Origin of the sequence: Enterobacter cloacae complex sp. P1B (assembly GCF_014982345.1) — a bacterium.
Classification (GTDB): Bacteria; Pseudomonadota; Gammaproteobacteria; order Enterobacterales; family Enterobacteriaceae; genus Enterobacter; species Enterobacter bugandensis.
Genome location: NZ_JADCLF010000003.1, coordinates 276,426 through 331,885, shown reverse-complemented (window position 1 = coordinate 331,885; position 55,460 = coordinate 276,426). Strand labels below are relative to the sequence as shown.

The window sequence follows — 55,460 nt, the reverse complement described above, 5'->3', positions numbered from 1 at the left end:
TCTGGCACGAGCTGCTGGGACTGACGCTGCACGCCCGCTGGAATACCGGGGCCTATCTCACCTGCGGCGAACTGTGGGTCTGCCTGTCGTACGACGAGGCGCGCCAGTACGTGCCGCCGCAGGAGAGCGACTATACCCACTACGCGTTTACCGTGGCGGAAGCGGATTTTGAACCGTTCTCGCAAAGGCTTGAGCAGGCGGGCGTCACCGTCTGGAAGCAGAACAAAAGCGAGGGGGCGTCGTTCTACTTTCTCGACCCGGACGGGCACAAGCTGGAGCTGCACGTGGGCAGCCTCGCCGCGCGGCTGGCGGCGTGTCGCGAGAAGCCCTACGCGGGCATGGTGTTTACCTCAGACGAGGCTTGAGGCGCGCACCTTAAGCCTGCCCGCCAGCGTCACGTGCGTGGCGGCATCTTCCTGATTGCACAGGTACTCCACCGCCAGCCGTCCCAGCTCGCTGTAGGGCAGCTGGATACTGGTCAGCGGCGGGGTGAGCTGCTCGGAAATCTTCTGGTCGTCGTAGCCCGCCAGCAGCATATCCTGCGGAATGCGCACGCCGTTCACCGCCAGCGCCTGATAGCAGCCAATCGCCAGCCAGTCGCTGGCGCAGAAGATGGCGTCCGGGCGTTCGGTCAGTTCCAGCAAAGACGTGGTGGCGGTAAAGGACTCGCTGAACTGCCAGTTGGTCTGACGCACCAGGCCGTCGTCGCACGCTAATCCGGCCTGCTGTAGCGCCGCCCGGTAGCCCGCCAGACGCTGGCGGGAGGCCTCCATCCAGCTCTCGCCGGTGATGTGGGCGATGCGCGTGGCCCCGCAGGCGATGAGGTGTTTAGTCACCTGGAAAGCGTTGGCGTAGTCGTCCGGGATAAACGACGGCAGCAGCGGCGAGCCGGGGTCTCGCTGGTTGAGTAGCACCAGCGGGATGCGGGTGCAGTCGTGAAACGCCGTCATGTCCACCAGCGTGGTGACCGGAGAGGCGAGAATAATCCCGATGCAGTTGCGCTTCTCCAGCTGGCGGATAATGTTCAGCGCCAGCTCCACGTCGTCGCCGTAGTCGTAGACGGTGAGCAGGGTCTCGTTGCGCCACGCCGCTTCCCGCGCCTGGCTGATGGCGTCGATAAACGGGTCGAAGCTCTGCATGGAGCTGACCAGCAGGGCGATCTCTTCCTGGTTGCGCGGGGCGTGAACGGCGGGGAGGCGGTCGTAGCCGAGCTCGGTGGCGACGCTAATCACCCGATGGCGGGTCTCGTCGCTGAGCTTGATGTTGCGGGACTGGTTAAGCACCAGTGATACCGTCGCCTGCGATACCCCTGCCGCCCGCGCAATATCGTTCATCGTCACTTTTGTTTTTCGCTTCATCCGTCCTCTCCCTTTCGCGACTTCGCATCATACCCTAACCGCACGCTTTAGCGCCGTCGATCACGTTTCTCATTCATCGAAGCGTGAACTTTGTGAGGGGCATCGCTTTTCTAAACGCCGTGATTTGCGCATTTATCCCGCAGCTAATATTTATTAGCTAAACATTATCAGTAAGAGGATGCGTAATGAAAGAGCAGTGGAGCAGGGAGCAGGCACAGGCGTGGTATGAGCAAAAAGGCTGGCTGTGCGGGTTTAACTATTTGCCGTCGACGGCGGTGAACTGGACTGATATCTGGCAGGCAGAGACCTTCGATGCCGCAACCATTGAGCGCGAGCTGGGCTGGGCGGCGGACGCGGGCTATAACACCCTGCGCATCAACCTGCCGTTTATCGTCTGGGAGCACGACCGCGACGGGCTGATCGCGCGTATCGACCACTTTTTGACGATTGCCGACGGTCACGGGTTCAGCACCATGCTGACCCTGATGGACGACTGCGGCTTCTCCGGCGACGAGCCGTACCTTGGCCCGCAAAAGCCGCCCGTGCCGGGCAAGCACAACAGCCAGGCGGCGGCGAGCCCCGGTCGCGATAAGGTGTGCGATCCCGACTGCTGGGCAGACATTGAACGCTATATCCGCGACGTTGTCCGCCAGTTCCGCGACGATAAGCGCGTGCTGCTGTGGGATCTCTATAACGAGCCGGGCAACCGCGGCATTTTCGCGACGGGCACGCAGGAGGTGCAGTACGACGCGAAGCTGGAGACCTGCGCGCACGAGTTGATGAAGCTCGCATTCCAGTGGGTGCGCGAAGAAGACCCAACCCAGCCGCTCACCGTCTGCGCGTGGCGCGTCCCGCCGGAAGAGGAGGGCGAGACGTTCTTCCAGCACCCGCTGGACCAGACTGCGCTGGCGCTCTCGGACGTGGTGAGCTTCCACGCCTACACCCACACGGGGCGCATGACGGCGATGATTCAGCAGCTGCAAGCGCTCGGTCGCCCGCTGTTCTGCACCGAATGGCTGGCGCGCCACGTGGGCAGCACCATCGAAGAGCAGCTTCCGCTGATGTACATGGCGAAAGTTGCGCCGTATCAGTGGGGGCTGGTGCGCGGCAAAACCCAGACGTGGCTGCCGTGGCCGGTGGTGATGAAGGAGTCCACGGACTATTGCCGCCTCTGGTTCCACGACGTGTTTGAGGAGAACGGCATTCCGTTCTCGCGCCGTGAAATCGCCCTGATGCAGCAACTGCGCAAAATCGCCCCGAATCCGCAGGGCTAATAATAACGACCCGGCGCGCTGTCGCCGGGCAACCAGGTACGCACTATGGCAACGACAATGAAAATACCGTCTCGCGAGTTGTGGTCTTATTTTGGCTATGGTTTAGGTCAGTGTTTTAGCTTTGGTTTAGTGGGTTCGTTTATTAACTATTTTTACACCGACGTGCTGGGGATCTCGGCGCTGGCGGCGAGCACCATCTTCCTGATTGCCCGCGCGTGGGACGCGGTTCACGATCCGCTGTTTGCCAGCATAATGGACACCATTAACAGCCGGTTCGGCAAGTTTCGCCACTTTTTGCTGATCGCGCCGCTGCTGATTACCGGCGTCACGCTGCTGTCGTTCTATAAAATCGAAGCGGACATGACCACCAAAATCCTCTACGCCGGGGTGACGTATATCCTGTGGGGGACGCTGTACGCCATCTCCGATATCCCGTTCTGGTCGATGTCGTCGGTGATGACCAACGACTCCGGTCAGCGCACCCGCGCGGTGACGGCGGCGATGCTCGGGGTGAACGCCGGGATTGCCTGCGCCAACATCTTCTTCCCGAAGCTGGCGGCGTTCTTCGCCCAGTACAGCAACGATAAAGGCTACTTTATGGCGGCGCTGGTGATGATGCTGGTGGGCCTGCCGCTGATGCTCAACGGCTTTATGCAGATCAAAGAGCGCGTGCCGCCGAGCCCGGAAAAGGTGACCATCCGCGACACCTTCCACAACCTGCGTCAGAACAAGCCGCTGTTTATCGTCCTGCTGTCGTTCTTTTTTTGCGTGTTCCACAACGTGGCGGGCGGGCTGTATATCTACTTCTTTATCAACAACCTGGGCGACGGCAGCCTGCAGATGGCGATTGGCGTGATGGGCATTGTGGCGGCGGTGCTGTGTCTGGTCGCCCCGATGCTGACGCGCCGGATGCAGAAGCGGAAGCTGTTTATGATCCTCTGCGGGCTGGACGTGGCGGTGCGCGTGGTGATGTGGTTTGTCGGATATCAGCAGGTGACGATGCTGTTTATTCTGCTCGGCCTGAGCACGCTGTTCGTGATGATGACCAACATCCTCACCTCGTCGATGATTGCCGACACCATCGAGTACGCGGAGTACCACACTAACAAGCGCTGCGCGGCGATCACCTTCTCCGGGCAGACCTTTACCGGCAAGATGTCGGTGGCGGTGGGCGGCGGGCTCATCGGCGTGTTTCTGACGATGATCGGCTACGTGCCGCAGGCGCAAATCCAGAGCGAAGGCGTGCTGTCGGGGCTGTTCTTCGGGATTTGCCTGCTGCCGGCGATTGGGTCGCTGATCCGCATGGGCTTTATGTCGCGCTTTACCTTTACCGAGGAGAAGCATGCGGAGGTTTGTCGGTTGCTGGCGGAGCGGAACGCGTCTGCGAAAGCGCCGGGCGGCGGCTGCGCCTTACCACCCGGCCTGGAAAAAGTTACAGCGACTTCACAAACGCCAGCAGATCTTCGTTGAGCTGATCCTGGTGGGTCAGCGCGAAGCCGTGCGGCGCGTTGTCGTACACCTTCAGCGTGGCGTTTTTGAGCATCTCCGCCGCCAGCTTGCCGGTGCTTTCAAACGGCACGATCTGGTCGTTGCTGCCGTGGATCACCAGCGTCGGCACGTCGATTTTCGCCATATCCGGGCGGAAGTCGGTTTCGCCAAACGCGGTCACGCAGTCGATGGTGCCCTTCAGGGATGCCAGCAGGGCGATGTTCAGCGTCTGGGTCAGGGCACCGGCAGAGACGGTCTGCCCGGCGTTGGTGCCGTAGAACGGCGTCGCGAAGTCGCTGATGAACTGGGCGCGATCTTTACGCAGTCCGTCGCGAATGCCGTCGAACACGCTCTGATCCACACCCTGCGGGAAGGAGTCGGATTTACCGAAGATCGGCGTGACCGCGCCCAGCAGCGCCAGACCGGCCACGCGCGCGCTGCCGTAGTTGTTGATGTAGCGGGTCACGTCGCCGCCCCCCATGGAGAAGCCCACCAGCGTCACGTCCTGGAGGTCCAGGGTGGTGATCAGGTCGTTAATGTCGGACGCAAAGGTGTCGTAGTCGTAGCCGTTCCACGGCTGATCCGAGCGGCCAAAGCCGCGACGGTCAAAGGCGATGGCGCGAAAGCCGCGCTCGGCCAGGTAGTTCAGCTGGCTGTCCCACATGTCGCCGTCCAGCGGCCAGCCGTGGCTGAAGAGAACCGGTTTGCCCGCGCCGCAATCTTTGTAGTAAATCTGCGTGCCGTCTTGTGCCTTAAACGTTGCCATAGTGTGTTCCTGTACAGGTGATGGTTATGGTTATACCGGCGCGACCAGATAGCGAATTGCCGGTGATGTTGTGCCCTGATGAAAAGCCAGAACGCGGCTCTGCAGCAGGAGGTCATTCATGGTGTGGCGCTCCTGCTGGCGCAGATGCTCAATCCAGGAGCCCATCAGGAAGGTCTCGATAAACAGCCCCGGACGTTCGATATCCTCGTACACCGCCCAACTCATCGCCCCGGCGCGGCGGCGCACCCGGCGCAGCTCGTGTACCGCCTCCAGGAAGGCTTTCGCGTTCTGCGGGTCGATGATGTACTCGTGCGACACCAGCACCGGGCCGCGCTCGTTCGGCAGCTCAATCTCCACGCCGTCCAGCGGCTGGCCGCTCAGGTCGAGGTTTAAATCAGGATCTTTCTCCAGCTTCCAGCGGAACACCGTTGCGCTTGCCAGCACCATCCCCAGCGTGGCGATCACCAGCGAGGTTGGGGTGCCAAACTGCGAGGCGATCTGCCCCCAGATGGCGCTGCCCGTGGTCATCGAGCCGAAGAACACCGTCAGGTAGACCGCCAGCGCCCGGGCCTTCACCCAGCGGGCGGCGCTGCGCTGTGCGCCGAGATTGAGGGTGGAGAGCACCGCAATCCACGCGAAGCCGGTGAAGAACTCAAACAGGTTGAGCAGCCAGACGTGGCGCACGAACGCCAGCGCCAGCATGGTGAGGGCAAAAACCAGGCTCGCGGCCACCATCAGCCGATCGGCGTTCAGCCGCTGGCGCAGGCGCGGCAGCAGGATCGCCCCGGCAATGGCGCCCAGGCCGATGCACGCCAGCATCACGCCGTAGCCCGCCGGGCCTAAGCCCAGCTCGCGGCGCGCCACCAGCGGCAGCAGCGCCCAGCCCGCGCTGCCGAAAACGAAGAAGGCCACGGTGCGCACCAGCACGTTGCGCAGCACCGGCGCGGCGTGCACGTAGCGAATGCCGGAGCGCACCGCGGAGAAGAAGTGCTCCGGCGGCAGGCGCTGCACGGATGGCGCCGGACGCCAGCGCCACAGCACCCACGCTACGCCCACCACGGACAGCGCGTTCAGGGCAAACACCATCCACGGCCCGGCGAGCGAAAGCAGAAAACCGCCCAGCGCGGGGCCAATCGCCCGGCTGATGTTCACCCCGAGCGAGTTCAGCGCCACGGCGGCACCCAGCTCCGGCTTGCTCACCAGATCGGGCACCACGGCCTGGAACGGCGGCGAGCTCATCGCCGCGCCCACGCTCAGCAGGAACGTCGCCACCAGCAGAACGGTAGGGGTGACGTGTTCGGTGAAGGAGAGCACCGTCAGCCCGGCGGCGGCGATGAACACCCACAGTTGTGAGAAGAGCAGGTATTTACGCCGGTCAACGATGTCCGCCATCACCCCGGACGGCAGGGCGAAGAGGAACATCGGCAGGCTGCTCGCCGCCTGCACCAGCGCGATATCCAGCGGGTCGGCGCTGAGCGTCAGCATGCTCCAGTTGATGCCGACGTCGCTCATCCATGAGCCGACGTTAGAGACCACCGTGGCGATCCACAGCATGCGGAACACCGGCTGGCTCAGCGGCTGCCAGGGCGAAACCGCCCGCGCGGGCGTCGTCTCAACGTGTGCGTCGCGAACGTCGTTAACCTGGGTCATGCGAACCTCTCCGTCGCCTTACGCTGCAGCCGCCACTGGCCCGGCCCGGTGAGGGCGAGAGTGGTGAAGATAATCAGCAGCAGCCAGCCAAACTGCCCTTCGGCAATCGACCAGTCCGGGTGTACCGCCAGCATCGCCACCAGCAGCACGGCGATAATCGGCAGACACGCCAGGCGGGTGTAGACACCCGCAATGATCAACAGCGGGCAGATGACCTCGGCGACGATCGCCGGGATCAGGCTCGCGTAAGGCCCGAAGCCGAACGGATCTTCAATGCGCGTCAGCTCTTCGCTGAAGTGCAGCACCTTCGGCAGGCCGTGCACGTAGAGCAGCAGCAGGCTGCCGGTCAGGCGCAGGAAGAACAGCCCCAGGTCGACCCGGGGCGGCATAGTAGTGTTTTTCATCAGAATGCAAAGCAGCTGCAGCCCAGCGCCCCCCAGAAAGCGTTATCGTCGGACACCGGCATCTCTGACGTGCGGGCGAAATCATGCTGGTGGCTGTGAACCCCGCACGGGCCGCTGCAGTGGTGAGCCACACTCAAGCCGACGCGCGTAGCCTGCGGCGGCGCGCTGCGGTAGTGGCCCGGCACCTTCACGACCGGGGACCACTCGGGCAGAACCGGAATGGCGGGCGGCGCGAGCGGGCCAAAGCTGCCTGCGGCGTAAACGATGTCGCCATTCACCACCGTCAGGACGGACTCGATGCCCTTGATCTCCTCTTCCGGCACGCGGAAGTAGTCTTTGCTGAGCACCGCCAGGTCGGCGAGCTGGCCAACTTTAATCTGACCCTTCTGGTTCTGCTCGCTGGAGAACCACGCGCTGCCCTGGGTCCAGAGCATCAGGGCGGTATCGCGATCCAGACGGGCGCTATGATCGTACATCTGCATCCCGCCGACGGTGCGGCCGGAGACCAGCCAGTAGAGCGCGGTCCACGGGTTGTAGCTCGCCACGCGGGTGGCGTCCGTCCCTAAGCCCACCGGCACGCCGGTCTCGAGCATTTTTGCCACCGGCGGCGTGTGGCGGGTAGCTTCGATGCCATAGCGCTCGGCAAAGTACTCCCCCTGGAAGGCCATGCGGTGCTGAACGGCAATGCCGCCGCCGAGCGCTTTGATGCGGTCGATGTTGGCCTGGGTAACGGTTTCCGCATGGTCGAAGAACCAGTGCAGGCCGTTGAACGGAATGTCGCGGTTCACCTTCTCGAACACGTCCAGCATGCGGCTGATGGATTCGTTATAGGTGGCGTGCAGGCGGAACGGCCAGCGGTGCTCCACCAGATGGCGCACCACGCGCTCCAGCTCGTCCTCCATGCCCGGCGCGAGGTCCGGGCGCGGCTCGAGGAAGTCTTCAAAATCGGCGGCGGAGAAGACCAGCATCTCGCCCGCGCCGTTGTGGCGGAAGAAGTCGCTGCCCTGGCCCGGCGTGAGCATGTCGGTCCATTTTTCAAAGTCTTCCAGCTCGTGGCCCGGACGCTGGGTAAACAGGTTATAGGCGATGCGGATGGTCATCTGCTTTTTCTCGTGCAGCTCGGCAATCACCTCGTAATCTTCCGGGTAGTTCTGGAAGCCGCCGCCCGCGTCGATGGCGCTGGTCAGCCCCAGGCGGTTCAGCTCGCGCATAAACTGGCGCGTGGAGTTGACCTGCTGCTCCAGCGGCAGCTTCGGCCCTTTGGCGAGGGTTGAGTACAGGATCATGGCGTTCGGGCGGGCGATCAGCATCCCGGTCGGGTTGCCGTTGGCGTCGCGCTGGATCTCGCCGCCCGGCGGGTTCGGCGTATCCTTGGTATAGCCAACCACCTTCAGCGCGGCGCGGTTGAGCAGAGCGCGGTCGTACAGGTGCAGAATGAAGACCGGGGTGTCCGGCGCGGCGTCGTTAATCTCATCCAGCGTCGGCATGCGGCGCTCGGCAAACTGGAACTCGCTCCAGCCGCCCACCACGCGCACCCACTGGGGCGACGGCGTGCGCAGGGCCTGCTCTTTCAGCATCCGCAGGGCGTCGGCCAGGGACGGCACGCCTTCCCAGCGCAGCTCGAGGTTGTAGTTCAGCCCGCCGCGGATCAGGTGCAGGTGCGAGTCGTTCAGGCCGGGGATCGCGGTGTGGCCTTTCAAATCCACCACCTTAGTGCCGTCGCAGTGGTGCTGCATCACCTCGGCGACGGTACCCACTTCCAGAAATTTTCCATCGCGCACGGCAACGGCTTCCGCGACAGGGTTCTCGCGATCGACGGTGTGAAACTGGCCGTTAACCAGAATAAGATCGGCTTTACCGAGGGTAACCATAACTGCTCCTGACTGAGAGGGGGAATGGTCAGGATTATGGGAACCGGTTTCGGCAAAGATCCAGTTATACAATAGGATAGGTATACCAAAGTATAACTATACCTAAGGTTAACTATACGAAGAGATAATTACGCGCGGCGACGGAAAATCGCAGGATGAGGGTGACTTTATCGTCGCGGCGCTCGCGGCGATTTCTACCCTTAACCACTGGAAAATGCTATGACCTCTTCAAAGCTCGAAGTGTTAACCCCTGCGAACTGTCAGATCATCTTTATCGATCACCAGCCACAGATGGCGTTTGGCGTGCAGTCTATTGACCGCCAGGTGCTGAAAAACAACACCGTGGCGCTGGCGAAAGCGGCCAAAGTGTTCAACATCCCGACCATCATCACCACCGTTGAGACAGAAAGCTTCTCCGGTAACACCTATCCGGAGCTGCTGGACGTGTTCCCGGGCCAGGACATTCTGGAGCGTACCTCCATGAACTCCTGGGACGACCAGAAGGTGCGCGACGCGCTGAAGGCCAACGGCAAGAAGAAGGTGGTGGTTGCCGGCCTGTGGACCGAAGTGTGCAACAACAGCTTTGCCCTGTGCGCGATGCTGGAAGGCGACTACGAAATTTATATGGTGGCGGACGCGTCCGGCGGCACCTCCAAAGAAGCCCACGACTTCGCGATGCAGCGCATGATCCAGGCAGGCGTGATCCCGGTGACCTGGCAGCAGGTGATGCTGGAGTGGCAGCGCGACTGGGCGCGTAAAGAGACCTACACCGCGGTGATGGATATCGTGCGCGAACACTCCGGCGCGTACGGCATGGGCGTGGATTACGCCTACACCATGGTGCACAAAGCACCGTCTCGCCAGAAGAGCGAGCACCGCACCTTAGCGCCGGTCCCGGCTCGCTAAGTTCCGCTGGCGGGCTGGTCCCTCATCCGGCTCGCCGCTGCCTCTTTCTCTGGAGTTCACAATGAGTACTGGGCTGATATCTCTTGCCGCAGGCGTGTTGATTGGCCTGATGTATGCCGTGCTGAAGGTGCGCTCCCCCGCGCCGCCCGCGCTGGCGCTGATTGGCCTGCTGGGGATGCTGGCGGGTGAACAGGCGACGCGCCATCTGTTATCCCGCGACGGCGCGCCGCCTCCTCAGGTAACGGTTCCGCAGGTGAAATTGCAGACGGGAGCGACGTCATGAGAGCATGGATAATTTCGCTGGTGTGCGGCGTGGTTGCTGGGGTAATTTACGCCCTGCTCGACGTTCATTCCCCGGCACCGCCGGTTGTCGCCCTGCTTGGCCTGTTTGGCATGCTGGTGGGTGAACAGCTCATCCCGGTGGGACGGCGTTTACTGAGTCGCGAACCGTTTACCCTCGCCTGGTTTCGTCACGAATGCGTGCCGAAAATCAGCGGCACGGCGCCCCCCGCGCCCGCGAAGGACGATCGCGACGTTTAATGATTTTTTTGAGGAAAGACAGCATGACGCTGCCGTGGCGCATTGCCATCATTGATGACGAACGTTCCGTCCGCAGCGGGCTGAGTAATCTCCTGGAGTCGGAAGGGTATGCCGCCGATACGTTTGATTCGGCAGAGGTGTTTCTGAGCCATCCGCTCGCCCTGTCCGGCGCGGCGCTGGTGATCGCCGATATCAAGCTGCGGGGCATGAGCGGCCTGGAGCTGTTTGACAAGCTGCGGCTGCTGGCCGTCCCCCCACCGCCCGTGATCTTTATCTCCGGTCATGCTGATGAAAATATGCAGCGGTACGCTCTTAGCCTGGGCGCCGCTGCATTTTTGCGTAAACCCATTAACATCGATATTCTGCTGGATCATATACAGCGGGAGCTGGCCCGCCGACGATAAGGATCGCGGATGAACGAACACGAGCAGCCTGCATTCTGGCCCGCCCAGGGGAATCTTCACCAGGGGCGGGTTTTTGTCCTTAAAGAGGATGTGATTTTTACCGTGCTGGCGCAGGAGGGCGGTATCGCCTGGATGCACGCGCGCCATCCCCATTCAGGCGGCTCGTTCATCATTGCCACAGCGGTGAGCGACGAAGAGGAAGAACGGGCCACGCGGCTGCTGAAAAACGAATTTGCGCTGCGTGACGTGCTGCAGGACAGCTGGGCCATCCGCGCCGTTGCCTCCACCCAGTACCGGGGACGATTCGCGCTGGTGTATGCGCCGTTTGCGTTTGAGCTGCTGGCGCGGCGCGCGGGCAGGGCGATCTCGGGGATCTCGCGCTTTATTGAGATGGCGATCCAGATCTGCGTTCCCCTGCGCCAGATGCACCTGCAAAACCTGATCCACGGCGATATCAAGCCCGGCGCGATTTTTGTTCATCACGATGCCACCTGCCGTCTGGGCAGCTTTGGCCTCTCCTGTAGCCTCTCCGGTGCCTTCTCCCAGACCCGGCTTGCCGTTTCAGGCGGTACGCCCGCGTATATGTCTCCGGAGCACACCACCCGCACCCGGCGTCCCGTTGACGGCCGCAGCGATCTCTACAGCCTCGGCATGGTGCTGTATGAACTCCTGACCGGACGCCTGCCGTTTGAGTTGGGGGAGGACGATCAGACCAACTGGGCGCACTACCATATTGCCTCGGAGCCGCTGGCCCCGGACGAGATTCGCCCGGACGTGCCGGGGATGCTGTCGACCATCATCCTCAAGCTGCTGGAAAAGCACCCCGATAACCGCTACCAGACGGTCGACGGGCTGATTGCCGACCTCCGCCGCTGCCAGGCGACGCTGACCTGCGAGGGTGAGATCGTCGCCTTTACGCCCGGCCAGCAGGACCGCACTCCCGCGATCCATCTGGCGGACTCCCTGTTCGCGACGCATCCGCAGGCGAATGACGTCATTGCCGCGTTTGAGCGGGTGGGGCAGAACCTGGCGCCGGAGCTGGTGACAATCGGCGGGCCGTCGGGGATTGGCAAATCGTCCATCATCGCGACGGCGCTCAAAACGCTGCAGCAGCGTCAGGTATTGCTGGCGGTGGGGAAAGTCGATCAGTTCTCGCCGTCTTTACCCTACGGCGTATTAAGCTCCGCGTTCCGCACCCTGACGCTGCACCTGCTGGGGCTGCCCGCGGAAGAGGTAGCGAAGTGGAAAATCCGCCTGTCGCGCGCCCTGGAGGGATACGAAGCGCTGGCCGTCAGCCTGGTGCCCGAGCTGGGGCTGCTCCTTGAGAGCAAGCCGCGCTACTCGGCGGATACGTTTTCCATTGATGCCCGGGCGCGCTTCAGCCATATGGTGCTGGCGCTGGTAAAAACCTTTGCTTCTCAGGGCTGCCCGCTGGTGCTGGTGCTCGACGATCTCCAGTGGAGCGACGCGGCCAGCCTGCATACGCTGAAACATCTGCTGGTGACCTGCGGCGCTATCCCGCTGCTGCTGGTGGTCGCCCACCGCGATATCGGTTCGTTGTCTGAACCAACGCTGCAACAGCAGCTGGCGAGCCTGCCGGAGGCGGCGCAAAACGCGACTGAAATTGTCCCGCAGGCGCTGTCCGTGAAGGCGGTGGCGCGCTGGCTGGCGACGATATTTCGTGCCCGCAGCGCGGCGACGACCGACCTCGCCACGCTGATCCACGAGAAAACCGGGGGCAACCCGCTCTTTGTGCACGAATTTTTCCGCCGCATCGTGGATGACGGGCTGGTGGTGCACAACAAATATCAGGATAAGTGGCACTACGATCTGCAGGCGATCCGCGCCCGGCACTACACCGAAAACGTCGTTACCCTGGTGCTTGAGCAGCTCGAAGAGCTGCCCGACGAGACGCGCCGCCTGCTGGGCAGCCTCGCCTGCCTTGGCGGCACGGGCGAGATGGAGATGATCTGCCGGGTGGTCAGCATGTCGATGGCGGAAATGCGCTATGCGCTGCATCCGGCGGTGATGGCCCAGCTCATTGTGCTGACGGAAAAAGAGTACGCCTTCACCCACGACCGGGTGCAGGAGGCGGCCTTTGCGATGCTGGATCAGCATGAGAAAAGCCATCTTCACCTGACCACCGCCAGCCTGCTGGCCGACGCCGCGCGTCAGGCCGCGGGGAACGAATTGCTGTTCCGCGCCGTTCATCACGTCACGGCCGCGCTGGACTGCATCCAGCCCGCGCCGCAGCGCCAGATGTTCCGCGAGCTGAGCCTGCTGGCCGCACGACGGGCAAAGCGTTCGGGGGATTATCCATCGGCGCTCAGCTATATCCAGACCGCCAGAGCGCTGGGCAACGCCGGGACGGTGTCAGACTTTATGCTTGATATCGAAGAGGCGGGCTGCGAGTTTGCTCTGGGGCACCTGGAGCGCACCCGCGAGCTGTGTGACGCCATCCTCGGCTGCCCCGGCGGGCTGACCGAAAAGGCGCTGGCGGCCAACCTGCTGGTGGAAGTGTACATTCGCCAGTCGGACAGCCGTCTGGCGCTGGAGGCGGCGCTCTGCTGGCTGGGGATTTTTGGTATTCAGATTGGCCGCCACCCGGAAGATGCCGACTGCGACGAGGCCTGGGAACACTTCTGCAACCGCACGGCCGACGCGCCGCAAAGCCTTTTTGCCCAGCTGTCGCGGATGGATAACCCGGAAACCGAAGCGGTGATGAACCTGCTCTACAGCGCCAGCATTTGCGCCAGCTTCATCTGCCCGCGCCTGCATTTTTTGCTGCTCTGCCGCATGATGCACCTCACCCTCGACCACGGCATCACTGGCGCCTCCACCACGGCGATGGCCTGGTTTGGCGTGCTGATTGGCCAGCGCTACGCCGAGTACCGCCTCGGGTTCCAGTACGGCACCCTGGCCCGCGAGCTGGTGAACCGCCACGGCTACGACGCGTTCGAAGCCAAAACCCTCCTGCCCCTCGACCAGCTCAGCGTCTGGACCCAGCCGCTGTCATTCACCATCGAGTGCGCAAAAGCCTGCTTCACCGCCGCCGTTACCCACGGCGATATGACGGTGGCCTGCTTTGCGGCCTGCCATCAGGTCATTAACTTCCTCTCACGGGGCGATCACCTGGACGGGGTATTGACCAGCATCGATCGCGGCCTGGCGTTTGTACGTAAAACCCACTTCCAGGACGTGGAGACCATATTGATGCTCCAGCGCACCTTCGTGGAGTTTTTGCGCACGCCGACGATCGGCACCTGGACCGCGTCGCAGGCGCTGCCCGAGGCGCTGCTTCCCGCGTCGCCGGAGCAGGCCCCGGAGCAGACCTCCACCATGCTGTTCTGGTACTGGCTCTACCGCGGCATGGCGCACTTTACCTGCGGCGAGTATACCGACGCGCAGGCGGATCTTGAGATGGCGGGCTGGTACGCGTGGTCTGCGCCGGGCCATATCCATCTGCTGGATTACCATCTCTACAGCGCGCTGGCGCTCTCACGTCAGCTGACGCCGGAGACGTTTTCGGCAAATCACCGCCGCAGCATTCACGCTCACTACGACAAAATCGCCCTCTGGGCGCGCATTAATCCCGGCACGTTCGCGGATAAAGAGGCGCTGATCTACGCCGAAATTGTCCGTCTGGACGGGATGAACAGCATTGCGCTTGAGCAGTATGAGAAGGCGGTTCGGCTCTCCCGCGAGGGTGGCTTTAACCCGATTAACGCCCTGGCCCACGAGCTGGCGGGCCGCTTTGCGCTGGCCTGCGGCTACCCGACCGCATCAGACGCGCACTTCCGCGGCTCGATTGCCGCCTGGGGCCGCGCGGGCGCGCAGGCCAAGGTGCGCCAGCTGGAGCAGGATTTCCCGCACCTGCTGGCCTCCGGGCAGGCCAGCGCCTACGACACGGTGGCGTTTGCCCAGAACGAGACGATCCGCGATCTGCAGAGCGTGATCAAGGCTTCCCGCGCGCTGTCGGAAGAGATCAATCTTGAGCGCCTGATTGAAAACCTGATGACCATCCTGCTCGAACGCGCCGGGGCGCAGCGCGGCCTGCTGCTTCGCGTGAGCGATAACCTGATCCCGGAGATCGAGGCCAGCGCCTGGACCAGCACCGACGGCGTGCGGGTGCGGATCCTGAAAGACGTGCCGATGGCGACCGACATGCCGCTGTCGGTGCTGGCTGCGGTGATCCGCACCGGGCAGGAGATCCGCACCGGCAAGCCGGAGGAGTTTCATCCCTTCAGCCAGGACCCTTATCTGGTGACCTCGGGGGCGGCGGTGATGTGCGTCCCGATGTTCAAACAGGCGCGGCTGGTGGGCGTGCTCTACCTGGAAAACCGCCTGATGCCGGAGGTCTTCACCGCCGAGCACTCGCGCGTGGTCAGCCTGCTGGGCGCGCAGGCAGCGGTATCCCTGGAGACGGCGCGGCTCTACGCCGAGCTGCTGGCGGAGAACATTCAGCGCCGCCGGGTGGAAAAAGAGCTGCGCGCCAGCCAGACCTCGCTGATGCTGGGCGAGCAGATCAGCCACACCGGCAGCTGGCGCTGGGAGCTGGAGCAGGATCTGATGTTTGTCTCGGAAGAGTACGCCCGCATTCTCGGCCTGCCCGACCAGCAAAAGATGATCTCCATGGCGGAATTTTTAACCTTCGTCCACGAGGACGATTACGCCCGCATCAGCGCCATCGTCACCCAGAGCGTGCGCGACGGGCTCTCCATGCGCGCGGAGTTTCGTATTAAGCGCACCGACGGCTCAACGCGCTACATCCTCGGAATTGGCGATCCGGTGGGGGTGGGCAGCGAGGTGAACGAGTACTACGGCATCATTACCGATATCACCAGCCAGCGCGCCGCGGAAGATGCCATGCGGGTGGCGCAGGCGGATCTGGCGAGGGTGTCCCGCGCCACCACCGTCGGGCAGCTTACCTCCTCCATCGCCCACGAGATCAACCAGCCGCTGATGTCCATCGTCTCGAATGCCGGGGCGAGCCTGCGCTGGCTCAGCCGCGAGCCCGCCCGCCTGGATAAAGTGCGCGAAGGGCTGGAGGAGATCGCCGCGGAAGGCGCGCGTGCGGGGGAGATCATTCGCAGCATCCAGTCCCTGACGCGCAAGCAGGATCCCACCTTCTCGCGCATTGATATGCACTACCTGATCCACCATATCATCACGCTTTCGCGCAGCGAGCTGGAGCAGAGACACATTAGCGTTGATTATCTGTTGAACGCCAGCGACAGCTTTATCACCGGGGACAGCGTGCAGATCCAGCAGGTGCTGCTGAATCTGGTGATGAATGCGGTAGAAGCGATGGCCGAGGTGAGGGATCGCGCCAGCACCATCATCCTCAGCACCGCCAACGCGGACGGGAAAGTGATCGTTGAGATCGCCGATACCGGGAGCGGCATTGAGCCCGAACGGCTGGAGCAGATTTTTGACTCGTTCTACTCCACCAAGCCGCAGGGGATGGGGATGGGGCTGACCATCAGCGCCAGCATCATCGAGCGCCACTGCGGAAAGCTGAGCGCGCGCCGCCGGGAGCCGCACGGCACGGTGTTTACCTTCGCGCTGCCGCTGGCCGCGCAGGAAGGGTAAACGTTACTCAGCGGGCTGGCTTTTGGTCAGGCGCTCAACGGCCCTGACCAGCTCGGCCACGGAGCGCACCTGCATTTTCTCCATCACGCGGCGGCGGTGCACCTTCACCGTGATCTCGCTGACGCCCAGCTCGGCGGCAATCTGCTTGTTGAGCTTGCCGGTGATGGCAAGCTCAAGCACCTCGTGCTCGCGCGGCGTGAGGGACAAATGGCGCTGCTTCAGGGCGTAGTGCTCTTTATTGCGCACGGCGTTGTTTTCCGCCAGCTGCAGCGCGGACTCAATGGCGTCGATCAGCGCGGCGGATTCAACGGGCTTGGTGAGAAATTCGTACGCGCCGCCTTTGATGGCGCGCACCGACATCGGGATAGTGCCGTGGCCGGTGAGAAAAATAATCGGGATCTCGCGCCCGCTGTCTTTGAGCGCGTCCGCCACCTCGAAGCCAGAGATGGCGGGCATCTGCATGTCGAGGATCACGCACGACGGCAGATCCTCAAACCGGTGTTGAAGAAACGTTTCTGCTGATGAAAAGCCGATGGCGTTTAAGTCTGCCGATTCCAGCAGCCCGATTACGGACTGCCTGACCGCGTCATCGTCATCAACCACATACACAATGTGTTCCATTCACCGCCCCGGTGCTGATTTAAATGTCGAGGATGCAAACAGTCTCAACGGTGGCGTAAGAGACTGTTTATGCTGACTTTCATCTTAACACATTAAATATCATTATCATTTAACAATATGATAACCATATGAAGTATAGCGAGCCGGGGCGGGGGCGGTGAAGGAATGAAACGCTGTTTTTATGCACCGACAAGCTCAATGCGGTTGCCGTCCGGGTCCGCGATTACCGCTTCATAAAAGCCGTCCCCGGTCATGCGCGGGGCGCTGAGCAGCGTGCCGTTTGCCTGCGCCCGCTCGGCCATGCTGTCCACTTTTGCCTTGCTGCCGACGTTAATGGCGATATGCGCCCAGCCGATAAACTCCGGGTGCGACGGGGCATCGGGCAGGTCCGGCAGCGTCATCAGCTCGAGGGTCGGCCCGTCATCCAGGGTAATAAAATGGGATTCAAACCCCGGACGGTTTTTGCTGACGTAGCGTTCGTTACTGCGGCCATTAAACACCGTTTCCCAGAACTGAACCTGGGCCTCAAGACTGCGGGTCCAGAGTGCGACATGTGCAATATTCATAAGATCCCTCGTTATTTGTCTGTGAGGACTTTCACTGATAAAACAGGCTACACTCTGGTTTTGAGCGCGACAAGCTGAGGAAACAACAATGCACTACACACTGAAAGAAAGCGACAAGGACAAAGCGGAAGGGTCAAGCGGCGCGGGCGCTCTGCAGCAAAAACTGCTGGAGTCTCGTTCGATTGTCATCTCCGGCGAGATCAACCAGGAGCTGGCGCAGAAGGTCATTACCCAGATGATCCTGCTGCAAAGCGTCAGCAACGATCCGATCAAGCTGTACATCAACAGCCAGGGCGGCCACGTGGAAGCGGGTGACACCATTCACGACTTCATCAAGTTCATCCGCCCGGAAGTGCACGTCATCGGCACCGGCTGGGTGGCGAGCGCCGGGATCACCATCTTCCTGGCAGCGAAAAAAGAGCACCGCTACTCGCTGCCGAATACCCGCTTTATGATCCACCAGCCGCTGGGCGGCGTGCGCGGTCAGGCGACGGATATTGAGATCGAAGCGCGCGAGATCATCCGCATGCTGGATCGCGTCAACAAGCTGATCGCTGACGCCACCGGCCAGCCGCTGGAAAAAGTGAAAAAAGACACCGACCGCAACTACTGGATGTCTCCGGCAGAAGCGCTGGACTACGGCATCGTGGGCAAACTGATTACCCATTACGACGAGCTGAACCTGGATTAAGTTTTACTGCCGTGTACGTGTCGGGTAGCGGCTTCGCCTTACCCGACCTACGCGCGCTCGTTTGACCCATGACAAGTTCCCCCTCTGCCTTCTTGCCTATAATCGCGCCTGTTTCCCCTCTCACTGGTGCTACCCATGGCGTATCAATTGAACCTGAACTGGCCGGAATTTCTTGAGAAATACTGGCAAAAACAACCCGTAGTGCTGAAAAATGCCTTCCCGAATTTTATCGACCCGATTACCCCGGACGAGCTGGCTGGCCTGGCGATGGAGCCGGAAGTCGATAGTCGTCTGGTGAGCCACGCTAACGGCAAGTGGCAGGCCAGCAATGGTCCGTTTGAGCACTTTGACGGTCTGGGCGAAACCGGCTGGTCGCTGCTGGCGCAGGCGGTGAACCACTGGCATATGCCCGCCGCGGAGCTGGTGCGTCCGTTCCGCGTTCTGCCGGACTGGCGTCTGGACGACCTGATGATCTCCTTCTCCGTGCCGGGCGGCGGCGTGGGTCCGCATATCGATCAGTACGACGTGTTTATCATTCAGGGGATGGGCAGCCGCCGCTGGCGCGTGGGTGACAAGCTGCCGATGCGTCAGTTCTGCCCGCATCCGGCGCTGCTGCACGTGGATCCGTTTGAGCCGATCATCGACGAAGATCTGGCCCCGGGCGATATTCTCTACATTCCGCCTGGATTCCCGCACGACGGCTTCACCCATGAAACCGCGCTGAACTACTCCGTCGGCTTCCGCGGGCCGAACGGCCGCGATCTGATCAGCAGCTTTGCCGACTACGCGCTGGAAAACGATCTTGGCGGCGAGCACTACAGCGATCCGGATCTCACCTGCCGCGAACATCCGGGCCGCGTGGAGCAGTACGAGCTCGATCGTATCCGTCAGATGATGATCGACATGATTAGCAAGCCGGACGATTTCACGAAATGGTTTGGCAGCTTCGTCTCCACGCCGCGCCACGAGCTGGATATCGCCGCCGCCGAGCCGCCGTATTCGGCAGACGAGGTGCTAGACGCGCTGCAGGGCGGCGAAACGCTGTCGCGCCTGAGCGGCCTGCGCGTGCTGAACGTTAACGGCAGCGTCTTCATCAACAGCGAACAGCTGGAGACGGTAGACGCGAAGGGCGCGGATGCGCTGTGCCGCTACACCGAACTCGGCCAGGCCGAGCTGGGCGACGCGCTGAAAAACCCGGCGTTTGTTGACGAACTCACCGGGCTGATTAACCAGGGGTACTGGTACTTCGACGAGTAGTAACAGGAGGCGGCGTTTAGTCAGCCTAAACGCCGCTACGTTCAAACCAGCATATTACACGCCTTCCAGTAGTTCAAAAGCCGCTCGTCGTCGCGCTCTTTCTCCGCTTTGATTTTCATCGCCTGGGCGAGATTCTCTCGCGATAACTCATGGCCTTTTTGCACGATGTCCAGGACCGCTTCACCAAGAGCCAGCGAAATTTCTGCCCGATTATTGTTGCGAATCGTCATAAATACCTCCTCGTTGGTTGCGATAATTTAATTATGATCGGGAAATAATCAGTCGGAAATAATTCATCTCATTCTTATTTTTTTTCATTTCGGCGTTAAATAGACATCATATTCCATTCTGTCAATGATGTTTCAAAATGCTAATAAGCCTTTTAAGCCTGAATTTATGCGCTACAGTTATTTTTCGTGCAACAGGCAAATAACCGAAACAGGAGAATGATTATGGTAGATAAAAGCGCAATTAAGGATCACACTCAGGTTGTCGCCAGCTGCGGAACGCACGTCGGGGTTGTGGACCATTTAGACGGCGAGCGTATCAAGCTTGCTAAGAGTGACCCTGAATCAGGCGGCAAGCACCACTTTATTCCTCTCGGCTGGGTCGATAAGGTCGAAGATAATAAAGTTATCCTGACCAAAAACCATAAAGAGGTTTTTGCTGAGTGGCAGGAAGCATAAATATATTTCTCGCAAAGAAATATATATCTTCGCTCCGGCTTTGTCCGGAGCGTAATAGTGTCTGCGCCCGGTGATTGCTGATATGGCAAAGGGATGGTACTGTTTTGCCTGTCCTTTTCCCGATGCAGGCCCCGAATTATGCTCCAGAGTGAAAATAGATCAGCGAAACGCATATTTTTTGTTGAGGATTTTCAGGTATTCGGCGAGCGCTACGGCATCGACTACCGTTTCCCGCTGTTAAAAGGGGAGCAGGTCAGCGGCAGTCCGGTGTTGCAGGGGAATGTGGAAGAGATGACGCTCTCGTCCGGCATTTCGCTGACCCACTCCGACGTGCATGTATTACAACCCTACGAAACCACATCCCGCCACAGCAGCCCGCTCTATATGCTGGTAGTTCTGGAAGGGTGCGTTACGATCGCGCTCAATGGCATCGACTATCACGTTCGTCCCGGCATGGCGTTCAGCGCCCGTCTGAGTGAGGAGCAGGTGATGAGTGCGCGTCACGACGCCGACAGCGCGCTGAAAACGCTCTCGTTTGGCGTGTACCCGCATGAAGCCGGGCGTGAAGCCCTGCTTGAGTCGCTGCTGCTGGAATGGCAAAACCTGAATACACCCACGTTTGTCTGGCACGTTCCCGAGTTTGTTATGTCAGGCATTCAGCATGCGCAGCAGCAGAGGGGAAGCGTGCTCGCGCGTAAGCTATTGCTGGAGGGGCTGATGTACCAGCTGCTCGGCCACGGCCTGAACCAGCGCCAGCAGCCTTGCCCGAGCCGCCCTGAGCATGCGCGCCTGGAACGCGTACGGAGCATGCTGGAACAGTCTCCTGAACGGGATCATACTCTCGCGCAGCTGGCAGCCCTGGCTGCAATGAGCCCAAGCAGCCTGCGCAGCAAGTTCCGTCAGCGCTACGGCTGCACCCTCTTCGATTATCTTCGCGACTGTCGCCTTGCGCTGGCGCGCCGCTATCTGCTGGAAGGCCACAGCGTGCAGCAGGCGGCCTGGATGTGCGGGTATCAGCATGCCACCAACTTCGCCACCGCATTTCGTCGTCATTACGGAATTTCACCGGGCGACGTGCGCAAACTCCGCTAACGTAATTTCGCCCATCGCGCGAACGCATCCCGTGCGGTTTAGCATCGCGCATACGTAACCTGGCGGCGCGCATAGCCGTTTGCACTCTCAAAAAGGTAATAATTCTTATTAACAATAAGAAATATCTCTGGAGAGGGTTATGTTTGCTAAATCGCGTCTGGCACTGCTGGTGGGATGGGTTACCGGTAGCGTCGCTTTTCCTTTACTGGCGCAGGATGCGCAAAAAACTGACACCGTGGTGGTGACCTCGCAGATGCAGTCTGCGGCCACCAAGCTTGAAACGCCGGATATTGAAACTCCGCAGTCGGTCTCTATTGTCACGCGCGAGCAGTTCGAAGAGCAGGGCGCAACCAGCGTGCGTCAGGCCGTGAGCTACACGCCGGGGGTCTACAGCAACCAGATTGGGGCGTCTAACCGCTTTGACTACATGGTGCTGCGCGGCTTCTCTGACGGCAGCCTGGACAACGTCTACCTGGACGGCCTGAAGATGATGGGCGACACCAACTCCCACAGCTCGCTGGTGGTTGATCCGTGGTTCCTGGACAGTATCGAAGTCGTGCGCGGTCCGGCCTCCGTGCTCTATGGCCGTTCATCGCCGGGCGGGATTGTGGCGCTTACCTCCCGTAAGCCGTCGTTCGATCCGGGCGGGGAGATCAAGCTCTTCGCCGGGAACAATAGCCAGCGTGGGGCGATGTTCGACGTCACCGGCCCGGTTGATGATAATGACCGCGTGGCGGTGCGCCTCAGCGGGATGACCCGCTATGCCGATTCCCAGTTCGATCCGCTGAAGGAAGAGCGTTACGCGCTGATGCCGAGCCTGACCTGGCGTATCACCGATAACACCCGTCTGGATCTGATGGCCTACCTGCACCGCGATCCGGAAGGCGGTAGCCACTCCGGCCTGCCGTATGAGGGCACGGTTGTGCCGCACAGCGGGAAGAAAATCTCCAACACGTTCTTTGAAGGTGAAGACGATTACGACAAGTACGATCGTCGGGAAAACATGGTCGGCTATAACCTTGAGCACCTGTTTGACAGCGGCTGGTCCGTGCGCCAGAAGCTGCGCTACCTGCACACCAAAGTGGAGCTGAACCAGGTGTATGCCGCAGGCTGGCTGAATGACACCGAGCTGAACCGCGGCTATTCCGGCTCCGACGAGAAGATGAACGCCATCACCCTGGATAACCAGGTCGACGGCAGCTTCGACACCGGGGCGGTGAACCACCGCGTGCTGATCGGCATGGACTATCAGGACCGCACCAACAACGTGACCGGCTACTATGGCGGTTTCCCGCCGATTGACGCCTTCCACCCGGTTTACGGTGCGAAGCCGGACTACATCACCCAGTACAGCAGGGAAAAGCATAAGCTTCGCCAGACCGGTTACTACCTACAGGATCAGATGTCCGTTGACCGCTGGCGCCTGACGCTCGGCGGGCGTTACGACCAGGTGAGCGTGTCGAACGTCGACAACTTCAACCATACCCGCAGCGATCTGGATAAAAACAACTTCAGCAGCCGCGCGGCGCTGCTGTATCTGTTTGATAACGGCGTTGCGCCGTACGTCAGCTACTCCACCGCCTTTACGCCGACCAGCTTTGCCGACGAGCAGGGCAATATCCTGGATCCGATGAAGGGCAAGCAGTGGGAAGCGGGCGTGAAGTATGAGCCAGAAGGGATGAACAGCCAGTTCAGCGCCTCGGTGTTCCGCATCAACCAGAAGAACATTGCCACCAAAGAGGAGCCGACCGATCCGTACCGTTCCATCGGTGAAATCGAATCCGAAGGCGTTGAGCTGGAGGCGATTGGTCAGCTGACCGACAGCCTGCGCATGCAGGCGGCGTATACCTACACGGATATTCGCTATAAGAAGAGCAGCCCGGAAGAGGAGGGCAAGCGCGCCGTCTATGCCCCGCGTAACATGGCCAGCGCCTGGCTGAGCTACGACGTCAAAACCGGCCCGCTGGACGGCCTGACCGTCGGCTCCGGGGTGCGCTATGTCAACGGGATCGCCAGCGATCGCCAGAACACCCATACGCTTCCGTCGTACACGCTGGTGGACATGGTCGTGGGGTATGACCTGTCAAAAATGGGGCTTACGGGCGTGAGTGCGCAGCTGAACGTCAATAACCTGACGGACAAAAGCTACGTTGCGGCGTGTAACTCGCTCTCTTACTGCTACTTCGGTGCAGAACGCAGCATTGTGGGCAGCGTTTCGTGGAAGTTCTGAGTCGTTGATTTTGCCGGGTGGCGGCTTCGCCTACCCGGCCTACTCTATTCCGTAGCGCCACCGGCGCTAAAAAACGTGCTACTCCTCCATCGCAATCACAATCGCCTCGCCCATCTTCTTCAACGCTTCGCGATGCTTATCCGTCGGCGGCAGCGCCACGTTGATCCGCAGGCAGTTGCGGTACTTCCCTGACGCGGAAAACAGCGACCCGGCCGCCGCCTGGATCTTCAGCCGACACAGCTGCTTGCTGACGCACACCATATCCACCTTCTCCGGCAGCTCAACCCACAGCAGGAAGCTCCCCTGCGGGCGCGTGACGCAAATCTCCGCCGGAAAATACTGCCGCACCCAGCAGGTGTAGGTTTCCATATTCTGCTGATAAATCTGGCGCATACGGCGCACGTGGCGATGGTAATGGCCGTCGCGAATAAACGCCGCCACCGCCATCTGGGTGCCCGGCACGTTAAACCCGCCCGCGGCGTATTTCATGTGCATCACCCGGTCGTAATAGCGCCCCGGCACAATCCAGCCGACGCGCAGGCCCGGCGCCACTGTTTTGGTAAACGAGCTGCAGAGGATCACGCGGCCATCGATGTCCATCGAGTGAATGGTGCGCGGGCGCGGGTACTCCGCCGCCAGCTCACCGTAGATATCATCCTCCACAATCACGATATCGTGCCGCTGGGCGAGGGCTAAAACCTGTTTTTTCCGCGCTTCCGGCATGATAAACCCGAGCGGGTTATTGCAGTTGGGCACCAGGATCACCGCCTTGATCGGCCACTGCTCCATTGCCAGCTCTAACGCCTCGATGCTGATCCCGGTTTCAGAGTCGGTGGGAATTTCAATCGCCTTGATGTCAAACCCGCGCAGCATCTGCATGGTGCCGTGAAAAGATGGCGACTCCACCGCTACGATGTCCCCCGGTTTGCACACCGAGAGCAGGGCGATCGACAGCGCGCCGTGGCAGCCGTTGGTGATCACAATGTCGCTTGCCGAGACGGTCGAGCCGCCGTCCAGCATCAGGCGGGCGATCTGCTCGCGCAGCTCAAGGCGGCCGTCGAGCACGTCATAGCTCAGCATCTCGCTTGGGTTATGCTGCGCAAGGCGGCTCATCTCGCGCCACAGGGGCTTCAGGCTCGGCTGGTTAATGTCCGGCGAACCGCCACCAAAGGAGATCATCTCTTTGTCGGCGCGGGCGTCCAGCAGCATCATCACCTCATCCCACTGGGTGACGTCCACCGGGCGCTGCACCGGGCGCGTCATCGCCGGGACGGGCGGCTGGGCTTTGCGTTTCGAGACAAAATAGCCGGAGCGCGGCTGGGGGGTGATCAGCTGAAGGTTTTCGAGGATCTGGTAGGCCTGCTGTATGGTGCTGATGCTCACGCCGTGCTCCTGGCTCAGGGCGCGCACCGACGGCAGACGCTCGCCGCTGCGATACAGCCCTTGTTCAATGCGTTCTGCCAGAAGGTTGGCCAGGTGTTGATAGCGTGTCATGCTGTATCCTTTATTTTCACCATACAGATTATTAAACCAGTACAGATTGCCGCAAAAAACGGCATGCAGATACCGTTTTAGCGGATCTGTATGTTAAATAAAAGTTGTTTTTGCATCTGTATTGCGCAGGTCGATTTCCAGGATGATAACCCCACTGGCACAGTGAGGAGAGCATTATGGAATTCTACGAAAACCGTTCAAAACGTCCGTTCGTCGTATTTGTCTGGATCGGCAAAACGATCCGCAACTGGTATCGCATCAACCGTACCCGCCGCATCCTGAGCCAAATGAGCGACGAGCAGCTCAAGGACGTCGGGTTATCCCGCAATGATATTTAAACCGTGGCCGGGTAAGGCGCAGCCGCCACCCGGCGGTTCAGTTCAACAGCGCAAGCGTCTGCCGTTTCGGCCTTTCCAGCAGCTCCAGCGCCTCCTGATATGACCGCACGTTGTTATAGCCCATCACCAGCCCGTAGCGTTTGCCCGACCCGCGATACCACTCAGAGAGCGCATTAACCTGCAGCTGCTGTTCCTGCCAGCAGCGGGCCACTTCCCGGTCGCAGCTCCCTTTGGTGAGAAACGCCACGATATGCATCCCGCCGTCGTTTTGCTCGGTGAAAAACAGATCGCCATACACCTCGCGCAGGGCGGAAATCATCCAGTCGCGGCGGGTCTGGTACAGCGCGCGCATCTTTTTCAGGTGACGGAAAAAATGCCCTTCGTTGAGAAACGCGGTGAGGATCTTCTGCGTCAGCACCGGCTGGCCGCTGGTGGTGATATCCGCGCAGTCGGTAAAGGCCCCGACGGTGCTGGCGGGCATCACCACGTAGCCCATGCGCAGCGACGGCATGATGGTTTTACTGAAGGTGCCCATAAAGATCACCCGGTCGTGCTGGTCGAGGCTTTTCAGCGACGGCAGCACCTTGCGGGTGTAGTGAAACTCCCCGTCGTAATCGTCTTCGATGATCCACGCCTCGTTCTGGCTGGCCCAGTCGAGCAATTGCTGCTTGCGCGGCAGGGAGAGCGTCACCGCCAGCGGGCTCTGGTGCGAGGGGGTGACGATGGCAAAACGCGCGTCACGATGGTGACGAAGCAGGTATTCCGTATCAATGCCGCAGCGATCGACCGGCGCCGTGTGCAGGCGCGGCACGATCCGCTTCAGCAGCTGCTGGCCCATAAAGTAGCCCGGATCTTCAAATACCACCTTGTCGCTGCGGCTGGCGAGGGTGTCGAGGATCAGCCGCAGGCTGCCGCTGTAGCCGCTGGTGATCAGCACCTGTTCGGCGGTGCAGGACAAGCCGCGCGAGATATTGAGATAGCTGGCGATGGCCTGGCGCAGCGGATACCAGCCCAGGACGGGCGGGTTGAGCATCTCCTCCTGACGCATGGCGCGCGTCGCCTGGCCCGCCAGCAGCAGCCATTTTTTATACGGGAAGCTGTCGAGGGCGGGGATGCCGGGGCGCAGAAAACCGGCCCGCTCGCGCTGGCTGATAAGCGAGGCCGGAAGCGTGCCGGTAGGCTGTTCCGCAGGGGCATTGTTATCCGGTAGCAGTAAATCCGGGTTGACCCGCGTGCCGCGCGCGCCCTGGCTCACCAGATACCCTTCACCCGTCAGAATGGCGTACGCCGTTTCGACGGTTTTGCGCGCCACCTTCAGCTCTTCCGCCAGCACGCGGATGGCAGGTACCTTATCCCCCGGCTTCAGCACGCCGCGCGTGATGTTGTCGCGATAGCGTGTATAAATGTCGTGATAGCCCGGCTTCATGTCCTACCTCATTTCACGCTTTTTGTATCTTTTTACTATGTCATGAACGGCGTAGATTTGCCTCATCGCACGGCACATGCCGCACAAAAAGAGGAAAGACAATGAGCACTCGCGTTAACCACCATAAAGTTACACCTGCCCTCGCCAACGCGCTGTCTGCCCTGAGTATGGAGGTGGCAAAAACCTCCATCGACCCGGCGCTGAAGCACCTGATCGACATTCGCGTGTCGCAGCTGAACGGCTGCACCTTCTGCCTGGATATGCACTCTAAAGAGGCCAAAATCGCCGGGGAACGCGAGCTGCGCCTGTACCATCTGGCGGCCTGGCGCGAGTCCCCGCTGTTCAGCGCCCGCGAGAAAGCCGCGCTGGCCTTCACCGAAGCGCTGACCCAGATTGGCGTTCATGGGGTGAGCGACGCGCTGTACCGCAGCGTGGCGGAGCACTTTTCGGACGTGGAGATTTCAGAGCTGAACTTCGCCATCGTGGCGATCAACGCCTGGAACCGTCTGGGGATCACCTCCCGCATGGCGCCCGGCTCGCTGGACGCGGCTTACGGGCTGAATAAGGCTAACCTGGAATAATCCCGCGCTCGCGGATCATCGCCACCAGCGCCCGCAGTCCCGGCGGGACGTGGCGATGGCCGGGGTAATACAGGCGCAGCCCGGCAAAGGGCTGCGCCCAGTCGTTTAAAACGCTCACCAGCTCTCCATTCTCAAGTTCTTCCCGGATATACAGTTCCGGCAAAAATCCTACCCCTAATCCCGCCTTTACGGCGCGGATCGAGGCGAAAAGATCGGATGTCGCAAAGCGCGGCGGTACGGCAAGGGCGTACGTTTCCCCCCGACGCGCCAGCTCCCAGCGGTAGATCCCGCCGTGGGCCATGCGCATGCCGATCCCCTGATGTGAAAGCAGATCGTCCGGCGTCTGCGGAGTACCGTGACGGGCAAAATAGTCCGGCGTGGCGGTCACCAGCTGGCGGATCTCCCCGGTCAGCGGCACGGCGATCATGTCCTGCGGCACGGACTCCTCAAGGCGGATCCCCGCGTCGTAGCCTTCCGCGACGATGTCGATCATGCGCGCTTCGCTGACGGTTTCCACGCGCATCTTCGGATAGCGGATCATAAAGTCGATCAGCAGCTGGTCCAGAAACAGGGTGCCGATATGGTTCGGCACGTTCAGACGCAGCGTGCCGGCGGGTTCCCCGGTGTCGCTGTGGATCTCCTCGCTGGCGAGGCGGATCTCCTGCAGCGCCGGGCCAACGCGCGCCACGTAGCGCTGTCCGGCGTCGGTGAGCGCCACGCTGCGGGTAGTGCGGTTAAAGAGGCGGGTATCAAGGCGGCTCTCCAGCCCGGCGATAGCGTTGCTGACCGCCGTGGCGGACATGCCGAGCTCCTGCGCCGCGCCGCGAAAGCTGCCGCGCCGCACCACCGCCATAACCACTTCCAGCTCTGTCAGACCTGAACGATGCATAGATTATCCTGAAAATCGAAATAACCCTTGCAGCATAGCGTGGATTATCGCAACGGAGAAGCCGTGCCAGACTGTGCTCACACAGCCTGAGGAGGTTTATATGCACACTATCGAACAGATCTTTATTAACGGCGAATTTGTTACCCCGCACGGCACCGAACGGTTTGATTTATACAATCCGGCGACGGCGCAGGTCATCGGGCAGGTACGCCTGGCGGATGAGGTTGACGCAGCGCGCGCCGTTGCGGCGGCAAAAGCGGCGTTCCCCGCGTGGTCGCAGACGACAAAGCAGGAGCGCATTGCCGCGCTAAAACGTATGCACGCCGCCGTGGCCGCTCGTCACGACGAGCTGCTGGAAGCGGTCATCGAAGAGTACGGCGCACCCGCCTCGCGCTCGGCGTGGATGGCCAGCTATCCGGCGGAGGTGATTGCTCAGGCGATTGAGGCGCTGGAGGCGTTTGAATTCGTCACCCACGCGGGCGCAGCCACGGTGCAGATGACGCCGCTTGGCGTGGCCGGGCTGATTACGCCGTGGAACAGCGACGCAGGATTTATCTGCGGCAAGCTGGCGGCCGCGCTGGCCGCGGGCTGTACGGCGGTGATTAAGCCGAGCGAAATGAGCGCCCTGCAAACGCAGATTGTCACCGAAGCGCTGCGCGATGCGGCTCTGCCGCCGGGCGTGTTTAACATCATCACCGGGCGGGGTGAGACGGTCGGTGACACAATCAGCCGCCATCCGGACGTGGCAAAAATCTCGTTTACCGGTTCGACGCATACCGGCAAGGCGATCCTGCGCAACGCGGCGGAAAGCTTTAAGCGCGTGACCCTGGAGTTAGGCGGGAAATCGCCGACGATCCTGCTGGATGACGTGGATCTGGCGCAGGCGATCCCGCTTGTCATTCAGGCCGGGTTTATGAACAGCGGGCAGGCGTGCGTGGCCGGAACGCGCATTCTGGTGCCTTACTCGCGTAAGGCGGAGATCGAAACCGCGCTGGCGCAGGCCGTGGCGGCGATGAACTCCGGCGACCCGCGCGATAAATCAACGGACGTCGGCCCGATGGTCAGCGCAAAGCAGTGGCTGCGGGTGCAGGGCTATATCCGCAAAGGTGTCGAAGAGGGGGCGCGCCTGCTGGCGGGCGGCGAGGGGCGGCCGGAAGGCACGCAGGACGGCTGGTTTGTGCGCCCGACGCTGTTTGTCGACGTGAACAACCAAATGACGATTGCCCGCGACGAGATTTTTGGCCCGGTGCTGTGCGTTATTCCCTATCGTGACGAGGCGGAGGCGATTGCCATTGCCAACGACACGGACTACGGCCTGAGCGCGGTGGTGCTGGGCGGTGCGGACCGCGCGCGCCGCGTGGCGCAGCAGATTGTTTCCGGTCGCGTGCTGGTGAACACCCTGGCCCATGAACCGAAAGCGCCGTTCGGCGGGTTTAAGCACTCCGGCGTGGGGCGCGAGATGGGCGAGTGGGGGATCCGCGCGTTTATGGAGCCGAGGTCGGTTCTGGGCTAAAGCTTCGCTCTTTACCGAAGCATTGTGCTTTTCCATCCTGCATTCTCTCCTCAACATCACAGTGGAGAGACCATCATGATCGCAGTCCTTTTCGAAGCCAAAGCCGCGCCTGCCCATCAGGCGCGCTACCTCCAACTTGCCGCAGAGCTTAAGCCTTTGCTGGCCGACATCGACGGCTTTATCGATATCGAACGGTTCCAGAGCCTGACGACCGACGGCAAAATTCTTTCCCTTTCCTGGTGGCGGGATGAAGAGGCCGTCCGCCGCTGGAAGCAGAACGTTTTCCATCAGGCGGCGCAGGCCGAAGGGCGGGAGTCGATTTTCTCTTTCTACCGTATTCGCGTGGCGCAGCTGGTGCGGGAGTACAGTTCCGAAACGGGAGGGCGCGCGGATGTATGACGTTCACGTGATTTTCCGCGACGGGCCCGGCGAGCTGGCGCGCTTTGGACAGCTGTTGGGGCGCAACGGCGTGGGGCTGGAGGGGGGAGGGGTTTTCGGTACCGATGCCCATTTCCTGGTGGAAGATGGTGAAAAAGCGCGACGCGTGCTGGTGGAGGCCGGGTTTACCGTACAGGCGGTGCGCAGGCCGGTTATCAGAAAACTCAGGCAGGCGCGCCCCGGGGAGCTGGGTGAAATTGCGGCGGCGCTGGCGGCACGCGGCGTGTCTGTTCTTACCCAGTACAGCGACCATGCGAATCACCTTATTCTGCTGACGGATGATGATAAGCTGGCCGCAGAGATCACCGAACCCTGGGCAGCACATGTTAAAGACAAGCTTACCGACTGATAACGGCGCGGCGCTGGAGCAGGCCATTGCGGCGGTGGCGGCGGCAATGGCCGATCCGTCGCGCGTGAAGATGCTGTGCGCGCTGATGGACGGGCGGGCGTGGACCGCCACCGAACTGAGCACCGCGGCAGACGTCGCCCCCTCGACCGCCAGCGGGCATCTCGCCCGGCTGGTGGAGGGAAAGTTGATTACCTGTCTGTCTCAGGGGCGGCACCGCTACTATCGTCTGGCGGGGCACGACGTGGCGGAGCTGATCGAACAGATGATGGGGCTCTCCTGGAGCCGCATTGCGCCGCCGGAAACCACCGCGCCGAAGGCCATGCGGGAGGCGCGGACCTGCTACGATCATCTGGCGGGCACGGTGGCGGTAAAGATCTACGATTTCATGCAGGCGGAAGGCTGGCTGGAGGCAGACGGTTCAGCGCTCACGCTGTATGGCCGGGAGCAGTTTCTGAAACTCGGCGTGTCGTTAAGCGCTCATCCGCGCCGTAAGGCCTGCTGCGCCTGTCTGGACTGGAGCGAGCGGCGGTTTCACCTCGGAGGCGAAGCTGGCGCGGCGCTGCTTATTCATCTGGAAAGCAAAGGGTGGATCCAGCGGGTGGCGGGGTACAGGGAGGTGGTGGTGACGGCTTCGGGAAAAAGTGCCGTCAGGAGGCATTTTAGCCTCTAAACTCCACTGCGGGCTGGTGCCCTCACCCCGACCCTCTCCCACGGGGAGGGGGAGACATCGTTTTCGCAATTCCTGCTCTTTCGTCTCGCGTTTCTTGATACTTACCATGATAACTATTATCTTGACCGCGTGTGACGAGAGGTTTCCCCATGAGTGAAGAAGAACTGTTCTGCCGCAGGCCGATGGGCATGCGGATGGCAATGATCGTGCGCCAGTGGCGTGCGGTGATCGATGATGCCATTCTCGATACCGGCTTAACCCAGTCGAGCTGGACGGTGATGATGCAGCTTCATCAGCTCGGGGATAACGTCTCAATGAGTGAGCTGGCGGAGGTGCAGGGTATTGAACTGCCGCCGCTGATGCGCACCCTGACACAGCTGGAAAAACAGGGTTACCTGCTGCGCACCACATCGCCTTATGACAAGCGCATCCGGCTTCTGACGCTGACGCCTGAGGGAAAAGCCATTTTAAAAAGGCTCACTCAGGTGATTGAGACCTATCAGGCTCGCGTATCGCAACACATCGCGCCGGAGCATATCGAGATTTTCAGCGCCACGTTAAATCAAATCGCCTGCAATTTGCGGACAATCCGCGAAGAAGACAACAAGACCGAAAAATAATGACCCCTGAACAAAAGTTTGCCCGCTGGGTAAGGGTGAGTATTGCCTCTTTCCTGCTGATGTTTATCTATTTTGTCGTCGCGGATATCTGGATCCCGCTGACGCCGGACTCCACCGTCATGCGCGTGGTAACCCCGGTTTCTCCGCGTGTCTCCGGCTACGTGGCGGCGGTACATGTCCACAACAACAGCCAGGTGAAGAAAGGCGATCTGCTGTTTGAGCTCGACGACACGCCGTTTCGCAATAAAGTGGAAGCGGCGCAAATCGCGCTGGAGCAGGCGCGTCTCTCTAACGAACAGCTGGACGCGCAGATCGCCGCCGCGCAGGCCAGCCTGAAAACCGCGGTGCTGACCGCGCGTAACGACAAGGTGACCTTCGAACGTTACCAGAAGCTGAGCACGTTACAGAACGTCTCGCAGGCGGATCTGGATAAGGTCCGCACCGCCTGGCAGAGCAGCGAGCAGTCCGTCAGCACGATTCAGGCTAACATCCGGAACCTGCGCATCCAGCGCGGCGAGCGCGAAGAACACCGCAACGTGACGCTGCAAAAATACCGCAACGCGCTGGATGAAGCAGAGCTGAACCTCGGCTGGACAAAGGTCTACGCCCAGGCGGACGGCACGGTCAGTAACCTGCAGTTAAGCCCCGGTTTTTACGCCTCATCCGGCTCCGCCGCGCTGGCGCTGGTAAACAACCAGACCGATATCGTGGCCGATTTCCGCGAGAAGAGCCTGCGCCATACCCGTCAGGGCACCGATGCCGCCGTGGTGTTTGACGCCTTCCCGGGGCAGGTGTTCCGCGCCCACGTGGCCAGCAGCGACGCGGGGATCCTCGCAGGCCAGGAGGCGGTTAACGGCCAGCTCTCCCAGCCGGAGACCTCTAACCGCTGGGTACGAGACGCTCAGCGTATGCGCATTCACGTCACGCTGGATGAGCCGCTGCCTAAGCCGCTACCAACCGGCGCGCGGGCGACCGTGCAGCTCTACAACAGCGAAGGGCCGTTTGCGCGCTTCTTCTCCGGAATGCAGATCCACCTGGTGAGCCTGCTTCACTATGTCTATTAATACGCTGGCGCGGGTCTTTACCCCGCACGGCAACATCGTCTACACGGCAAACGACTTTCGCCAGACCCTGCGCATCGTTTTTGCCGGGATGATTGCCCTGAGCATATCGAGCTTCTACAACACCAGCTACGGCGTGTTTTTCGTGGTCTATCCGATCATGCTGCTGTCGCTGGTGCCGGTGTTTAACCGCCACGTGGCGAAGCAGTTTATCTTCAGCGCATCGCTGAACTGCGTCGAAATGGTGATTATCATCGGCTATCTTTCCCAATGGCCGGTCATCATGACGCTGGTGGTATTTGCTCTTTACGTGATGCGTTTTCGTTTTATGAGCAAAGGGCCGCTGTTCCTGTTCGGCTCGATGGGCGTTGTGTGCCAGAGCGTAATGCTCAACTTTATGAGCTACCCCACCACCAACTGGCACACGCTGCTGTTTTCCAACATTGAAGCGAGCGTGATGGCGGTGTGCCTGAGCGCGCTGATGAACTACCTGCTGCCGGACGTGGAGCCCCGCAAGCCGCCGCCGCTGATTGAGAAAGACGACGCCCGCGTGCGCCACGAGTCGCTGCTCTCCGGCAGCGTCGCGACGATGATTTTCGTGGTGTTTCAGATTAGCGACTTAAGCGATTCGCTCTCGGCGCTGATGGCAGGGATTCTGATCCTGTTCCCTATGCACTATCGCGGCGCGGTGATGAGCTCCATCTGGCGCGTGGTCGGGGTAGTGCTGGGCTGCCTCTACATTCTGGTGGTGCAGCTTATCCTCTACGATCACAGCAGCCATATGCTGCTGATGATGCCGCTGATTGGCCTCGGCCTGGCGTTTGGCGCTCGGCTGCACGTGATGGAGAAAGTGGGCGCGGGCGTGGGGTTTTCCAGCATCACGACCATCGGCATTATGTTCGGGCAGAACATGCACCCGGACAGTGACCTGGTGTTCAGCGATCTCTATCGCATCACCTCCGTGACCTTTTCGCTGGTGGCGACGCTGACGATGGTCTTTCTGGTGCATTTGATCCTGAACCGTTTCGCCGCCACGCGCTACGTCATTCAGGGCTGATAGCGTTTGCCGCCGCTGAAGCTCCAGTCCTCAGCGGCCGTAAACTGGATAACGACCATCACGTCTCCACCTTCAATGCCCATCTTCTCATTCAGTTGCGCAGCCAGCTGGTGGTAGAGGGCAGATTTCTGTTCAGTGCTCCTCGGCTTACCAGCAACGATATTAAACAGTATCGCCCCCTCCGTTCTGCCCGTGCTGAGATAGTGCCGATCAATGTATCGATCCCCGGCCGCGAAGCATTCAAAAAAATGGAATCTGTCCTGTGCGGGAACGGCGAAGGTTTCCGTTAGCGCCTGGTGCAGAATGTCCGAGATCTGATTTTGCTGCATCTCGCTATAGCGGTCACCCGTCATGATACGAACAAACGGCATTACTGTTTCTCCTCTGCAAGGCTGCTCAGCGCGCTGACGGCGGCCGGCCAGCCTGCGTAAAACGCCAGATGGGTAAACGCTTCGGCTATTTCGTCGTCCGTCACGCCGTTTTGCCGGGCGAAGCCGATATGCCAGGGAAGCTGCGCGGTGCGCCCCAGGGCTGCCAGCGCGGCAAGCGTGATCAGACTGCGATCCCGCGGGGCTAGCTGCGGACGCTGCCAGATATCGCCAAAAAGTACCTGCTGGCTCAGTTCCGCCAGCTTAGGGGAAACCTGCGCAAGCGTGTCGCGATTCAGTGTTGTGCTCATTTTTATTCCTCCTGTCGTCTGGAAATCACTTTCGCAGGCTGCCACCATAAATAAAATCGCAATGTTCAGGACTGAATGTCCTGAAAATGAGGATGATATGGATAAACGCTTTTCAGCATTAGACCTGGACGCGCTGCGCAGCTTTGTGGAGGGGATTCAGTCCGCCAGTTTTGCCGAGGCGGCGGACAGGCTGTGTCGGTCCACCTCTGCGGTCAGTGCCCAGTTAAAAAAGCTGGAGCAGCAGTGTGGCGTGGCTCTGACCGTTAAGCAGGGGCGTACGCTGGCACTGACCCGAGAGGGTGAAATTCTGCTGAGCTACGCCCGACGCATGCTGGTATTAAATGATGAAGCGCTCCGGGCTATCAGAGGTGAGTTGCTTCAGGGCGAGGTGCGGCTGGGTATGCAGGAGGACTTTGGCGAGTCCGTGATGCCGAAGGTCCTCGGCGATTTTCACAGACAACACCCTGAGCTTCGCATGACGGCACGCGTCGATCGTAACCCGCCGCTGCTGCGCGGCGTGGCGGCGAATGAACTCGATCTGGCGCTGGTCTGGCAGGAAGGTCGAGAAGGCGACTACGTGCGAAGCGAACCGCTGGCATGGATTTGCCGGTCCCGCGAGGATATTGAGGTCCTTCTGCAGCGAGGTGAGCCGCTGCCGCTGGTGATGTTTGACGCGCCCTGCCTCCTGCGAAGCCGGGCCATCGCGACACTGGATGCCGCAGGTATTCCCTGGCGTATCGCTTATACCAGCTATAGCCTGAGCGGGCTGTGGGCGGGAGTTAGCGCGGGGCTGGGTATTACGCTCCGCACGCGTATTGGTCTGCCCGAGACGTTACGGATCGACAGCCACCTGCTGCCAGATGCAGGAGAGCTGGGTATCGCCCTGCATCAGGGGAGCGCCTCCCCCAATGCAGCTATTACCAGCATGAAGGTGCTGATCCTCAGGACGCTGAATGGATAAGCGTTGGGACTTGCGAGAGTAAGAACAGGATTAGGCCTATCGTCCCGCCCACCAGCGTGCCGTTGACGCGGATGAACTGCAGGTCTTTGCCGATGTTCAGCTCAATCTGGCGGGACATGTCTTTGGCGTCCCAGCTTTTGACCGTGTCGCTGATGTGGCGGGTCAGGAACGCGGCGAAATCTGGCGCGACGCGGTGCGCGGCCTGCTCCAGATGCTCGTTCAGCGACGCGCGCAGGCTGGCGTCGTTTGTTAGCGTTTCGCCAAACCACAGCCCGGCGTTGGCGATGCGTTGCTTCACGCGCGAGTCATCGCTTTGCATATCCGCCTTCAGCCACTGGCGCAGGTCAGCCCACATCTCTCCCAGATAGCGGTTAAACGCCTCATCGTTTTTCAGATAGTGCTTGATGTTGTCGGCTTTCGCCGCCATTTCCGGATCGTTTTTCAGGTTGTCGATAAGCTTCAGCGTGGCGCGGTCGAACGCCTGGCGGATCTGGTGCGTGCGGTCGTGGCTGATATCGTCCAGCAGCGTGTTCACCGCGTTCGACACCATCTCCGCGCTTTGATCGCCCAGCCATTCGGTAGGCAGCACCATCGCCTTGCGCGGGTGTTCGGTTTTCAGCCAGTGGACAATCTGATCGGCAATAAACTCCCGCGTGCTTTCCCGCTGAATCAGGGTAATCAGGCGGTTGATGATGGCGTCCAGCAGTACCTGATGGCGGTTGTTTTTGGTCATGCTCTCCAGCATGACGGCGCTGGTTTCGGTGAAATCCACCTTGTCGATGGCCTTATGCACCGCCCGTTTAAGCAGGCGCTGAATACGTCCGTCATCGGTTAACTCAAGAAAACCGCTCATCACCTGCATCAGATGCAGCCCGACGCGCTGGGCGTTGTCGGGCTTGCTGAACCAGGCGCCAATCATCTGCGCTGGCTCATAGCGGCGGATCAGCGCCACAAGCGACTGAGTATCAAGAAACTTCTCCTGCACGAACTGGCCGAGATTGTCGCCGATTCGGTCCTTATTGCGCGGGATAATCGCCGTATGGCGCGAAATAAACGGAATGGGAACCCGGCGGAACAGCGCGACGACGGCAAACCAGTCCGCCAGCGCGCCGACCATCGCCGCCTCGGCAATGGCTTTGACGCCGCGCACCCAAAAGGTCTGCGGCAGGAAGAGGGTGGTGACAAAGGCCGCGGCGGCAATCAGCAGCAGCGACAGCGCCAGCAGCTTGGCGCGTTTGAGTTCAGCGATTTTTTCCATGGGTTAAGGATAGAGGGAAGCGGGGGAAAAGTGCAAAAATCGCCACAGCACCCACCCGCCAAACCCCATCAGCACCACGCCCGCCGTGCGCTCAATCCACCACAGCGAACGGCTGAGCTTCTGCTGGACCGCGGGCAAACCCATCATCGACACCAGCGCCAGATCCCACGCCAGCACCACCATCACCATCCAGACGCTGCAGGTCGCCTGCTGAAGCAGCGTGACGTCCGGCCCGAGTAAAGCCGTCATCAGCGCTAGGTAGAACAGCGCATTTTTTGGATTTAACAGCGCCGATCCCAGCCCCAGCAGGATCTGCTTCATCAGAGAAGGGCACCGCTGACGGGTTTCTGCAAGCGCCAGCGCCTGCGGTTGGCTGCGCACCAGATGCGAGCCGATCCACAGCAGGTACAGCGCCCCGCATACCTCGATAAGCGTAAACAGCCACGTAAACTGGCGCAGCGCGCTCCAGCCGATAATCACCAGAACAATATAGAGCGCGTTACCCGCGGCGATGCCGACGCATAGCCCGGCGCTGCCGCGCAGCCGATAGCGCGCCGCGTAGCCCACAAGCAGGAAAAAATCCGGACCCGGGCTCAACAGTGCAACAAAATGCGCCAGCGCCAGAGCGAGAAAAGCGGAAGGGAAGAACAGTTCCATAGCGACCTCAGTTAACCATCTGAGGACAGGCTACGGCGCTGCAGCTCCTATTTATTGTCTGATATTGAGCGGCCCGTGGCGTACTGGCGCGGCGTGGCGGCGGTATAGCTGACGAAGGTCTTATGAAAATGGCTCTGGTCGGCAAAGCCGCTCTGGTAGCTGACGTCGGCGATGTCGTCCCCGGCACGTAGCCGCGCTTTGGCGAACTCCACGCGGGAGATGTTGAGGAAGCTGCCCGGCGTCAGGCCGGTGTCCTGCCGGAAGGTGCGGATCAGCGTCTCCTTGCGCAGCGAGAAGCGTTGGGCAAGTTCGTCGAGAGAGGGCGGGCTGGTGAGATTGGAAAGAAACGCCTCCTGAACCTGCTGGCTGGTTGGGCGAAGCGCGTCTGCGTTATCCGCGCAGCGGGGAAGGGCAGAAAGCAGCGCTTCCACGGACGCTGGAGACATTGTCTTAACGACGTCCACGTAATGGGCAAACAGGGCAGGGTTACGAATCACCTGTAGCGCCAGAGGAAGATCGGTGTCGATATAGAGCATATGATAGCTGCGCGACTGCCCGTCGACGGGGTTGCAACTGTGCGGCGCATAAGCCGGGATCGCAATGAGGTCCCCGGGATGAAGAATGTACTCTTGGTCATGGCACACGCAGCAGGTCTGGCCCTCAACAATCGCGCCGATGGAGAGCTGAGGGTGACTGTGGCGTTTGTACGCCTGCGTGCTTTGCCAGGTGCTGCGCAGCTCAAGGCCCCTGGCGCGGTGAAAAGTCTGGCGAACGTGTCGGGTATCGGTCATGGAAACTCCTTCTGGACGTTTTTTATACCACGTCAGCGAACCGTCCGGCACTGCTTAACTCAGAACCTTCCGGATATACCCAACTTTACGTCCACAGCCAGTCATGTTGACTACCCTTAATACCCTAAGCGGTAAAACATGGAGATTCGATATGGCTTATCAGACAGTAAATCCTGCCACTAACCAGCTCATCAAAGAATACCCCTCACATACCGACGCGGATATCGAAGCGGCGCTGAAGGCGGCCGATGCGCTTTACCATTCGGATTGGGCGAAAGGCGACATCAGCCAGCGCCTGCCGGTGCTGCATAAGCTTGCCGACCTGATCGACGAGCGCGTGGAGGATCTGGCCAAAATCGCCAGCCAGGAGATGGGTAAGCTCATCGAACAGAGCCGCGGCGAGGTGAAGCTTTGCGCGCAGATCGCCCGCTACTACGCCGACAACGCGAAGCAGTTCCTCGCCCCGGTGAAGTACGACTCTGAACTTGGGGAAGCGTGGGTGGAGCATCACCCTATCGGCGTACTGATGGCCGTCGAGCCGTGGAACTTCCCGTACTACCAGCTGATGCGCGTCCTGGCACCAAACCTGGCGGCGGGTAATCCCGTTATCGCCAAGCATGCCAGCATCGTGCCGCACTGCGCCGAGACCTTTGCGCATCTGGTGCGCGAGGCGGGTGCGCCGGAAGGGGCGTGGACGAACCTGTTTATCTCGTCCGAACAGGTGGCGAATATCATCGCAGACGATCGCGTGCAGGGCGCAGCGCTAACCGGCTCCGAAAAGGCGGGCAGCGTGGTGGCCGCGCAGGCGGCGAAGCACATTAAGAAATCGACCCTCGAACTGGGCGGTAACGACGTCTTCGTGGTGCTGGACGACGCGGACCTGGATAAAGCGGTTAAGATTGGCGTGAATGCGCGGCTCAACAACGCCGGGCAGGTCTGTACCGCGGCGAAGCGCTTTATCCTGCATGAAAAGATTGCGGATGCCTTCCTCAGCAAATTTACCGAGGCGTTTAAGCAGGTGAAGATTGGCGATCCGCTGGACGAGAGCACCACGCTGGGGCCGCTCTCTTCCAAAGATGCGCTGGAAACGCTGACCAAACAGGTTAACGAGGCGGTGAAAAACGGTGCCACGCTGCACTTTGGCGGCAAGCCGGTGCAGCGCGACGGGAGCTTCTTCGAACCGACGATCCTGACGAATATCTCCCGCGAGAACCCGGCGTACTTCGAAGAGTTTTTCGGCCCGGTTGCGCAGATGTACGTGGTGAAAAACGACGACGAAGCGGTCGCGCTGGCGAACGACTCCCACTACGGCCTGGGCGGGGCGGTGTTCAGCCAGGACATTGAGCGCGCGAAGAAAATGGCGTCGCGGATCGAGACCGGGATGGTGTACATCAACTGGCTCACCGATACCGCAGCAGAGCTGCCGTTCGGCGGCGTGAAGCGTTCCGGCTACGGACGCGAGCTGTCGGATCTGGGGATCAAAGAGTTTGTGAACCAGAAGCTGGTGGTGGTGCGTAAGTAAGAGGTAATAAAAAAACCTGCCGGTTGGCAGGTTTTTTCAGTTGATTACTGTACTTCGATCTTGTCCCAGCCGCTTTTGAACATGCAGCTGTCGACTAACGTATCCCGGCGATATTCATTCGCGTCTTCAACCGTGTAGCTCGTGGAAATATCCTTTTTCTTGTTCTTTTTGTCCGTTTTTTCCGAGCTCGAACCGGTCACTACGTTATCCGGAGGCAGATCGATCAGGGCCTGCGCTTCGCATTCCGTGAGCTTTTTATTCATCTCAGCGTCGCTCACGCCCGGTTTTACCCATTTGTACTGGACGCAGCCGGTGAGCATCAGCGTGAGGCTCAGAACGCAAAGCGCGGTAATGCGGTGTTTCATCAGAAGCTAACTCCACCGCCGACATATGCGCCATCAATCAGGGTGTGGTTTGGACGACCATCTTTACCGTCAACGCTCACGTGGCGGTAGCCCACTTTCAGCGTAACCGGTTTGATTGGGGTCCAGCTTACGCCGCCGTTAGCTTCAACGTAGTTTTTCACGCTGTTGTTCAGGCCTTCTGGTGCCGCATAGCCTTCGCCATAGACGTGGATGCTGTCGGTCAGCGCAACGTTTACGCCGCCGCCAATCGGGAAGGCCACGCCGTTATCGCCTTTTTTTGGGCCGATGTAGATGGCTTTTGCGCCCGCATTCAGCATCACCGGGCCCACTTCCAGATTGTAGCCTGCGCCCACGCCACCGGTCTGGGTACCGTCGTCGGTGTTTTTCAGCCAGTTACTTTCGAGATAAACACCGGATGAGGGTTTGCCCATTTCCAGGTTGAGGTTGGTAAAGTTTTTACCCTGCTCAATGCTGCCGCCCATTGCCAGTGCGGAACCCGAAATGGCGGTCAGTGCAGAAAGAAGAAGAATGTTCAGTTTTTTCATGTTTCGTGCCTCATCATCAAATTAATCTGGGGGCACCTTAACAAGCGATGTTTATGACTGCAAATGTGATGCAAATCGACTTTTCATGCTGTAATTGTTAATTCTTTTATCTTTATTTGTAACGCTTAAGTTGGGTTGTCGGTGTGTCAACGCGCAAATTTCAGGTGTTGAGGAACAGTTTAATTTTTTGATTAAACGAAATCTGAACGAGGCAGGGATAGTGATTTGATATGCATTAATTGCGCTTCTAATAATTTCCAATTCCATTTCTAAAATCACATAAAAAAACAAATTTTTACATTTTTATGGTCATTATTTGTTCAGATGCCCGGCCACGTTTCCTTTCCATGTCATTTTTCTGACACGTTTGTTCATTACGTTGTGGGCTTCACTTTCCGGATGCTAACAATATGAAAAGAAAAATCATTCCTGTGCTTATCGGCTGTACGCTCTCTTTCTCTGGCCTGGCGGCGCAGCCCACGGCTGAGCGCTATGTTGTCAGCTTCCCTGACGGCTCACACGTGAAATACAGCGGCGCGTTTGCCGGTGCGTTTCCGAATGGACTCCCGGTAGGGATTGGCTCCGGCCTGCTGTTTACGGGCAAGCAGGGCGATGCTCTGACCTTCGCGACCGTGACCGATCGCGGTCCCAACGCCGATGCGCCCAAAATGGGTAAAAACGAAGCCAAAATTTTTGTCACGCCGGATTTCGCGCCGCTGCTGATGACCATTCGCGTTCAGAACGGCAAAGCGGAGGCAACGGATGCCCGCCCGCTGCATGATGATAAAGGCGAGATTAACGGCCTGCCGCTGCAAAGTGGCGTGATTGGAGCCACCAACGAGGTGGCGTTCAGCGATACCCTCAAAATTCTGAAGGGTGACAACCGCGGGCTGGACACGGAAGGCATCACCCCGGACGGCAAGGGCGGCTTCTGGCTGTGCGACGAGTATGGCCCGTTCCTGATTAATGTCGACAGCAAAGGGAAAATTCTGGCGATCCACGGGCCGCAGGCGGCGGAAGGGGAAAAATCCATCGCGGGCGGTCTGCCAAATGTTATCAAATGGCGCCAGCCGAACCGGGGCTTTGAAGGCCTGACCCGGATGCCGGACGGGCGGATTATCGCCGCCGTGCAAAGCACGCTGGATATCGACGGTAAGAGCAAAAAGCAGGCGCTGTTTACGCGTCTGGTCAGCTTCGACCCGGCGACCGGGAAAACGGCGATGTACGGCTACCCCATCGACAGCGCGGCCTACAGCAAAAACAGCGACGCTAAAATCGGCGACATCGTGGCGCTGGACGACCAGCACATCCTGCTGATTGAACAGGGTGAGGATAAAAATGACGCGATGCGTAACCTTATCTACAAGGTGGATCTCAGCAAGGCGAGCGACCTGACCGCTTTCGACAAGCCGGGCGAGTACCCGGAGTTTGATGATGAGAAAACACTGGCACAGCGCGGCATTACCCTTGCTGCAAAAACGCAGGTCGTCGATCTGCGCGCGCTGGGCTGGAAGCAGGAGAAGGCCGAAGGGCTGGCGCTGATCGACGGCAAACGGCTTGCAGTGGCGAACGATAACGACTTTGGCGTGAAGGTGGCGATGCAGCATCCGGTCGAGGGCAAAAAGCTCAAGGACTATCGGGTGAACGAGGAAGGCAAGCTGACGCTGGATGATAAACCGGTGGAAACCATGCTCAGCGTGAAGCCACTGAAGAAGCCGGAGTCAGAGAGCGAGCTGTGGATTGTGACGCTGCCGGAGGCGTTGAAATAATTTTACCCCTCATCCTAACCCTCTCCCTAAAGGGGAGAGGGGAAGCAAGGCGGTTATTTCTTCAGCCCCGCAAACGCTGCCCGAATCTCCTCCTCCGGCAGTTGGATACCAATAAACACCATCACGCTGTGCGGCGCTTCATCGCCCCACGGGCGGTCCCAGTCGGCGCTGTACAGGCGCTGTACGCCCTGAAACAGCAGGCGGTTCGGCTCGCCGTCGATCCACAGCATGCCTTTGTAGCGCAGCAGCTTGTCGGCAAACGACAGCAGCAGGTTTTCCATTACCCGCGAGACCTCGCTGATGTCCACCGGATAGTCCAGCTCCACCACAATCGACGCCACGTCGTTTTGCTTGTCTCCCATAAAGTGGAAGCACGGTTTCGTGGTGACGTTCTCCTCCAGCATAAAGCCGTTGGTGTTAAACAGCTGGGATAGATCGATATCGCCATGCGTCACCGTATAAATCGGCGCGCGCGAGTTGATGCGCGTCAGGCGCTCGCGTAGTTTTTCGCTGTCGCCCGCCACGTCGGTTTTAGTGAGCAGAATGCGGTCGGCGTAGCCCACCTGAGACTGGGCAATGGTGAACTGGTTCATCTGCTCGTCGGCGTGGACCGCGTCTACCAGGGCAATTACCCCGTCCAGCAGGTAGCGCTGGCAAAGAATATCGTGCGAGAAAAAGGTCTGAATAATCGGGCCGGGGTCGGCCATGCCGGTGCACTCGATCACCAGGCGGTCGAAGCCGATGTCACCGCGATCGCGGCTGTCGAGCAGGTCCAGCAGGGCGTCTTCCAGCTCGTTAGAGCGGGTGCAGCAGATGCAGCCGTTGGTCAGGGTTTTGATTTGCGTGGCGCGGTCTCCGATTAATTGATCGTCAACGGAGACTTCGCCAAATTCGTTTTCGATGACGGCGATTTTGAAGCCGTGCTGCTCGTTCAGGATGTGGCGCAGCAGGGTGGTTTTACCGGCGCCGAGGAAACCGGTCAGCAGGGTAACGGCAATCGGGGTCATGGTCTCTCCTTTAGCAGCAGCGGACGCCGCCTTCTCCACTTCCGCCGTAGCGCGCTTCCTGACGCTCGCGGAAGAATTCGGTGTAGGTCATGTACGGCTTATCCGGATGGTTGGTCTTCATATGCTCAACGTAGTTGTCATAGTCCGGAATGCCAATCAGCATTTTCGCCGCCTGACCGAGGTATTTTTTTGCTTCGCCTAAGTTACCAAACATTGAGAGTTCCAGATAGAAGAAGCCCGGAGGCGCGCAGCGATCCGGGCCTACAGTGACAGGCTTAATTAATGGTGTGAAGAGGTCTTCACGCCGCCTTCCGGCACCGGCACGTACGGGGTCTCTTTATCCGTACGGCCTTCGGTGTTGCGCACTTTCATCCAGGTTTTGATGCCGTAGAAGATAATGCTGTACACCACCACCAGGAACAGAATGCTCAGACCCGCGTTGGTGTAGTTGTTCACCACGATATGGTTCATGTTGGCAATCTGCTGTGCGGTCAGATCCGCGCCGCCTGCGGCAATCTTCTCTTTGTACTGGTTAGCCATGAAGAAGAAGCCTTCCAGCTGCGGGTTGGTGCTGAACAGCTTCAGGCCCAGCGCCCAGGTGGTGCAGAGCAGCAGCCACAGCGCAGGAACCACGGTCACCCAGATGTATTTGGTGCGCTTCATCTTCACGAGGACGACGGTACCGAGCACCAGGGCAACGGCTGCCAGCATCTGGTTAGAGATACCGAACAGAGGCCACAGGCTCTTCACGCCGCCGAGCGGGTCGACAACGCCCTGATACAGCAGGTAGCCCCACAGGCCTACGCACCCGGCAGTACCCAGAACACCCGCTACCAGAGAGTCGGTTTTCTTCAGGAACGGCACGAAGTTGCCCAGCAGATCCTGCAGCATGAAGCGGCCCGCACGGGTACCGGCATCCAGCGCGGTGAGGATGAACAGCGCTTCGAACAGAATACCGAAGTGGTACCAGAAGCCCATGTCCGCCCACGGCAGCACTTTGTGGAACACGTGTGCGATACCCACGGCCAGCGTCGGCGCGCCACCGGCACGGTTCAGCACGGACGGTTCACCAATGTCTTTCGCGGTCTGCATGATCTGCTCAGGCGAGATCACGAAGCCCCAGGAGCTGACGGTCGCCGCCGCGTGTGCGCTGGCCTCTTTCAGCTGCGCCATGATCAGCGCGGTATTTTCCCCGCCCATCTCATGCAGGTTTGGCATGGTGATGCCCAGACCCGCCGGCGGGGTGTTCATCGCGAAGTACAGGCCTGGCTCGATAATCGACGCCGCAACCAGCGCCATGATCGCCACGAAGGACTCCATCAGCATCGCGCCGTAACCGATAAAGCGCGCGTCGGTTTCGTTAGCCATCAGCTTCGGCGTGGTGCCGGAGGCGATCAGCGCGTGGAAGCCAGACACGGCGCCGCAGGCGATGGTAATAAACAGGAACGGGAACAGGGCGCCTTTCCACAGCGGACCGGTGCCGTCAATGTACTGAGTCACCGCCGGCATTTTCAGCTCAGGGTTGATGATGACAATCCCGATCGCCAGCCCGACGATGACACCGATTTTCAGGAAGGTCGCCAGGTAGTCGCGCGGAGCCAGAATCAGCCACACCGGCAGCAGGGCGGAAACGAACGCGTAACCGATCAGCGCGAAGGTGATGGTGGTGTCTTTAAAGGTCAGCGCCGGGCCCCAGTACGGGTCGTGCGCAATCACGCCGCCGAAGTAGATGGAGGCGACCAGCAGTACGATACCAATGACCGACACTTCACCCACGCGCCCAGGACGCAGGAAGCGCATATAGATGCCCATGAACAGCGCAATCGGTACGGTAGAACAGACGGTGAAGACGCCCCACGGACTTTCGGCCAGCGCTTTCACCACGATCAGCGCCAGCACCGCGAGGATGATGATCATGATCAGGAAGCAGCCGAAGAGGGCGATAGTGCCCGGCACGCGGCCCATCTCTTCTTTGATCATCTCGCCCAGCGACGAACCGTTACGGCGCGAGGAGATAAACAGCACCATAAAGTCCTGCACCGCTCCCGCCAGCACCACGCCCGCCAGCAGCCAGAGCGTACCCGGCAGGTAGCCCATCTGGGCGGCCAGCACCGGGCCGACCAGCGGGCCCGCGCCTGCAATGGCGGCAAAGTGGTGACCAAATAGCACGTAGCGGTTGGTTGGCACGTAGTTCAGACCGTCATTGTTAATGACCGCCGGGGTGGCGCGCGTCGGGTCGAGCTTCATGACCTTCTGCGCGATGTACAAGCTGTAGTAGCGATAGGCCACAAGGTAGACGGAAACCGACGCGACCACGATCCACAGGGCGCTGACGTGTTCGCCCCGGCGCAATGCGACAACCGCCAGACAGAAAGCGCCGAGGATCCCGAGTAAGGCCCAGGGCACGTGCTTAAGTAGTTTTTTAGTATCCATAGTAAGACCTGGTTTTTTATGTAAAGAAAAAAGGGTCAGGGTTCGTTGTGAGGAGGTATTGATTAATGCTGGAGCGATCGTGCCAGATCCGCGCGCGCGTAAAGGACGGTAAATGAGTGAGTGGTTGAAAGTGACGGGTGAGCGGTCAAAGGACGCGGCGAGTGGTTCAGGCTCGCCGCTGGTCGGGAAAATTATGTGATTGAGATCACGTGGTTTTCCGGGCTGCGCTCCATCGACAGGTAGCTTTCCAGCGTCTTGATGAGCTTCTCCTTCAGCCAGCTCGGCTCCAGGATCTGAATATTCGGCAGCCAGTAGAACAGCAGCGGCAGGATCTGGTTTTCGTGTGCCGCCTGGCAGCGCAGCGTGACGCCGCCGCGCCGCTCCTCCAGCAGCTCCTGTTCCGGCAGGAGATCGCGGCGCAGGAAGTAATGTGAAATATTATCCTTAATGAATATTTTCACGGTGAAAGTAGTTTCGGACACCCACGGGTCGAGGCTTTTTTCCAGCAGTTCCCGAACATTTTCATCAGGGGTAAAAAAGGTTTTTTGAACATCAAACCAGCTAATCTGGCTTAATGAAAAGGATTTCAACCGGCTATTTTCGGTAGCTTGTAAATACCATATATTTTTTTTGTTAATGAGTTTATAGGGATTAATCAGACGGGTTTTACCCTTATAAACAATCTGACAGACATTATGGTTCTTAATCGATTTCTCGATTTTCGCTAAATGGCGGCGGATATCACGCTGCACCGTGTGCTCTGCGTCATTACCGAGGATAAGAATATGGTTGTCGTCGACGCGCGCCTCCAGCTTTTGCCAGAAGTCCGTATTTCTTTCAGGGAAAAAGTTATCGGCATTCAGGAAGTTAGCCAGAGCATGATGTAATCCCTGCCCGCCGGGAGATTGGGCGGAGTGGATCAGTCGATATAGCCCGTTACCGGTATGTTCAACAATGGGCGAGAGCGCATTTAAATCCCGGTAGACGGTACGCTCGGTAATTTTAAATTTCTCCATTAGCGCACTGCGGTTTACCACGCCGTGTAAATGTAACTCAAGGAGAATATCGACCAGACGTTCAGCCGAGCGGCTCCGCGTCGTTTTAGCCATAAGGTCTTCCTGTATATTGGGTATGCGCTGAACAATGCAAAAGCACTGGCCGGAGATGTCAGTATTCAGGCACAGAAAATTTCTCTTATGGATATATAACGGCGTGATTTAGCGGAAACCTTAGGAATTTTTGTAGAAAGCGGCGCTGGCCCGAAAAAAGGCCAGCGCGAGGGGGATCACACGACGGCTTCCATCTCCATCATTACCGGGTGGAAACGGCGCTTAAAGTAGATCAGGCCGTGTCCCGCGTCACTCAGGATGATGTTTTTCACTTCGACAAGATAAACCAGATGCGTGCCGATGGTTTGCACCTGGGTAATCTCGCCTTCCAGGCTCGCCAGCGCGCCTTTCAGCACCGGCTGCCCCAGCGGGCCTTTCTGCCAGCAGGAGAGGGCAAAGCGCTCCTCCATTGCCATCCCGGTCATCCCGGCGAAGTGGCGGGCCATGATCTCCTGCTCGTGGTTCAGCACGTTGACGCACAGCCTGCCGTTGCCCTGAAAGACCGGGTTCATGGCGCTGTTGGCGTTAATGCAGACCATGACCGACGGCGGGGTATCCGTCACCGAGCAGACGGCGGTGGCGGTAATGCCGCAGCGTCCGACGTCGCCCTCGGTGGTGACCACATTGACCGCCGCCGACAGGCTGCTCATTGCGTCGCGAAAACGCAGGCGTTGTTCATCTGAATGCATTGTAACCTCCCGCTGCGCTATTTCAGCAGCTTGTCGAGCATGTTGATATCGCTGTTGTTGTGCAGGTGCGGCACGGTCCAGCCGTGCTGGTCGTATTCGGACATGCAGCGGTCGACCATTGCCATCATCTTGTCCATATTCCCTGAGCTTTGCGCCTGACGCAGGCATTGCAGGCGGATCTCATCCTGGCTGCCGGAGTAGTTGATTTCGTACAACTCGTGACGACCCCCAAACTCGCTGCCGATGGCGTCCCACATCAGTTTCAAAATCTTGATGCGTTCGACGTGATCCATTCCGTTGGAGCCGCGCACGTACTTCGCCAGATACTGGTCGATCTGCGGGTTGTTCAGGTCCCGCGCGCTGGACGGCAGATAAATTAGCCCGGAGGTCACGTTACGTTCGATGATGTTCTTGATCTTCGCGTAGGCCATCGGGGCCATCACGCGGTAGGTTTGCAGCGCCGCGTGGTCCGGCAGGTACGCGCCGTTCACCCACGGCGTGGCTTCGGAGCACATGGAGTCGCTCAGCGCCCAGAACATATTGCGCCAGGCCACCACTTCGCCGAGATCTGCCTGCACGCCGCGGAACTCCAGGGTACCGGTGCACTCCAGGGATTTCTTCAGCAGGGCGGTGATGAAGTCGAGCTTCACCGCCAGACGCACGCAGGCCTGAAGCGGGTACATGCGGGCGAAGCCGCCCTCCATCGTCCAGCGACGGCAGCGGTCGAAATCGCGGTAGATCAGCACGTTTTCCCACGGGATCAGCACGTTATCCATCACCAGGATCGCGTCGTTCTCGTCGAAGCGGCTGGAGAGCGGGTAGTCATACGGGGAGCCGGTTGCGCCTGCCACCATCTCGTACGAGGCGCGGGAGATCAGCTTCACGCCTTCGGCATCCATCGGCGCGACGAACATCAGTGCGAAGTCCGGGTTTTCGCCCATCACCTGCGCGGAGCCAAAACCGATCATGTTGTAGTGGGTCAACGCCGAGTTGGTTGCGACGACTTTCGCACCGCTGACGATAATCCCGGCATCGGTCTCTTTCTCCAGCTTGATGTAGACGTCCTTCACCTCGTCCGCCGGCTTGTGGCGGTCGATCGGCGGGTTGACGATGGCGTGGTTAAAGTACAGGGCGGTTTCCTGAATGCGGGTGTACCAGTTGCGGGCGTTCTGCTCGAACTGACCGTAGAAGGCAGGGTTCGCTCCCAGCGCGCAGCCGAACGCCGCTTTGTAGTCCGGCGTGCGGCCCATCCAGCCGTAGCTCAGGCGCGACCACTCGGCGATGGCGTCGCGCTGCTGGCGCAGGTCGTCGGCGCTTTTCGCCACGCGGAAAAATTTGTGGGTGTAGCCGCCGCTGCCGGTGTCGGTGCCCCAGCACAGCGTGTCCTGCATGTCCGGCTTGTGCAGGGCGTCGTACATCTGGGCGATGGACGCCGCCGCATTGCGAAACGCCGGGTGGGTGGTGACGTCCTTAACGCGCTCGCCGTAGATATAAATCTCGCGTCCATCCTGCAGGCTTTTTAAATACTCTTTGCCGGTTAACGGACGTTTGGCATCAGCGCGGAAATCTTCAGGCTTCATAGGGACCTCGTATCGGAAGATGGTTGTTAAATTTATGTTTTGTTTTTGTTGTTTAATTGAAGCGTGAGAGGGGCGGAACGTGAAGGGACGATTGGGACAACGGCGGGTACTTTTCGGGCGGGATTGGGATTTGTGATCTGTGCGGGTTTTTGGCGGGTGGCGCTGCGCTTACCCGCCCTACATACCGCGATGCGCTCAGGAAACCGGTACTTTCTGCGCCCGATACGCGCTGGGCGAGCAGCCCGTCAGGCGATTGAAAAACCGGGCGAAATAGGCCGGATCCTTAAATCCCAGCTGCCAGGCAATCTCGCTGACCGCGCTGTCGGAAAACAGCAGCAGGCGCCTGGCCTCGCGCAGCTGCCGGTCGAAGATCAGCCTTTTCGGCGAGCGGTTGGCGAAGCGGCGGCAGATGTCCGTCAGGCGGGATTCGGTCAGATGCAGTTCGCTGGCGTATTCCGGCACCGTCCAGTGCTGGTGGTAATGGGTGTCGATCAGCTGGGTAAAGCGCTGGAACAGCTTCAGCTCGCCGCGCATCCCGCTGGCCGCGTGGTCGTCGAGCTTCGCGTTGCGCAGCAGCAGGGTAAATACCGCCTGCGCCAGCAGGACCAGCGTATGCTCACGGCCCGGCAGCTGCGCCGTGGATTCCCGGGCGATGAGCTGCCAGTAGTGCTTCAGCGCCGTCAGCTCGTCAGGCTTGTCGGCAAGCGACAGGCAGATCCCCGGCAGGCCGAATGCTTCCCGCGTGCCGGGGTAGAGCACCTCCAGCAGCGGCCAGATGAGATCCTCGCGCACCGTCAGCACGTGCCCGTCGCTGTCGGATTCGGTGATAAACGCGTGCGGCACCGACGGCGGCGTCAGCACAAATAGCGGGGCCTGCACCGAATAGCGGTGGTCGTCGAGCTGGAGTTCAATCTGTCCGGTATCGAGAAAGTGCATCTGAAAATACTGGTCGTGACGATGCGCCTGCATGTCGCGGCCAAAAAAGGCCGCCATGCGGGCGAACGACTGATAGTGCACGTCGTCGGTGCCCAGACTTTCGTCGTACTCCTTGCTGATATCAATGTTGGCGATAGGGCTCTGGCACATGATCGTTCCTCTGTTGAACCGGGTGGGTCATCGGGATGCGCGTCAGCACCAGCGCGCCGACCACCAGCAGACCCGCCACAAACCACAGCCCGGAACTGAAGCTGCCGGTCGCGTCGCGCAGGATCCCAATCAGCAGCGGGCTGACGGCGGATCCGACATTACCGATGGCGTTGATCACCGCCAGCGCCACCGCGCGTGACTGCAGGCTAATAACCTGGTCCGGCGTGGTCCAGAATATCGCCATGGCGGTAAACGATCCGGTTGAGGCCATGATGATGCCAAGCAGCTGGATCAGGCTGTGATCGGTCGCTGAGGCCAGCATCCATCCCGCCGCTGCAAACAGGTACGGCAGGATGGTGTGCTTTTTTCGCTCTTTCAGCCTGTCGGAGCGGCGACTCCACCAGATCATCCCGAGGATGGTACAAAACTGCGGGATCGCCGCCAGCAGGCCAATCACGATATTACTGCTGCCGGTGTTGAAGCTTTGCAGGATCTGCGGCGTCCAGATGTTGATCGCGCTCAGCGTATTGGTCAGACAGAAGTAGGCCAGCGTGTAGAGCAGCACGGCGGGCGTAAGCACCTCGCGCAGCGTCGAGCGCGGCGTGACGGATTGGGCGATGGCGACCTCCTGCTCGCGCGCGATCATCCTTTTCAGCGCCTGCTTTTCGTCTTCATCCAGCCAGGTGGCCTGATCCGGCGTGTCGTTGAGGTAAAACCAGGTCACCACGCCGAGCACCACCGACGGCAGCCCCTCCAGCAGAAACAGCCACTGCCAGCCCTTCAGGCTCCACAGCCCGTCCATCGCCAGAATATACCCGGAGAGGATCGAGCCAAGCATCATGGTCACCGGCATGGCGATCATAAACAGCGCGTTGGCGCGGGCGCGGTGATAGGCCGGAAACCACCAGGTGAGGTAGACCAAAATCCCCGGCAGGAAACCGGCTTCCGCAATGCCCACCAGCATGCGCAGGACGTAAAGCGTTTCAGGGCTGGTGGCGAACATGGTGCAGGTAGAGGCGATGCCCCACACCACCATGATCCCGGCGATCCAGCGGCGTGCGCCGACCTTCGCCAGCATGATGTTGCTGGGGATCCCGCACAGCACGTAGGTGACGTAAAACAGCGTCGCGGCCAGGCCAAACATGGTCGACGTGAGGCCCAGATCTTTGCCCATCGTCAGCCCGGCAAAGCCGATGTTAATGCGATCGAGAAACGAGAAAACAAACAGGATAAAGAGAAACACGATCAAACGACGGAACAGCTTATTTATTGCGCGATGTTCTACATCTTTATTATGCAGGGTTGAGGTCGTCATGTTGCGCTCCACATCGTACGTTTAGTAGACGGATTTATTGTTATCAACTGCTGTGGTGACGTCGGTAAAGCGGGCCGCCAGCGCTTCGGCGCTGCGGGCGAGCAGGGTGGTATCCACACCGACCGCCACAAACAATGCGCCGAGGCCGAGATAGCGTTTCGCCAGCTGTTCATTCGCCATCAGGATGCCGGGCGCTTTGCCCGCGCTGAGGATCTGCGCGATCGCCTGCTCGATGGCGGCCTGCACCTCCGGGTGCTGCGGATTGCCGGCAAAGCCCATGTCGGCGCTCAGATCCGCCGGGCCGATAAACACGCCGTCGACGCCTTCCACGTCCAGGATCTGCGGCAGGTTTTTCAGCGCCTCGCGGGTTTCGATCTGCACCAGCACGCACATGGCGTCGTTAGCCTGATGCAGGTAATCCGGGATGCGATTCCAGCGCGAGGCGCGCGCCAGGGCGCTGCCGACGCCGCGAATGCCCGCAGGCGGGTAGCGGGTGGCGCTTACCGCCAGCCGCGCCTCGTCAGCGTTTTGCACCATCGGCACCAGCAGGGTTTGCGCGCCTATGTCCAGCAGCTGCTTGATCTGCACCGGATCGTTCCACGACGGGCGCACTACCGGCTGGCTGGGATAAGGGGCGATGGCCTGGAGCTGGGTCAGGACGGTCTGCACGCTGTTCGGCGCGTGCTCGCCGTCGATCAGCAGCCAGTCAAAACCGGCCCCGGCCAGCAGCTCTGCGCTGTAGCTGCTGGTCAGCCCCAGCCATAAACCGATTTGCGGGCGGCCCGCCTTCAGCGCCGCTTTGAATGCGTTTTGCATGGTCGCCTCCTTATACAAAGCGACAGCTGATGGAGCCCATGTTGCCGTAGTCAACATGGAAGGTGTCGCCCCTGCTGGCGGCAACCGGACGGGTAAACGAGCCGCCGAGGATGATCTGTCCGGGCTCAAGCTGTACGTCGTACGGCGCGAGCTTGTTCGCCAGCCACGCCACGCCGTTCGCCGGGTGGTTAAGCACGCCTGCGGCGACGCCGGTCTCTTCGATCACGCCGTTGCGGTAGAGCAGGGCGGAGATCCAGCGCAGATCCAGCGCGTCGGGCTTAATCGGACGACCGCCGAGGATCACCCCGGCGTTGGCGGCGTTGTCGGAGATGGTGTCGAACACCTTGCGCGGGCGCTGGGTCTCCGGGTCAACGTTGTGGCAGCGGGCGTCGATCAGCTCCAGCGCGGGGATGACGTAGTCCGTGGCGTTGTAGACGTCGAAGATCGTGCAGTTCGGGCCGCGCAGCGGTTTTGCCAGCACGAAGGCCAGCTCCACTTCGATACGCGGGACGATAAAGCGATCGACGGGGATGTCGCTGCCGTCGTGGAAGAACATGTCGTCCAGCAGCGCGCCGTAGTCCGGCTCGCTAATCTGCGAGCTGGCCTGCATCGCTTTCGAGGTGAGGCCAATCTTGTGGCCTTTCAGCACGCGGCCTTCGGCAATTTTCAGGCTCACCCATTCGCGCTGTACGGCGTAGGCGTCTTCGATGGTGATCTCCGGGTACTCCAGCGAGATCGCGCGGATCTGCTCCCGGGACTGTTCCGCCTGATGCAGGCGGTGGGCGATCAGGGTATGGGTGTGTTTATCGAGCATGGCGATATCCTGTTTTTGCCGGGTGGCGCGTAGCGATCCCGGCCTACGTTCGGGGCTGTTGTAGGCCCGGTAAGCGCAGCGCCACCGGGCGAGCAGACGGCTACTTAAACAACGCGTGCACGTTGTTTTGTTTGTAGTTGAGCGTCGGATCGAGTTCTTCCATGGCGAACGACAGCGCCAGATAGCGCTCCGCCATCAGCGCCGCGAAGTGGGTTTTGATCAGCGCAAACAGCATCTCCCCCACGGCTTCCCGGTTCTCCAGGCTGCGCCCGGCGCCGATCTTCAGCGTCATATGCACAAAGGCGTAATCATGCTTACCGTCCGCCATCTGCCAGGTGTCCAGCCAGTGGGCGCGGCTGCGGATGCCGCCGAGCGGGAAGATCCCCGTGGCGGCCAGCGCCTCGTTCACTTTGGCGAACAGCCCCGGCAGGTCGGCCTGCGCGCGGATGTTGTCGGTACATTCAGCAATAAAGTGCGGCATAACGACTCCTTATGCGGGCAGCGGGAAAACGGCGTTGACCTGGCCGGTGCCGGAGCTGGCGAACAGCTCGGTGAGGAACTCCACCTTGCCGTCGTATTTATCCCAGCCCAGCATCCCCAGCAGCATCACCGTGTCGTGCATGTTGCCCTCGCCGTAGCAGTAGTCGGCGTACTCCGGCAGCATGCTGCAAAACTCTTTAAACTGGCCCTCCCGCCACAGCTTGACCACGCGCTCGTCCATCTGGCGATCAAACTCGCGGGTGTAGCTGTTCATCCCTTCCTCCGCGCGCTGGTCGTCGATAAAGCGGTGCGACAGCGAGCCGCTGGCGAGCACCGCCACGGTGCCGTCGTACTTTTCGATGGCGCTGACGATGGCCTCGCCCAGCCTGCGGCTGTCGGCAAAGTCGTGAACCGTGCAGAACGCCGAGATGGAGATCACTTTGAAGTGCTTATCCGCGTTCATGTAGCGCATCGGCACCAGCGTGCCGTACTCCAGCTTGAGGCTCGGGATGTTGTGCGCCTTGGCGCGCACGCCGAGCTTCACCGCTTCGTCGGCGATCAGCTGCCCGAGCTCCGGGTTGCCGTCGTAGTCGTACGTCATGTCGCGGATAAAGTGCGGCAGCTCGTTGCTGGTGTAGACGCCTGAAAAATGATCCGCACAGTTGATGTGGTACGCGCTGTTCACCAGCCAGTGGGTGTCGAACACGATGATGGTGTCCACGCCCAGTTCACGGCAGCGCTTGCTGATCTCTTTATGCCCGTCGATGGCGGACTGGCGGCAGCCGTGGTTTTTCCCCGGCAGCTCGGAAAGGTACATCGACGGCACGTGGGTGATTTTTGCCGCTAACGCTAGCTTACCCATTGTCAGATCCCCCATTTTGGAATCGGATGGTCGCCCATGGAGATGCAGACGTTCTTCATCTCCGCGAACACTTCAAAGCTGTACTCGCCGCCCTCGCGCCCGGTGCCGGAGGCCTTCACGCCGCCAAACGGCTGGCGCAGGTCGCGCACGTTCTGGGTGTTCACGAACACCATGCCCGCTTCAATGTTGCGCGCCAGACGGAGCACCTTGCTGACGTCCTGGGTCCAGATGTATGACGCCAGGCCGTACTCCACTTCGTTGGCCAGCCGCAGCCCTTCCGCCTCGTCCTTAAACGGCAGCAGACAGGCCACCGGCCCGAAGATCTCCTCCTGCGCCACGCGCATGCGGTTGTCGACGTCCGCCAGCACCGTCGGGCGCAGGAAGTTGCCGCCTTTCAGGTGTGCAGGCAGATCGACCGGTTTGTCCGGGCCGCCCGCCAGCAGGGTGGCGCCTTCCTCGATGCCGAGGCGGATATAGCCGGAGACTTTCTCCCAGTGCTGCTGGCTGATGAGCGCGCCAATCTGGGTGTTCGGATCGGTCGGATCGCCCACGCGCAGGCGATTGGCGCGTTCGGCGAAGCGCTTGACGAACTCCGGGTAAATGCTCTGCTGGATGAAGATGCGCGAGCCCGCGGTGCAGCGCTCGCCGTTGATGGAGAAGATGGTGAACAGCGCGGCGTCCAGCGCGCGCTCGATGTCCGCATCTTCAAAAATCAGCACCGGGGATTTGCCGCCCAACTCCATGGAATATTTCTTCAGCCCGGCGTTTTTCATGATGTTGCGCCCGGTGGCGGTGCCGCCGGTGAAGGAGACGGCGCGCACGTCGTGGTGGCGCACCAGCGCGTCGCCTGCCGTCGCCCCGTAGCCCTGCACCACGTTCAGCACGCCCGC

At 60.2% G+C, this 55,460-nt stretch carries 55 protein-coding genes and 1 pseudogene (2 of these 56 cut by a window edge); 25 read left to right on the top strand and 31 right to left on the bottom strand.

All coding sequences use genetic code 11. The features are described 5' to 3' along the window. Window positions 1–365 carry the 3' portion of a FosA/FosA2 family fosfomycin resistance glutathione transferase gene (gene fosA, locus INF77_RS02885; RefSeq protein ID WP_193532435.1) on the top strand. Its footprint begins 61 nt before the window's first position, so 365 of the gene's 426 nt are visible here — the last part of the coding sequence; the start codon falls outside the window, past its left edge; the stop codon is at window positions 363–365. Here fosA and INF77_RS02880 read toward each other — a convergent pair. After that, window positions 351–1,358 carry a LacI family DNA-binding transcriptional regulator gene (locus INF77_RS02880; protein ID WP_193532434.1) on the bottom strand — a complete coding sequence of 336 codons (1,008 nt, stop codon included), beginning with the start codon at window positions 1,356–1,358 and terminating at the stop codon, window positions 351–353. The genes fosA and INF77_RS02880 overlap by 15 nt on opposite strands. Before the next feature lie 185 nt (window positions 1,359–1,543). Here INF77_RS02880 and INF77_RS02875 point away from each other — a divergent pair, with 185 nt between their 5' ends. Next, window positions 1,544–2,632 (top strand): cellulase family glycosylhydrolase, encoded by a 1,089-nt coding sequence (locus INF77_RS02875; RefSeq protein WP_193532433.1) that lies wholly within the window; start codon window positions 1,544–1,546, stop codon window positions 2,630–2,632. Between the two features lie 45 nt (window positions 2,633–2,677). Continuing rightward, window positions 2,678–4,102: an MFS transporter gene (locus INF77_RS02870; RefSeq protein ID WP_193532432.1), complete on the top strand. Its 1,425-nt coding sequence runs from the start codon at window positions 2,678–2,680 to the stop codon at window positions 4,100–4,102. Here INF77_RS02870 and INF77_RS02865 read toward each other — a convergent pair. The 4 genes from INF77_RS02865 to INF77_RS02850 are packed head-to-tail and all read right to left on the bottom strand — an operon-like array spanning window position 4,065 to window position 8,811. Then, window positions 4,065–4,886: an alpha/beta fold hydrolase gene (locus tag INF77_RS02865; RefSeq protein ID WP_193532431.1), complete on the bottom strand. Its 822-nt coding sequence runs from the start codon at window positions 4,884–4,886 to the stop codon at window positions 4,065–4,067. The genes INF77_RS02870 and INF77_RS02865 overlap by 38 nt on opposite strands. A 30-nt stretch (window positions 4,887–4,916) precedes the next feature. Then, entirely contained in the window at window positions 4,917–6,536 is a 1,620-nt protein-coding gene (locus INF77_RS02860) for an MFS transporter (RefSeq protein WP_193532430.1), read from the bottom strand. Then, window positions 6,533–6,940 carry a DoxX family protein gene (locus tag INF77_RS02855; protein ID WP_028015359.1) on the bottom strand — a complete coding sequence of 136 codons (408 nt, stop codon included), beginning with the start codon at window positions 6,938–6,940 and terminating at the stop codon, window positions 6,533–6,535. The genes INF77_RS02860 and INF77_RS02855 overlap by 4 nt, the downstream gene beginning before the upstream one ends. After that, window positions 6,940–8,811 (bottom strand): amidohydrolase, encoded by a 1,872-nt coding sequence (locus tag INF77_RS02850; protein ID WP_193532429.1) that lies wholly within the window; start codon window positions 8,809–8,811, stop codon window positions 6,940–6,942. The genes INF77_RS02855 and INF77_RS02850 overlap by 1 nt, the downstream gene beginning before the upstream one ends. Before the next feature lie 219 nt (window positions 8,812–9,030). Here INF77_RS02850 and INF77_RS02845 point away from each other — a divergent pair, with 219 nt between their 5' ends. The 5 genes from INF77_RS02845 (at window position 9,031) to INF77_RS02825 (ending at window position 16,253) form a co-directional block, all read left to right on the top strand. Next, entirely contained in the window at window positions 9,031–9,717 is a 687-nt protein-coding gene (locus tag INF77_RS02845) for a hydrolase (RefSeq protein ID WP_023331928.1), read from the top strand. A 61-nt stretch (window positions 9,718–9,778) separates the two neighbouring features. Beyond that, window positions 9,779–10,000, top strand: coding sequence for a DUF1427 family protein (locus INF77_RS02840; protein ID WP_193532428.1), 222 nt, complete (start codon window positions 9,779–9,781; stop codon window positions 9,998–10,000). After that, complete coding sequence (locus tag INF77_RS02835) at window positions 9,997–10,257, top strand: XapX domain-containing protein (RefSeq protein WP_028015363.1); 261 nt, start codon at window positions 9,997–9,999, stop codon at window positions 10,255–10,257. The genes INF77_RS02840 and INF77_RS02835 overlap by 4 nt, the downstream gene beginning before the upstream one ends. Window positions 10,258–10,280: 23 nt before the next feature. Further along, on the top strand, window positions 10,281–10,661 hold the full coding sequence (locus INF77_RS02830; RefSeq protein ID WP_028015364.1) for a response regulator transcription factor: 381 nt from the start codon (window positions 10,281–10,283) through the stop codon (window positions 10,659–10,661). Window positions 10,662–10,670: 9 nt separating this feature from the next. Further along, complete coding sequence (locus INF77_RS02825) at window positions 10,671–16,253, top strand: ATP-binding sensor histidine kinase (RefSeq protein WP_193532427.1); 5,583 nt, start codon at window positions 10,671–10,673, stop codon at window positions 16,251–16,253. A 3-nt stretch (window positions 16,254–16,256) separates the two neighbouring features. On the opposite strand, the gene INF77_RS02820 is transcribed toward INF77_RS02825, so the two are convergent. Further along, window positions 16,257–16,874, bottom strand: a complete 618-nt coding sequence (locus INF77_RS02820; RefSeq protein ID WP_045259555.1) for a response regulator transcription factor — start codon at window positions 16,872–16,874, stop codon at window positions 16,257–16,259. A gap of 179 nt (window positions 16,875–17,053) precedes the next feature. Continuing rightward, on the bottom strand, window positions 17,054–17,440 hold the full coding sequence (locus INF77_RS02815; RefSeq protein ID WP_045631073.1) for a VOC family protein: 387 nt from the start codon (window positions 17,438–17,440) through the stop codon (window positions 17,054–17,056). 85 nt (window positions 17,441–17,525) lie between these two features. Here INF77_RS02815 and INF77_RS02810 point away from each other — a divergent pair. Both INF77_RS02810 and INF77_RS02805 read left to right on the top strand, forming a co-directional pair. Beyond that, window positions 17,526–18,131 (top strand): annotated as a pseudogene (locus INF77_RS02810) (ATP-dependent Clp protease proteolytic subunit); the annotation flags it as partial. A gap of 135 nt (window positions 18,132–18,266) precedes the next feature. Next, window positions 18,267–19,388, top strand: coding sequence for a cupin domain-containing protein (locus INF77_RS02805; RefSeq protein ID WP_193532426.1), 1,122 nt, complete (start codon window positions 18,267–18,269; stop codon window positions 19,386–19,388). Window positions 19,389–19,429: 41 nt separating this feature from the next. Here the strand turns inward: INF77_RS02805 and INF77_RS02800 are convergent, their stop codons facing one another. Continuing rightward, window positions 19,430–19,618 carry a hypothetical protein gene (locus INF77_RS02800; RefSeq protein WP_028015370.1) on the bottom strand — a complete coding sequence of 63 codons (189 nt, stop codon included), beginning with the start codon at window positions 19,616–19,618 and terminating at the stop codon, window positions 19,430–19,432. 222 nt (window positions 19,619–19,840) lie between these two features. On the opposite strand from INF77_RS02800, the gene INF77_RS02795 reads away from it, so the two are divergent. From INF77_RS02795 to foxA, 3 genes are all read left to right on the top strand, one after another. Next, window positions 19,841–20,074: a DUF2171 domain-containing protein gene (locus INF77_RS02795; protein ID WP_028015371.1), complete on the top strand. Its 234-nt coding sequence runs from the start codon at window positions 19,841–19,843 to the stop codon at window positions 20,072–20,074. Window positions 20,075–20,212: 138 nt separating this feature from the next. Next, the gene (locus tag INF77_RS02790; RefSeq protein WP_193532425.1) at window positions 20,213–21,166 is read left to right on the top strand and encodes an AraC family transcriptional regulator; all 954 of its coding nucleotides are present in this window, start codon (window positions 20,213–20,215) and stop codon (window positions 21,164–21,166) included. Window positions 21,167–21,287: 121 nt separating this feature from the next. Next, window positions 21,288–23,396: a ferrioxamine B receptor FoxA gene (gene foxA, locus INF77_RS02785; protein ID WP_193532445.1), complete on the top strand. Its 2,109-nt coding sequence runs from the start codon at window positions 21,288–21,290 to the stop codon at window positions 23,394–23,396. Between the two features lie 78 nt (window positions 23,397–23,474). Here the strand turns inward: foxA and INF77_RS02780 are convergent, their stop codons facing one another. Beyond that, window positions 23,475–24,890, bottom strand: coding sequence for a PLP-dependent aminotransferase family protein (locus INF77_RS02780; RefSeq protein WP_041911335.1), 1,416 nt, complete (start codon window positions 24,888–24,890; stop codon window positions 23,475–23,477). A 176-nt stretch (window positions 24,891–25,066) separates the two neighbouring features. On the opposite strand from INF77_RS02780, the gene INF77_RS02775 reads away from it, so the two are divergent. Then, complete coding sequence (locus tag INF77_RS02775) at window positions 25,067–25,228, top strand: DUF1127 domain-containing protein (RefSeq protein ID WP_032644967.1); 162 nt, start codon at window positions 25,067–25,069, stop codon at window positions 25,226–25,228. Between the two features lie 37 nt (window positions 25,229–25,265). Here INF77_RS02775 and INF77_RS02770 read toward each other — a convergent pair whose 3' ends face one another. Next, window positions 25,266–26,654: a PLP-dependent aminotransferase family protein gene (locus INF77_RS02770; RefSeq protein ID WP_193532424.1), complete on the bottom strand. Its 1,389-nt coding sequence runs from the start codon at window positions 26,652–26,654 to the stop codon at window positions 25,266–25,268. Window positions 26,655–26,755: 101 nt separating this feature from the next. On the opposite strand from INF77_RS02770, the gene INF77_RS02765 reads away from it, so the two are divergent. Then, the gene (locus INF77_RS02765; RefSeq protein ID WP_014882392.1) at window positions 26,756–27,235 is read left to right on the top strand and encodes a carboxymuconolactone decarboxylase family protein; all 480 of its coding nucleotides are present in this window, start codon (window positions 26,756–26,758) and stop codon (window positions 27,233–27,235) included. Here the strand turns inward: INF77_RS02765 and INF77_RS02760 are convergent. Beyond that, on the bottom strand, window positions 27,222–28,124 hold the full coding sequence (locus INF77_RS02760; protein ID WP_041911333.1) for a LysR family transcriptional regulator: 903 nt from the start codon (window positions 28,122–28,124) through the stop codon (window positions 27,222–27,224). The genes INF77_RS02765 and INF77_RS02760 overlap by 14 nt on opposite strands. A 100-nt stretch (window positions 28,125–28,224) precedes the next feature. Here INF77_RS02760 and INF77_RS02755 point away from each other — a divergent pair, with 100 nt between their 5' ends. From INF77_RS02755 to INF77_RS02725, 7 genes are all read left to right on the top strand, one after another. After that, window positions 28,225–29,637: an aldehyde dehydrogenase family protein gene (locus tag INF77_RS02755; RefSeq protein ID WP_193532423.1), complete on the top strand. Its 1,413-nt coding sequence runs from the start codon at window positions 28,225–28,227 to the stop codon at window positions 29,635–29,637. Window positions 29,638–29,712: 75 nt separating this feature from the next. After that, window positions 29,713–30,036 (top strand): antibiotic biosynthesis monooxygenase, encoded by a 324-nt coding sequence (locus INF77_RS02750; protein WP_028015378.1) that lies wholly within the window; start codon window positions 29,713–29,715, stop codon window positions 30,034–30,036. After that, on the top strand, window positions 30,029–30,424 hold the full coding sequence (locus INF77_RS02745) for an amino acid-binding protein (protein WP_193532422.1): 396 nt from the start codon (window positions 30,029–30,031) through the stop codon (window positions 30,422–30,424). The genes INF77_RS02750 and INF77_RS02745 overlap by 8 nt, the downstream gene beginning before the upstream one ends. Then, a complete protein-coding gene (locus tag INF77_RS02740) occupies window positions 30,399–31,094 on the top strand; it encodes a helix-turn-helix transcriptional regulator (protein WP_193532421.1) in 696 nt (231 codons plus the stop codon). Before INF77_RS02745 ends, INF77_RS02740 begins: the two co-directional genes overlap by 26 nt. Before the next feature lie 149 nt (window positions 31,095–31,243). Then, window positions 31,244–31,714, top strand: a complete 471-nt coding sequence (locus INF77_RS02735) for a MarR family winged helix-turn-helix transcriptional regulator (RefSeq protein WP_047367261.1) — start codon at window positions 31,244–31,246, stop codon at window positions 31,712–31,714. Continuing rightward, window positions 31,711–32,778, top strand: coding sequence for an HlyD family secretion protein (locus tag INF77_RS02730; protein WP_028015382.1), 1,068 nt, complete (start codon window positions 31,711–31,713; stop codon window positions 32,776–32,778). Before INF77_RS02735 ends, INF77_RS02730 begins: the two co-directional genes overlap by 4 nt. Continuing rightward, on the top strand, window positions 32,768–33,832 hold the full coding sequence (locus INF77_RS02725; protein ID WP_045259544.1) for a DUF2955 domain-containing protein: 1,065 nt from the start codon (window positions 32,768–32,770) through the stop codon (window positions 33,830–33,832). Before INF77_RS02730 ends, INF77_RS02725 begins: the two co-directional genes overlap by 11 nt. Here the strand turns inward: INF77_RS02725 and INF77_RS02720 are convergent. Further along, window positions 33,823–34,203, bottom strand: coding sequence for a tautomerase family protein (locus INF77_RS02720; protein ID WP_193532420.1), 381 nt, complete (start codon window positions 34,201–34,203; stop codon window positions 33,823–33,825). The genes INF77_RS02725 and INF77_RS02720 overlap by 10 nt on opposite strands. Next, window positions 34,203–34,511, bottom strand: coding sequence for a carboxymuconolactone decarboxylase family protein (locus tag INF77_RS02715; protein WP_028015385.1), 309 nt, complete (start codon window positions 34,509–34,511; stop codon window positions 34,203–34,205). The genes INF77_RS02720 and INF77_RS02715 overlap by 1 nt, the downstream gene beginning before the upstream one ends. Window positions 34,512–34,608: 97 nt before the next feature. Here INF77_RS02715 and INF77_RS02710 point away from each other — a divergent pair, with 97 nt between their 5' ends. Then, the gene (locus tag INF77_RS02710) at window positions 34,609–35,472 is read left to right on the top strand and encodes a LysR substrate-binding domain-containing protein (RefSeq protein WP_193532419.1); all 864 of its coding nucleotides are present in this window, start codon (window positions 34,609–34,611) and stop codon (window positions 35,470–35,472) included. Here INF77_RS02710 and INF77_RS02705 read toward each other — a convergent pair. Genes INF77_RS02705 through INF77_RS02695 form a run of 3 tightly spaced genes read right to left on the bottom strand, consistent with a single transcriptional unit; the run spans window position 35,453 to window position 38,178 of the window. Beyond that, a complete protein-coding gene (locus INF77_RS02705) occupies window positions 35,453–36,730 on the bottom strand; it encodes a DUF445 domain-containing protein (protein WP_047363829.1) in 1,278 nt (425 codons plus the stop codon). The two genes, INF77_RS02710 and INF77_RS02705, sit on opposite strands and share 20 nt — an antisense overlap. A gap of 3 nt (window positions 36,731–36,733) precedes the next feature. Beyond that, window positions 36,734–37,387, bottom strand: coding sequence for a LysE family translocator (locus tag INF77_RS02700; protein WP_193532418.1), 654 nt, complete (start codon window positions 37,385–37,387; stop codon window positions 36,734–36,736). 47 nt (window positions 37,388–37,434) lie between these two features. Then, complete coding sequence (locus INF77_RS02695; RefSeq protein ID WP_193532417.1) at window positions 37,435–38,178, bottom strand: AraC family transcriptional regulator; 744 nt, start codon at window positions 38,176–38,178, stop codon at window positions 37,435–37,437. A gap of 151 nt (window positions 38,179–38,329) precedes the next feature. Here INF77_RS02695 and INF77_RS02690 point away from each other — a divergent pair, with 151 nt between their 5' ends. Further along, the gene (locus INF77_RS02690; RefSeq protein WP_193532416.1) at window positions 38,330–39,700 is read left to right on the top strand and encodes an NAD-dependent succinate-semialdehyde dehydrogenase; all 1,371 of its coding nucleotides are present in this window, start codon (window positions 38,330–38,332) and stop codon (window positions 39,698–39,700) included. 44 nt (window positions 39,701–39,744) lie between these two features. Here INF77_RS02690 and INF77_RS02685 read toward each other — a convergent pair whose 3' ends face one another. Next, window positions 39,745–40,065 carry a hypothetical protein gene (locus tag INF77_RS02685; RefSeq protein ID WP_028015390.1) on the bottom strand — a complete coding sequence of 107 codons (321 nt, stop codon included), beginning with the start codon at window positions 40,063–40,065 and terminating at the stop codon, window positions 39,745–39,747. Continuing rightward, complete coding sequence (locus tag INF77_RS02680; protein WP_193532415.1) at window positions 40,065–40,610, bottom strand: YfaZ family outer membrane protein; 546 nt, start codon at window positions 40,608–40,610, stop codon at window positions 40,065–40,067. Before INF77_RS02680 ends, INF77_RS02685 begins: the two co-directional genes overlap by 1 nt. A gap of 410 nt (window positions 40,611–41,020) precedes the next feature. On the opposite strand from INF77_RS02680, the gene INF77_RS02675 reads away from it, so the two are divergent. Continuing rightward, entirely contained in the window at window positions 41,021–42,379 is a 1,359-nt protein-coding gene (locus INF77_RS02675; RefSeq protein ID WP_193532414.1) for an esterase-like activity of phytase family protein, read from the top strand. 53 nt (window positions 42,380–42,432) lie between these two features. Here INF77_RS02675 and yjiA read toward each other — a convergent pair whose 3' ends face one another. The 13 genes from yjiA to hpaE form a co-directional block, all read right to left on the bottom strand. Beyond that, entirely contained in the window at window positions 42,433–43,386 is a 954-nt protein-coding gene (gene yjiA / locus INF77_RS02670; RefSeq protein WP_193532413.1) for a GTPase, read from the bottom strand. 10 nt (window positions 43,387–43,396) lie between these two features. Beyond that, window positions 43,397–43,600: a YbdD/YjiX family protein gene (locus INF77_RS02665; protein WP_003856610.1), complete on the bottom strand. Its 204-nt coding sequence runs from the start codon at window positions 43,598–43,600 to the stop codon at window positions 43,397–43,399. 65 nt (window positions 43,601–43,665) lie between these two features. Further along, window positions 43,666–45,819, bottom strand: a complete 2,154-nt coding sequence (locus INF77_RS02660) for a carbon starvation CstA family protein (RefSeq protein ID WP_028015394.1) — start codon at window positions 45,817–45,819, stop codon at window positions 43,666–43,668. Window positions 45,820–46,010: 191 nt separating this feature from the next. Beyond that, complete coding sequence (locus INF77_RS02655; RefSeq protein WP_063154854.1) at window positions 46,011–46,928, bottom strand: YafY family protein; 918 nt, start codon at window positions 46,926–46,928, stop codon at window positions 46,011–46,013. Window positions 46,929–47,104: 176 nt separating this feature from the next. After that, window positions 47,105–47,617, bottom strand: a complete 513-nt coding sequence (locus INF77_RS02650) for a 4-hydroxyphenylacetate 3-monooxygenase reductase subunit (protein ID WP_182033684.1) — start codon at window positions 47,615–47,617, stop codon at window positions 47,105–47,107. 17 nt (window positions 47,618–47,634) lie between these two features. After that, window positions 47,635–49,197 carry a 4-hydroxyphenylacetate 3-monooxygenase, oxygenase component gene (gene hpaB / locus INF77_RS02645; protein WP_193532412.1) on the bottom strand — a complete coding sequence of 521 codons (1,563 nt, stop codon included), beginning with the start codon at window positions 49,195–49,197 and terminating at the stop codon, window positions 47,635–47,637. Between the two features lie 195 nt (window positions 49,198–49,392). Next, entirely contained in the window at window positions 49,393–50,283 is an 891-nt protein-coding gene (gene hpaA / locus INF77_RS02640; RefSeq protein ID WP_028015398.1) for a 4-hydroxyphenylacetate catabolism regulatory protein HpaA, read from the bottom strand. Next, window positions 50,255–51,598, bottom strand: a complete 1,344-nt coding sequence (hpaX, locus tag INF77_RS02635; RefSeq protein WP_182033688.1) for a 4-hydroxyphenylacetate permease — start codon at window positions 51,596–51,598, stop codon at window positions 50,255–50,257. The genes hpaA and hpaX overlap by 29 nt, the downstream gene beginning before the upstream one ends. Window positions 51,599–51,619: 21 nt before the next feature. Continuing rightward, window positions 51,620–52,414, bottom strand: coding sequence for a 4-hydroxy-2-oxoheptanedioate aldolase (gene hpaI / locus INF77_RS02630; protein WP_059354706.1), 795 nt, complete (start codon window positions 52,412–52,414; stop codon window positions 51,620–51,622). A gap of 10 nt (window positions 52,415–52,424) precedes the next feature. Continuing rightward, window positions 52,425–53,228 carry a 2-oxo-hept-4-ene-1,7-dioate hydratase gene (gene hpaH / locus INF77_RS02625; protein WP_045259529.1) on the bottom strand — a complete coding sequence of 268 codons (804 nt, stop codon included), beginning with the start codon at window positions 53,226–53,228 and terminating at the stop codon, window positions 52,425–52,427. Window positions 53,229–53,328: 100 nt separating this feature from the next. Further along, on the bottom strand, window positions 53,329–53,709 hold the full coding sequence (locus INF77_RS02620) for a 5-carboxymethyl-2-hydroxymuconate Delta-isomerase (protein ID WP_028015402.1): 381 nt from the start codon (window positions 53,707–53,709) through the stop codon (window positions 53,329–53,331). Window positions 53,710–53,718: 9 nt separating this feature from the next. Continuing rightward, complete coding sequence (gene hpaD / locus INF77_RS02615) at window positions 53,719–54,570, bottom strand: 3,4-dihydroxyphenylacetate 2,3-dioxygenase (RefSeq protein ID WP_041911312.1); 852 nt, start codon at window positions 54,568–54,570, stop codon at window positions 53,719–53,721. Between the two features lie 2 nt (window positions 54,571–54,572). Further along, window positions 54,573–55,460 carry the 3' portion of a 5-carboxymethyl-2-hydroxymuconate semialdehyde dehydrogenase gene (gene hpaE / locus INF77_RS02610; RefSeq protein WP_063438162.1) on the bottom strand. Its footprint extends 579 nt past the window's final position, so 888 of the gene's 1,467 nt are visible here — the last part of the coding sequence; its start codon lies off the right edge, out of view; it ends in the stop codon at window positions 54,573–54,575.

Excerpts from the sequence above, each read along its gene's own strand:
- hpaD (WP_041911312.1), bottom strand. The coding sequence starts at position 54,570 with ATGGGTAAGCTAGCGTTAGCGGCAAAAATCACCCACGTGCCGTCGATG.
- INF77_RS02660 (WP_028015394.1), bottom strand. The coding sequence starts at position 45,819 with ATGGATACTAAAAAACTACTTAAGCACGTGCCCTGGGCCTTACTCGGG.
- INF77_RS02820 (WP_045259555.1), bottom strand. The coding sequence starts at position 16,874 with ATGGAACACATTGTGTATGTGGTTGATGACGATGACGCGGTCAGGCAG.
- INF77_RS02705 (WP_047363829.1), bottom strand. The coding sequence starts at position 36,730 with ATGGAAAAAATCGCTGAACTCAAACGCGCCAAGCTGCTGGCGCTGTCG.
- hpaX (WP_182033688.1), bottom strand. The coding sequence starts at position 51,598 with ATGACGACCTCAACCCTGCATAATAAAGATGTAGAACATCGCGCAATA.
- INF77_RS02655 (WP_063154854.1), bottom strand. The coding sequence starts at position 46,928 with ATGGCTAAAACGACGCGGAGCCGCTCGGCTGAACGTCTGGTCGATATT.
- INF77_RS02845 (WP_023331928.1), top strand. The coding sequence starts at position 9,031 with ATGACCTCTTCAAAGCTCGAAGTGTTAACCCCTGCGAACTGTCAGATC.
- INF77_RS02860 (WP_193532430.1), bottom strand. The coding sequence starts at position 6,536 with ATGACCCAGGTTAACGACGTTCGCGACGCACACGTTGAGACGACGCCC.
- INF77_RS02830 (WP_028015364.1), top strand. The coding sequence starts at position 10,281 with ATGACGCTGCCGTGGCGCATTGCCATCATTGATGACGAACGTTCCGTC.
- INF77_RS02815 (WP_045631073.1), bottom strand. The coding sequence starts at position 17,440 with ATGAATATTGCACATGTCGCACTCTGGACCCGCAGTCTTGAGGCCCAG.
- INF77_RS02770 (WP_193532424.1), bottom strand. The coding sequence starts at position 26,654 with ATGAAGCCGGGCTATCACGACATTTATACACGCTATCGCGACAACATC.
- INF77_RS02740 (WP_193532421.1), top strand. The coding sequence starts at position 30,399 with ATGTTAAAGACAAGCTTACCGACTGATAACGGCGCGGCGCTGGAGCAG.
- INF77_RS02805 (WP_193532426.1), top strand. The coding sequence starts at position 18,267 with ATGGCGTATCAATTGAACCTGAACTGGCCGGAATTTCTTGAGAAATAC.
- hpaH (WP_045259529.1), bottom strand. The coding sequence starts at position 53,228 with ATGCTCGATAAACACACCCATACCCTGATCGCCCACCGCCTGCATCAG.
- INF77_RS02825 (WP_193532427.1), top strand. The coding sequence starts at position 10,671 with ATGAACGAACACGAGCAGCCTGCATTCTGGCCCGCCCAGGGGAATCTT.
- INF77_RS02780 (WP_041911335.1), bottom strand. The coding sequence starts at position 24,890 with ATGACACGCTATCAACACCTGGCCAACCTTCTGGCAGAACGCATTGAA.
- INF77_RS02620 (WP_028015402.1), bottom strand. The coding sequence starts at position 53,709 with ATGCCGCACTTTATTGCTGAATGTACCGACAACATCCGCGCGCAGGCC.
- yjiA (WP_193532413.1), bottom strand. The coding sequence starts at position 43,386 with ATGACCCCGATTGCCGTTACCCTGCTGACCGGTTTCCTCGGCGCCGGT.
- hpaA (WP_028015398.1), bottom strand. The coding sequence starts at position 50,283 with ATGTGCCAGAGCCCTATCGCCAACATTGATATCAGCAAGGAGTACGAC.
- INF77_RS02725 (WP_045259544.1), top strand. The coding sequence starts at position 32,768 with ATGTCTATTAATACGCTGGCGCGGGTCTTTACCCCGCACGGCAACATC.
- INF77_RS02760 (WP_041911333.1), bottom strand. The coding sequence starts at position 28,124 with ATGCATCGTTCAGGTCTGACAGAGCTGGAAGTGGTTATGGCGGTGGTG.
- INF77_RS02685 (WP_028015390.1), bottom strand. The coding sequence starts at position 40,065 with ATGAAACACCGCATTACCGCGCTTTGCGTTCTGAGCCTCACGCTGATG.
- INF77_RS02840 (WP_193532428.1), top strand. The coding sequence starts at position 9,779 with ATGAGTACTGGGCTGATATCTCTTGCCGCAGGCGTGTTGATTGGCCTG.
- INF77_RS02690 (WP_193532416.1), top strand. The coding sequence starts at position 38,330 with ATGGCTTATCAGACAGTAAATCCTGCCACTAACCAGCTCATCAAAGAA.
- INF77_RS02675 (WP_193532414.1), top strand. The coding sequence starts at position 41,021 with ATGAAAAGAAAAATCATTCCTGTGCTTATCGGCTGTACGCTCTCTTTC.
- INF77_RS02855 (WP_028015359.1), bottom strand. The coding sequence starts at position 6,940 with ATGAAAAACACTACTATGCCGCCCCGGGTCGACCTGGGGCTGTTCTTC.
- INF77_RS02865 (WP_193532431.1), bottom strand. The coding sequence starts at position 4,886 with ATGGCAACGTTTAAGGCACAAGACGGCACGCAGATTTACTACAAAGAT.
- INF77_RS02695 (WP_193532417.1), bottom strand. The coding sequence starts at position 38,178 with ATGACCGATACCCGACACGTTCGCCAGACTTTTCACCGCGCCAGGGGC.
- INF77_RS02870 (WP_193532432.1), top strand. The coding sequence starts at position 2,678 with ATGGCAACGACAATGAAAATACCGTCTCGCGAGTTGTGGTCTTATTTT.
- INF77_RS02665 (WP_003856610.1), bottom strand. The coding sequence starts at position 43,600 with ATGTTTGGTAACTTAGGCGAAGCAAAAAAATACCTCGGTCAGGCGGCG.
- INF77_RS02765 (WP_014882392.1), top strand. The coding sequence starts at position 26,756 with ATGAGCACTCGCGTTAACCACCATAAAGTTACACCTGCCCTCGCCAAC.
- hpaI (WP_059354706.1), bottom strand. The coding sequence starts at position 52,414 with ATGCAAAACGCATTCAAAGCGGCGCTGAAGGCGGGCCGCCCGCAAATC.
- INF77_RS02755 (WP_193532423.1), top strand. The coding sequence starts at position 28,225 with ATGCACACTATCGAACAGATCTTTATTAACGGCGAATTTGTTACCCCG.
- INF77_RS02735 (WP_047367261.1), top strand. The coding sequence starts at position 31,244 with ATGAGTGAAGAAGAACTGTTCTGCCGCAGGCCGATGGGCATGCGGATG.
- hpaB (WP_193532412.1), bottom strand. The coding sequence starts at position 49,197 with ATGAAGCCTGAAGATTTCCGCGCTGATGCCAAACGTCCGTTAACCGGC.
- INF77_RS02710 (WP_193532419.1), top strand. The coding sequence starts at position 34,609 with ATGGATAAACGCTTTTCAGCATTAGACCTGGACGCGCTGCGCAGCTTT.
- INF77_RS02700 (WP_193532418.1), bottom strand. The coding sequence starts at position 37,387 with ATGGAACTGTTCTTCCCTTCCGCTTTTCTCGCTCTGGCGCTGGCGCAT.
- INF77_RS02680 (WP_193532415.1), bottom strand. The coding sequence starts at position 40,610 with ATGAAAAAACTGAACATTCTTCTTCTTTCTGCACTGACCGCCATTTCG.
- INF77_RS02875 (WP_193532433.1), top strand. The coding sequence starts at position 1,544 with ATGAAAGAGCAGTGGAGCAGGGAGCAGGCACAGGCGTGGTATGAGCAA.
- INF77_RS02850 (WP_193532429.1), bottom strand. The coding sequence starts at position 8,811 with ATGGTTACCCTCGGTAAAGCCGATCTTATTCTGGTTAACGGCCAGTTT.
- INF77_RS02880 (WP_193532434.1), bottom strand. The coding sequence starts at position 1,358 with ATGAAGCGAAAAACAAAAGTGACGATGAACGATATTGCGCGGGCGGCA.
- INF77_RS02750 (WP_028015378.1), top strand. The coding sequence starts at position 29,713 with ATGATCGCAGTCCTTTTCGAAGCCAAAGCCGCGCCTGCCCATCAGGCG.
- INF77_RS02835 (WP_028015363.1), top strand. The coding sequence starts at position 9,997 with ATGAGAGCATGGATAATTTCGCTGGTGTGCGGCGTGGTTGCTGGGGTA.
- INF77_RS02775 (WP_032644967.1), top strand. The coding sequence starts at position 25,067 with ATGGAATTCTACGAAAACCGTTCAAAACGTCCGTTCGTCGTATTTGTC.
- INF77_RS02790 (WP_193532425.1), top strand. The coding sequence starts at position 20,213 with ATGCTCCAGAGTGAAAATAGATCAGCGAAACGCATATTTTTTGTTGAG.
- INF77_RS02800 (WP_028015370.1), bottom strand. The coding sequence starts at position 19,618 with ATGACGATTCGCAACAATAATCGGGCAGAAATTTCGCTGGCTCTTGGT.
- INF77_RS02715 (WP_028015385.1), bottom strand. The coding sequence starts at position 34,511 with ATGAGCACAACACTGAATCGCGACACGCTTGCGCAGGTTTCCCCTAAG.
- INF77_RS02650 (WP_182033684.1), bottom strand. The coding sequence starts at position 47,617 with ATGCATTCAGATGAACAACGCCTGCGTTTTCGCGACGCAATGAGCAGC.
- INF77_RS02720 (WP_193532420.1), bottom strand. The coding sequence starts at position 34,203 with ATGCCGTTTGTTCGTATCATGACGGGTGACCGCTATAGCGAGATGCAG.
- INF77_RS02795 (WP_028015371.1), top strand. The coding sequence starts at position 19,841 with ATGGTAGATAAAAGCGCAATTAAGGATCACACTCAGGTTGTCGCCAGC.
- INF77_RS02745 (WP_193532422.1), top strand. The coding sequence starts at position 30,029 with ATGTATGACGTTCACGTGATTTTCCGCGACGGGCCCGGCGAGCTGGCG.